Origin of the sequence: Pseudorhodoferax aquiterrae (genome assembly GCF_014652235.1) — a bacterium.
GTDB classification, from domain to species: domain Bacteria; phylum Pseudomonadota; class Gammaproteobacteria; order Burkholderiales; family Burkholderiaceae_C; genus Pseudorhodoferax; species Pseudorhodoferax aquiterrae.
In genome coordinates this window covers 92130-141813 of record NZ_BMYK01000015.1, presented here as the reverse complement: position 1 = coordinate 141813, position 49684 = coordinate 92130, and the positions used below count along the sequence as shown (strand labels likewise).

47 protein-coding genes are annotated in these 49684 nt (G+C 71.2%); 28 read left to right on the top strand and 19 right to left on the bottom strand.

Annotated features, from left to right (window positions below; translation table 11 throughout):
- Nucleotides 1-54: 54 nt before the first annotated feature.
- From IE209_RS21205 to IE209_RS21185, 6 genes are read right to left on the bottom strand one after another with little or no spacing between them, the layout of a single operon-like run.
- Nucleotides 55-636 carry a LolA-related protein gene (locus tag IE209_RS21205; protein WP_189688893.1) on the bottom strand — a complete coding sequence of 194 codons (582 nt, stop codon included), beginning with the start codon at nucleotides 634-636 and terminating at the stop codon, nucleotides 55-57.
- Nucleotides 611-1558, bottom strand: coding sequence for a lysophospholipid acyltransferase family protein (locus IE209_RS21200; protein ID WP_229882975.1), 948 nt, complete (start codon nucleotides 1556-1558; stop codon nucleotides 611-613). The genes IE209_RS21205 and IE209_RS21200 overlap by 26 nt, the downstream gene beginning before the upstream one ends.
- Nucleotides 1555-1869, bottom strand: a complete 315-nt coding sequence (locus tag IE209_RS33955) for an ApeI family dehydratase (protein ID WP_229882978.1) — start codon at nucleotides 1867-1869, stop codon at nucleotides 1555-1557. The genes IE209_RS21200 and IE209_RS33955 overlap by 4 nt, the downstream gene beginning before the upstream one ends.
- Nucleotides 1869-3218: an AMP-binding protein gene (locus IE209_RS21195; protein ID WP_229882974.1), complete on the bottom strand. Its 1350-nt coding sequence runs from the start codon at nucleotides 3216-3218 to the stop codon at nucleotides 1869-1871. The genes IE209_RS33955 and IE209_RS21195 overlap by 1 nt, the downstream gene beginning before the upstream one ends.
- Complete coding sequence (locus IE209_RS21190) at nucleotides 3215-3859, bottom strand: COG4648 family protein (protein WP_189688892.1); 645 nt, start codon at nucleotides 3857-3859, stop codon at nucleotides 3215-3217. Before IE209_RS21190 ends, IE209_RS21195 begins: the two co-directional genes overlap by 4 nt.
- Before the next feature lie 48 nt (nucleotides 3860-3907).
- On the bottom strand, nucleotides 3908-4183 hold the full coding sequence (locus IE209_RS21185; RefSeq protein WP_145548091.1) for a phosphopantetheine-binding protein: 276 nt from the start codon (nucleotides 4181-4183) through the stop codon (nucleotides 3908-3910).
- Nucleotides 4184-4335: 152 nt separating this feature from the next.
- Between IE209_RS21185 and IE209_RS21180 the strand changes: the two genes are divergently transcribed.
- A complete protein-coding gene (locus IE209_RS21180) occupies nucleotides 4336-4896 on the top strand; it encodes a DUF4410 domain-containing protein (RefSeq protein WP_189688891.1) in 561 nt (186 codons plus the stop codon).
- Nucleotides 4897-4899: 3 nt separating this feature from the next.
- On the opposite strand, the gene IE209_RS21175 is transcribed toward IE209_RS21180, so the two are convergent.
- Entirely contained in the window at nucleotides 4900-5280 is a 381-nt protein-coding gene (locus IE209_RS21175) for a BON domain-containing protein (RefSeq protein WP_189688890.1), read from the bottom strand.
- A 114-nt stretch (nucleotides 5281-5394) separates the two neighbouring features.
- Between IE209_RS21175 and IE209_RS21170 the strand changes: the two genes are divergently transcribed.
- From IE209_RS21170 to IE209_RS21110, 13 genes are all read left to right on the top strand, one after another.
- Nucleotides 5395-6048, top strand: a complete 654-nt coding sequence (locus IE209_RS21170) for a hypothetical protein (RefSeq protein ID WP_189688889.1) — start codon at nucleotides 5395-5397, stop codon at nucleotides 6046-6048.
- Nucleotides 6049-6134: 86 nt separating this feature from the next.
- Nucleotides 6135-6923, top strand: coding sequence for a transglutaminase family protein (locus IE209_RS21165; RefSeq protein ID WP_189688888.1), 789 nt, complete (start codon nucleotides 6135-6137; stop codon nucleotides 6921-6923).
- Nucleotides 6924-7191: 268 nt separating this feature from the next.
- Complete coding sequence (locus IE209_RS21160; RefSeq protein WP_189688887.1) at nucleotides 7192-7458, top strand: hypothetical protein; 267 nt, start codon at nucleotides 7192-7194, stop codon at nucleotides 7456-7458.
- A complete protein-coding gene (infA, locus tag IE209_RS21155) occupies nucleotides 7455-7718 on the top strand; it encodes a translation initiation factor IF-1 (RefSeq protein ID WP_145548109.1) in 264 nt (87 codons plus the stop codon). The genes IE209_RS21160 and infA overlap by 4 nt, the downstream gene beginning before the upstream one ends.
- A 25-nt stretch (nucleotides 7719-7743) precedes the next feature.
- Complete coding sequence (gene rbp / locus IE209_RS21150) at nucleotides 7744-8070, top strand: RNA-binding regulator (RefSeq protein WP_189688886.1); 327 nt, start codon at nucleotides 7744-7746, stop codon at nucleotides 8068-8070.
- 315 nt (nucleotides 8071-8385) lie between these two features.
- Complete coding sequence (locus tag IE209_RS21145) at nucleotides 8386-8610, top strand: hypothetical protein (protein WP_189688885.1); 225 nt, start codon at nucleotides 8386-8388, stop codon at nucleotides 8608-8610.
- Nucleotides 8607-8978, top strand: a complete 372-nt coding sequence (locus IE209_RS21140) for a VOC family protein (protein WP_308433202.1) — start codon at nucleotides 8607-8609, stop codon at nucleotides 8976-8978. Before IE209_RS21145 ends, IE209_RS21140 begins: the two co-directional genes overlap by 4 nt.
- Nucleotides 8979-9186: 208 nt before the next feature.
- Nucleotides 9187-10479 (top strand): O-acetylhomoserine aminocarboxypropyltransferase/cysteine synthase family protein, encoded by a 1293-nt coding sequence (locus IE209_RS21135; RefSeq protein ID WP_189688884.1) that lies wholly within the window; start codon nucleotides 9187-9189, stop codon nucleotides 10477-10479.
- A gap of 187 nt (nucleotides 10480-10666) precedes the next feature.
- On the top strand, nucleotides 10667-11146 hold the full coding sequence (locus tag IE209_RS21130) for a rhodanese-like domain-containing protein (RefSeq protein WP_189688883.1): 480 nt from the start codon (nucleotides 10667-10669) through the stop codon (nucleotides 11144-11146).
- Between the two features lie 54 nt (nucleotides 11147-11200).
- Complete coding sequence (epsC, locus tag IE209_RS21125) at nucleotides 11201-12109, top strand: serine O-acetyltransferase EpsC (protein WP_189688882.1); 909 nt, start codon at nucleotides 11201-11203, stop codon at nucleotides 12107-12109.
- Between the two features lie 3 nt (nucleotides 12110-12112).
- Nucleotides 12113-12382 carry a helix-turn-helix domain-containing protein gene (locus tag IE209_RS21120; protein ID WP_189688881.1) on the top strand — a complete coding sequence of 90 codons (270 nt, stop codon included), beginning with the start codon at nucleotides 12113-12115 and terminating at the stop codon, nucleotides 12380-12382.
- A gap of 62 nt (nucleotides 12383-12444) precedes the next feature.
- Nucleotides 12445-13383, top strand: coding sequence for a family 2A encapsulin nanocompartment shell protein (locus tag IE209_RS21115; protein ID WP_189688880.1), 939 nt, complete (start codon nucleotides 12445-12447; stop codon nucleotides 13381-13383).
- Between the two features lie 187 nt (nucleotides 13384-13570).
- A complete protein-coding gene (locus IE209_RS21110; RefSeq protein WP_189688879.1) occupies nucleotides 13571-15547 on the top strand; it encodes a family 2A encapsulin nanocompartment cargo protein cysteine desulfurase in 1977 nt (658 codons plus the stop codon).
- On the opposite strand, the gene IE209_RS21105 is transcribed toward IE209_RS21110, so the two are convergent.
- From IE209_RS21105 to IE209_RS21080, 6 genes are all read right to left on the bottom strand, one after another.
- A complete protein-coding gene (locus IE209_RS21105; protein ID WP_189688878.1) occupies nucleotides 15548-16183 on the bottom strand; it encodes a PEP-CTERM sorting domain-containing protein in 636 nt (211 codons plus the stop codon). It abuts the gene before it with no gap.
- A 20-nt stretch (nucleotides 16184-16203) separates the two neighbouring features.
- Nucleotides 16204-19035 carry an ExeM/NucH family extracellular endonuclease gene (locus tag IE209_RS21100; RefSeq protein WP_189688877.1) on the bottom strand — a complete coding sequence of 944 codons (2832 nt, stop codon included), beginning with the start codon at nucleotides 19033-19035 and terminating at the stop codon, nucleotides 16204-16206.
- Nucleotides 19036-19166: 131 nt separating this feature from the next.
- Nucleotides 19167-19577 (bottom strand): surface-adhesin E family protein, encoded by a 411-nt coding sequence (locus tag IE209_RS21095; protein ID WP_189688876.1) that lies wholly within the window; start codon nucleotides 19575-19577, stop codon nucleotides 19167-19169.
- The gene (locus IE209_RS21090) at nucleotides 19574-21676 is read right to left on the bottom strand and encodes a hybrid sensor histidine kinase/response regulator (RefSeq protein ID WP_189688875.1); all 2103 of its coding nucleotides are present in this window, start codon (nucleotides 21674-21676) and stop codon (nucleotides 19574-19576) included. The genes IE209_RS21095 and IE209_RS21090 overlap by 4 nt, the downstream gene beginning before the upstream one ends.
- A 79-nt stretch (nucleotides 21677-21755) precedes the next feature.
- A complete protein-coding gene (locus IE209_RS21085; RefSeq protein WP_189688874.1) occupies nucleotides 21756-23360 on the bottom strand; it encodes a histidine kinase famiy protein in 1605 nt (534 codons plus the stop codon).
- Nucleotides 23361-23527: 167 nt separating this feature from the next.
- Entirely contained in the window at nucleotides 23528-24304 is a 777-nt protein-coding gene (locus IE209_RS21080; RefSeq protein ID WP_229882973.1) for a GntR family transcriptional regulator, read from the bottom strand.
- 155 nt (nucleotides 24305-24459) lie between these two features.
- Between IE209_RS21080 and IE209_RS21075 the strand changes: the two genes are divergently transcribed.
- The 13 genes from IE209_RS21075 to IE209_RS21015 all read left to right on the top strand — a co-directional run bounded on the left by IE209_RS21075 (nucleotide 24460) and on the right by IE209_RS21015 (nucleotide 38456).
- Nucleotides 24460-25851, top strand: a complete 1392-nt coding sequence (locus tag IE209_RS21075; protein WP_189688873.1) for an NAD(P)H-dependent oxidoreductase — start codon at nucleotides 24460-24462, stop codon at nucleotides 25849-25851.
- A 21-nt stretch (nucleotides 25852-25872) separates the two neighbouring features.
- Entirely contained in the window at nucleotides 25873-26880 is a 1008-nt protein-coding gene (locus tag IE209_RS21070; protein WP_189688872.1) for a tripartite tricarboxylate transporter substrate binding protein, read from the top strand.
- Nucleotides 26881-26885: 5 nt separating this feature from the next.
- Nucleotides 26886-27380 carry a tripartite tricarboxylate transporter TctB family protein gene (locus IE209_RS21065; RefSeq protein ID WP_189688871.1) on the top strand — a complete coding sequence of 165 codons (495 nt, stop codon included), beginning with the start codon at nucleotides 26886-26888 and terminating at the stop codon, nucleotides 27378-27380.
- A 13-nt stretch (nucleotides 27381-27393) separates the two neighbouring features.
- Complete coding sequence (locus tag IE209_RS21060) at nucleotides 27394-28893, top strand: tripartite tricarboxylate transporter permease (protein ID WP_229882977.1); 1500 nt, start codon at nucleotides 27394-27396, stop codon at nucleotides 28891-28893.
- A 16-nt stretch (nucleotides 28894-28909) separates the two neighbouring features.
- On the top strand, nucleotides 28910-30196 hold the full coding sequence (gene otnK, locus IE209_RS21055) for a 3-oxo-tetronate kinase (RefSeq protein WP_189688869.1): 1287 nt from the start codon (nucleotides 28910-28912) through the stop codon (nucleotides 30194-30196).
- A gap of 8 nt (nucleotides 30197-30204) precedes the next feature.
- Nucleotides 30205-30864 carry a class II aldolase/adducin family protein gene (locus tag IE209_RS21050; RefSeq protein WP_189688900.1) on the top strand — a complete coding sequence of 220 codons (660 nt, stop codon included), beginning with the start codon at nucleotides 30205-30207 and terminating at the stop codon, nucleotides 30862-30864.
- Nucleotides 30865-30925: 61 nt separating this feature from the next.
- The gene (locus IE209_RS21045) at nucleotides 30926-31450 is read left to right on the top strand and encodes an OmpA family protein (RefSeq protein ID WP_189688868.1); all 525 of its coding nucleotides are present in this window, start codon (nucleotides 30926-30928) and stop codon (nucleotides 31448-31450) included.
- Between the two features lie 136 nt (nucleotides 31451-31586).
- Complete coding sequence (locus tag IE209_RS21040; protein ID WP_229882972.1) at nucleotides 31587-32819, top strand: SpoIIE family protein phosphatase; 1233 nt, start codon at nucleotides 31587-31589, stop codon at nucleotides 32817-32819.
- 8 nt (nucleotides 32820-32827) lie between these two features.
- Nucleotides 32828-33400 (top strand): SiaB family protein kinase, encoded by a 573-nt coding sequence (locus IE209_RS21035; RefSeq protein WP_189688867.1) that lies wholly within the window; start codon nucleotides 32828-32830, stop codon nucleotides 33398-33400.
- A 32-nt stretch (nucleotides 33401-33432) separates the two neighbouring features.
- Nucleotides 33433-33822: a DUF1987 domain-containing protein gene (locus tag IE209_RS21030; RefSeq protein WP_189688866.1), complete on the top strand. Its 390-nt coding sequence runs from the start codon at nucleotides 33433-33435 to the stop codon at nucleotides 33820-33822.
- On the top strand, nucleotides 33823-34557 hold the full coding sequence (locus tag IE209_RS21025) for a GGDEF domain-containing protein (RefSeq protein ID WP_189688865.1): 735 nt from the start codon (nucleotides 33823-33825) through the stop codon (nucleotides 34555-34557).
- Nucleotides 34558-34646: 89 nt separating this feature from the next.
- A complete protein-coding gene (locus IE209_RS21020; protein ID WP_189688864.1) occupies nucleotides 34647-36842 on the top strand; it encodes a putative bifunctional diguanylate cyclase/phosphodiesterase in 2196 nt (731 codons plus the stop codon).
- A gap of 288 nt (nucleotides 36843-37130) precedes the next feature.
- Nucleotides 37131-38456 (top strand): NAD(P)/FAD-dependent oxidoreductase, encoded by a 1326-nt coding sequence (locus IE209_RS21015; RefSeq protein WP_189688863.1) that lies wholly within the window; start codon nucleotides 37131-37133, stop codon nucleotides 38454-38456.
- Here the strand turns inward: IE209_RS21015 and IE209_RS21010 are convergent.
- The gene (locus tag IE209_RS21010; protein ID WP_189688862.1) at nucleotides 38420-39778 is read right to left on the bottom strand and encodes a cation:proton antiporter; all 1359 of its coding nucleotides are present in this window, start codon (nucleotides 39776-39778) and stop codon (nucleotides 38420-38422) included. The two genes, IE209_RS21015 and IE209_RS21010, sit on opposite strands and share 37 nt — an antisense overlap.
- Nucleotides 39779-40143: 365 nt before the next feature.
- A complete protein-coding gene (locus tag IE209_RS21005; protein WP_229882971.1) occupies nucleotides 40144-41322 on the bottom strand; it encodes an acetate/propionate family kinase in 1179 nt (392 codons plus the stop codon).
- 89 nt (nucleotides 41323-41411) lie between these two features.
- On the opposite strand from IE209_RS21005, the gene IE209_RS21000 reads away from it, so the two are divergent.
- Nucleotides 41412-43130 (top strand): Na+/H+ antiporter, encoded by a 1719-nt coding sequence (locus IE209_RS21000; RefSeq protein ID WP_189688860.1) that lies wholly within the window; start codon nucleotides 41412-41414, stop codon nucleotides 43128-43130.
- 242 nt (nucleotides 43131-43372) lie between these two features.
- Here the strand turns inward: IE209_RS21000 and IE209_RS20995 are convergent, their stop codons facing one another.
- The 4 genes from IE209_RS20995 to IE209_RS20980 form a co-directional block, all read right to left on the bottom strand.
- Nucleotides 43373-44500 (bottom strand): ABC transporter permease, encoded by a 1128-nt coding sequence (locus IE209_RS20995; protein ID WP_189688859.1) that lies wholly within the window; start codon nucleotides 44498-44500, stop codon nucleotides 43373-43375.
- 2 nt (nucleotides 44501-44502) lie between these two features.
- On the bottom strand, nucleotides 44503-47253 hold the full coding sequence (rbbA, locus tag IE209_RS20990) for a ribosome-associated ATPase/putative transporter RbbA (protein WP_189688858.1): 2751 nt from the start codon (nucleotides 47251-47253) through the stop codon (nucleotides 44503-44505).
- A gap of 3 nt (nucleotides 47254-47256) precedes the next feature.
- Complete coding sequence (locus tag IE209_RS20985) at nucleotides 47257-48324, bottom strand: HlyD family secretion protein (protein ID WP_189688857.1); 1068 nt, start codon at nucleotides 48322-48324, stop codon at nucleotides 47257-47259.
- Between the two features lie 16 nt (nucleotides 48325-48340).
- Nucleotides 48341-49684: efflux transporter outer membrane subunit (locus tag IE209_RS20980; protein WP_229882970.1), on the bottom strand; the 1344-nt coding region annotated here is incomplete at its 5' end.

The window sequence follows — 49684 nt, the reverse complement described above, 5'->3', positions numbered from 1 at the left end:
GGCAGGCTCCAGTTCGCCCGCTTGCTGGACGGCTTTCACGGTAACGGGGTGGTGTCATTTCGGCGTGATCTGCATGACGGCGTAGTCGCCGTCGGCCATCGAGATCGTGATCTGGCGCGGCGCCGACTGCCGGCCCTGGATCGCCACCTGCACCACGAGCTTGCGCAGCGCGGGTGCGCGCGGTGCCAGCAGCAGCTGCCAGTCGGCCGGGCCGCCGCCGACCTGGGCCTCGAAGTGCCGCTCGATGGCGGCGCGGTTGCCGGTCAGCGTGCCGCGGATGGCCTCGACGATGACGGCGGCTTCGGGCACGCTGTCCAGCTGCAGCGTGCGGCTGCGGCTGCCCTGGCGCATGGTGAGTTCGTTGCCGACCACGGCGATGCTTTCGCTGCGCGGCGCCAGCGTTTCGCGCACAAAACGGTCCGGCGCCTGGAACGACAGCCGGCCCCGGCTTTCCACGGGCCGGTCCAGCAGGCTGGAATGGCGGGTTTCGGTGAAGCTCGCCTCGCCCGACTGCACCTTGGCCAGCAGCTGCATGAGTTGCGCCAGGTCGAAGGCCTGGGCGTGCAGCGCGGGCGGCAGCGCGATCAGCGTGGCCAGCAGTGTGCGGCGGTCAAGGCGAAGGGGGAGCGGGTGCATCGGCATCGCTTTGCCAGAAGTCGTAGAAGTTGAACCAGTTGTACGGCGCCTCGCGGCACATGGATTGCAGCAGCGCCACATAGCGTTCGAGCGCGGCCGCGATGGCGGCTTCCAGCTGGTCCGGCGGCACGGCGCGAAAGTCCACCAGCGGCTCGAAACGCAAGCTGTAGCGGTTGCCGCCATGGTAGAGGCCGGCCATGAAGAACACCCTCTGGCGCAGCATGGCCGCAAGCCGCAGGGGGCCATCGGAGAAGGGCGCGGGCCGCCCCAGAAAGGGCAGTGTGCGCGTGCGCGAGCGGCCCGATGCGGCGCCCGGCAGCGTGCGGTCGGCCAGCAGGCCGGCCATGCCGCCTTCGTCCAGCCAGCGCCGCAGCGCCAGCATGGCGCCGGGCCGGCCCAGCGCGATGGTGTGCAGCTGGGCCTGCGGCGCGATGGCCTGCAGCGTGGCGTTGATGAGGCGCGCGTTGTCCTCGTACATGAGCATGGCCGCACGCGTGCCCACGCCCTGGGCCGCGGCGCGCAAGGCCTCGAAGCTGCCCAGGTGCGCGCCCATCAGCACCACGCCCTTGCCCTCGGCCAGCACGGCCTCGACGTCCGGCACGTTGCGCGTGTCGAATTCGAACTGCGCCAGCCGGCCCTGCAGCAGGTAGACGCGGTCGAGCACGGTCGCGGCGAAGGCGTGGATGTGGCGGTAGCTGTCGCGCCAACCAGCCGGGCGTTGCAGCACCTGGGTGAGGTACTGGCGCGAAGCACGGCGCGCACGGCCGTTGGCGAGCAGGAAGTACAGCGCGATCGGATGCAGCACCAGCCGGGCCACCGGCCGGCCTGCGTGCACGGCGATCATGCGCATGAGCCGCAGCACCCAGAGATTGCTGCGTTCGCGCTGGCGGGCCCAGTCCGCCGGAGGCGCCGGGCTGCTCACGGCGTCGCCCCTTCGAACTGCCCGCTGGCCGCCAGCCGGTCGCCGTGGCCGCGGTCGCGCACCGCGAAGCGCAGGCCGCGGCCGCTGGCGTCCAGTTCGACCGCCAGCTCGGCGCCAGGCCGCACGGGCGCCAGGAACTTGACGTTGGCCAGGCGCGGCGCAGGACCCAGGCGCTGGGCGAGCGCGCCGTCGGCCAGCACGGCCTCCAGCACCTCGGCCAGCAGCGCCACGCCGGGCAGCAGCGGCTGGCCTGGGAAGTGGCCGGCGAAGGCCGGGTGGTCGACGGGAATCCGCAGCGCCAGCAGCTGCATCACGGCGCGAGCTGGCGCCTGGCCCACTCGCCGAAGGCGATCGCGGGCAGCTTGCCGGTGGAGGGTTCGCGCGGCAGGGCGGGCACGGCCACGGTGCGGCGCGGCAGGAAGACCGCGTCCACGCGCGGGCGCAGGTGGGCCAGCACGGCCTGCTGCAACGCGGCCGGCGTGAGGCCGGGCGCGACGACGAAGGCCACCAGTCGGGTCACAGCGCCGTCGAGCTCGTCGGCCGGCAGCCAGAAGGCGCCGTCGACCACGCCGGGCACGCTGTTGAGGTGGAAGTTCAGGTGCGCGAGCGAGTTGCGCTTGCCGGCGATGTTGATGAGGTCGTTGGAGCGGCCCAGCAGGCGAAAGCGCGTGGGCTCCAGCACCTCGAGGATGTCGGCCAGCGGTGTCGCCTGCACCACATGGCCGCCTTGCACCTGGGTGCGCTCGCCGTCGCCGGACAGCCGCAAGCCGTCGTAGGTGCGCCATTCGGGCCCGTCCGTGGTACGCCGCGTGGCGACCTGGCCGGCCTCGGTGCAGCCGTAGATCTCCACCAGCTGGCCGCGCAGCATGGCTTCGGCGCGTGCGGCCAGCTGCGGCGACAGCGGGGCCGTGGCGCTCAGCACGATGTCCACCGTCGGCAAGGCGATGCCGGCCTCCAGCAGCATGCGCAGGTGGAACGGCGTGGTGACCAGCATGCGCGGGCGCGGCAGGCGGGCCAGGGCGGCGGCGATGTCGGCCGGGTAGAAGGGCCGCTCGGCGTCGAAGGCCGCGCCGCCCAGCAGCGCGATCAGCACCGTGGACTCGAAGCCGTACATGTGCTGCGGCGGCACGGTGGCCACGAGGTTCAGGCCTTGCAGCTCGGGCCGGCCCAGGTGCTCGGCCAGGCGCTGCGCGCCTTCCACGGTGCAGTCCACGAGCGGGCCCCAGTGCTTGGCATGCGGCACGGGCTGGCCCGTGGAGCCCGAGGTCAGCACATGGGCGACGAGTTGTTCGCGCGGCAGCGCCGGCGCAGCCTGGGCCCGGGCGTCGCCGGCACCGGTGGCGACCACCTGCGGCAGATCGACCTCGTGGCCGGGCGCATCGACCAGCGCATAGGCCTGCGGGAACAGCGCGCGCAGCCGCGCCACCGTCGCGCTCTGGTGGTTGGGCGGCATCAGGTTGGCCTGGCCGCGCAACATGGCCGCACCCAGGCCGACGGCGAAGCGGTAGCGGTCGCCCGAGAGGTTCAGCATCGCGCCTTCGGCGGGCAGCTGCGCGGCCAGGGCCTGCACGTCGGCAAGGTAGCGCCGGCGCGCGATCGGCTGGCCGGCACGCCAGGCCAGCGGCGCGTCCAGGTCGGTGCCGGTGACGAGCGTGCTCATTGGACGGTGTCGTGCTGTGCCGGCTTGCCGCTGTGCATGTAGCTGCGGATCGCGTCGGCCAGGCTGGCGCGTTCGAACTCGGGGTGCAGGCGGTAGCGCAGCCAATATTCGCCGCCGAACAGGACGGCCACGGCCAGCGGCGTCAGCACGTTGGCGAACACGGCCCAGGCTTCGAACGGGGCGAAGGCGTACAGGCCCAGCGACAGCAGCGCCGTGGCGACGAAGTACAGCGTCCAGATGCCCGTGAGCCGGCGCGTGTACGCCGCCATGGCCGGCGTGAAGTTGCGGTGCACGCGGCGCGCCAGCTGGGTGATCAGCGCCTCGTGGCCGGCGCGCAGCGTGCCGCCGAAGCCCACCGCCAGGAAGAGGTTGATGCCCACGTGCTGGGCCAGGTAGAGCAGGCGGTCCGACAGCGGCGTGCGCAGGCTGGCCTGGCCGCACAACGCGGCCAGCGAGAGTGCGGCCAGCAGCGCCAGCGGGCGCTGGCCGCCGCGCCAGGCGCCGCAGGCGACGGCCAGCAGCATGGGCGCCAGCACGCCCACGGCGTTCCAGGGCGAGGCCGGCGCTGCGGTCATGAGCCAGTGCGAGGCCGCGGTGTAGCTCAGGGCCAGGGCCAGCACGGCGAGGATGCGGACGGGCATGGGGATCGGGGGCAGGGCAGGGCGGCGGCGCAGGTCCACCGCGCGTGGCTAGCCGGCCTCGGTGCGGTGCGCCGCGATGTGCTCGGCCAGGCTGGCCAGCGAGCCGAAGATGCGCACGTTGTCTTCGTCGTCCGAGCGCAGCTGAAAGCCGTAGCGCTGCGACACCACGAGGGCCACTTCGAGGATGTCGATGGAGTCCAGGCCCAGGCCTTCGCCATAGAGCGGGGCGGCCGGATCGATGGATTCCGGTGCGACTTCCAGGTTCAGGGCCTCGACGAGGAGGGCCGCCACTTCGCGTTGCAGATCGGTCTGGGTCGGGTTCATGGGGTCAGGGGTCGGTTGGCGGCATGGGGCCTGGCGCCGGCCCTGCGGCGGCCCTGCGACGGGCGCGAAGTATAGCGGCCGGCTGCGCCGCGCCCTGCAGTGCCGGCGCCGTCCGACATGCCTGCTTCGGGCAGATCGCTACAGTGCCGGCCATGAACACTGCACGTCCTTCCTCCCCATGGTTCCGGCTGCCGGCACTGGCCTTGTGCGCGGTTCTGGCCGGTTGCGCCGCCAACGTCGAGCGCCCCGGTGCGGCCGGCGGCACCGCCTTGCAGGTCCCGGCGCGCGCGCAGGCCAGCGTGGCGCTGGTGGTGCGCGCGGCCCATCCCGAAGTGGCCAGGTCTTCGGACTGGCAGGCGCTGCGCGGGGCCTGGCGCGACGCCATGGCCGAGGCCGCGCGCGCGGCGGGCAAACAGTTCCAGTACCTGGAGAACGAGCCGCAGAGCGCGCCGGCCGGCAGCACGCTGGTGGTGGTGCAGGTCAAGGACTACCGCTACCTCAGCACCGGTGCGCGCTACGGCCTGGGCGTGATGACCGGCAATGCCTACGTCAACGCCGACGCATCCTTCTACGTGGGCCCGGGCCGCACGGCCGTGGGCCAACGCAGCTACAGCACCTCGAGCAGTGCATGGCAGGGCATTTTTTCGGCCATGACCGACAAGCAGCTGGCCAGCATCAGCGCGGCCATGCTCAAGGACATCGACGGCGGCTGAGCCTCAGCGCAGCGGCTCGGGCGCAGGCGTGGGCGGGCCCACGCGCAGGAAGTTGTTGATGCACTGCACGCCCTCGACGTCCGCCGCGATGTTCAGGGCCAGCACGATGACCTGCTGGCTGGACACACCGCCGGACAGCGTCGCGACGCCATTGCTCACGCGCGCGTCGATCTGCTCGGACAGCAGCTTCTTGCGGAACTTGAGCTTGCTGGCCAGCTTCATGCCCAGGCCCTGATCGCGGAAGAACCCGCTGTCGCCGGCGCGGCAGCTGGCGCTGGTCTTGGCGCGTGCGGCGGCCGACAGGGTGGTCTCGGAAGGCTCGTCGGCGAAGGCCGGGGCGCAGGCCAGGGCGGCGCAGACGAGGACGGAACATGCGAACTTCATGCAGTGGACTCCGGTGGCTCGGGGACCGCATTGATAGCACGGTCCGGCCGCAGCGTCGGTCGGACGGCGCCGCATGCGGTCCGACCCGCGACGTGCATGGGGAACAATGGCGCGATGGGTGCTGCCGACTTCCTTCTTTCTCCCGCCGTTCAACAGATCCTGCAGCTCACGCTGGCCGACCCTGCCAGGCAGTTCTCGGCCGCCGACCTGGCCAAACTGTGCAAGCTCGCGCTGCCGCAGGTCGAGGAGACCGTCGGCCATCTGCTCGCCCACGGCGTGCTGCGGCGCGGCGAGCCCTGCGAGGGCCAGCCCGAGACGGTCGGCATCGACCAGGGCTTCGTGTTCTACCCTGAGCTGCGCCGCATCGCGCTCAAGTCCTTCGCCGCGGCCGAGCCGCTGCGCGCGATGCTGCAGTCCAAGTTCCGGGCCTCGGTGCAGCGCGCCTTCCTGCTCGGCGAGGACACCGAAACCGGTGCCTTGCAGCTCTTGCTGGTCTACGCCGATCTGGCACCGGAGCGCGAGGCGCTGGACCAGGCCTTGCGCAGGCTGCTCAAGTCCGGCGCGCTGCGCCAGCATGTGCAGGCCGACGTGGTGCCGGCGCGGCGCTTCGAGGCCCTGCGGCGCGGCGACGCGCTGCACGCCCGGCTGGCGGCGGACGGCTGCATCGACATCTCGCCGACCGGACCCAGGAAGCCCCGTGCCGCGCCCGCGCCGCCCATGGGCCTGCTGGCGCGGGCGCGCCGGCGCCTGGGGGGCCTGGGGTCGTAGGGGCCGTCCGCTGTAGGACCGCAGCCGGGCGCACAGGGGCCGGCCGCCGACAGCGCTGGACATGGGCCGGCGCTAGCGTACAGGCCATGCTGCTCGACACCCGCGCCACCATCACCGTCGAATGTCCCCACGCCTGCCCGGTCGTGGCCATGCTGCGCCCGCGCAGCGGCGCCGCCCAGTGGGTGGTGTCCGAGCGCTACGCCATCTTGCCCTGGGTGCGCCCGCGCGAGTACGAGGACGCCTTCGGCAACCTGTGCCAGCGCTTCACCGTGCCACCCGGACGCACCACGCTGGACGTGCAGTCGCGCGTGGAGGTCGATGCGGAACTGGCCGTCGCGCCTGACGCCGCGCCCACGCCGATCGAAATGCTGCCCGACGACGTGCTGGTCTACCTGCTGCAAAGCCGCTATTGCCCCTCGGACAAGCTCGAGGCGCGGGCGCGCGAGATCGTGGCCGGCGCGGCGCCGGGCTACGCCCAGGTGGAGACCATCCGGCGCTGGATCCACGAGAACCACGAGTACCGCTACGGCGTGAGCCAGGAGAGCACCGACGCGCTGAACACCATGCAGGCCAAGGCCGGCGTGTGCCGCGATTTCGCCCACATCGGCGCGGCGCTGTGCCGCAGCCTGCGCATTCCGGCCCGCATCGTCGTGGGCTACCTGCACCAGCTCGACCCCATGGACCTGCACGCCTGGTTCGAGGCCTTCGTGGGCGGGCGCTGGTACAGCTTCGACGCGACCCAGACCGCGCCGCGCGGCGGCCGCGTCGTGATGGCCTATGGGCGCGACGCGGCCGACGTGGCCTTCCTGTCCAACTACGCCGACATGACGGTGGTGGACATGCAGGTCCGCGTGGACTTGGCCGAAGAGGCTTGACCGCGGTCGCACAAGACCTTCGCGAGCCCAGGTCAAACCCTGCATCCGGCCAGGGTGTACACTCGCGGGCCTGCCGTGACGTGCTCTCCCACACGGCAGATGTCGTCCGACATGCACGCGCCCCCACTGCGGGCCCGCGCCACGCCTCCATGACCGGCCTTGCCCGGTCCTCCGCGGTCGTCGAATCCTTCCACGGAGAGCTTCACCGCTTCGGCCCCGCGCCGCAATCCCCATCGCCCGTTCGCCTTCGTCGGCCGCGGGCCCATTCATGTCACTGATTTCAAGTGCTGGCCTGACGGTCGGCAAATACCTCATTTCCCCCCTCGTGCGCGTGGCCGACGGCGGTGGCTACAGCGCCTCCGTGTCGGTCAAGAGCGGCCGCGGCAGCGGCACCCACGACCGCGTGCTGCGCCTGATCGGCCGCTTCCGCACGCCGGAGACCGCCCGCAGCCACGCCCTGGCCGAGGGCATGGCCTACATCCGCCCGCGCTTCGGCGCGTCGGGCTTTCCCCTTTGCAACCAAGGAGCCGAATGAGCAAGGAAGAACTGATCGAGATGCGCGGCAAGGTGGACGAAGTCCTGCCCGACTCCCGCTTTCGCGTGACGCTGGAGAACGGCCACAACCTCGTGGCCTACACCGGCGGCAAGATGCGCAAGCACCGCATCCGGATCCTGGCGGGCGACAACGTCTCGCTGGAACTGTCTCCCTACGATCTCACCAAGGGACGGATCACCTTCCGCCACCTCGAACCCCGCGCCGGCGGCGCACCTGCCCGCCCGCAATACCGGCGCTGAACCCGCCAACCACCAAGGAATCACCATGAGCACACGCATCTACGTCGGCAACCTCGCCTACACCATCACCACCGACGCCCTGCGCGAAAACTTCTCCGCCTACGGCGAAGTCAAGTCCGCCCAAGTCATGCAGGACCGCGACAGCGGCCGCTCCAAGGGCTTCGGCTTCGTGGAGATGGCCACGGCCCAAGAAGCCCAGGACGCCATCAAGGCCCTGAACGGCGCCATGGCCGATGGCCGCGCGCTGACGGTCAACGAGGCCCGTCCTCGTGAAGAAGGCGGCGGCGGCCGCGGCTTCGGCGGCGGTGGCGGTGGCCGCGGCGGCTACGGCGGTGGCCGCAGCAGCTACTGATCGCCAGGGCGCTTGCGCCTGCGCACCTTCTGCAGAACCGCCTTCGGGCGGTTTTTTCGTTTCCGGGCCCGAGACGCTTATCCCGGATCGAGGTGGGCAAGGCTGTGGACAAGCCCTGGGGAATCTTCGCAAAGCCAGACCTGGCGCGGGCTGCGACAGGATGCCTGCGAAACAGGCAGCCCGGGCCCAACGTGCGGCCCGCACTGCCTGCATAAGGTTCTAACGATTGGTTCGTTCCCTTGCGCCAGGGAACTGCACACAATCCGCCCGACCTTTGCGGTGGCCTGGCCACAGTCTCTTGCAGGAGTTGTTTCCATGGCCGATGCCGTGACCCTTTCATCCGACCCAGCCACCCCCGCCGCCTGGGCCCGGCGCGTGCTGGACGTGACCGCCCGCGCCTGGCAGCTGGCGCCACGTTCTGCCCAGGCACTGGCCCGTCGCGCCCCCCGTGGCTACGTGCCGCGCCGCGCCCGCCTGCGCGCTGCGGCCCTGGCGGCGCTGCGGCCCGCCGTGCCCGTGCTGCTGGCGCATTCCTGGTGAGCGCGCCCATGGACATCCAGGCCATCAACCGCGTGCAGCTGCCGTTCCCGCCGGCCCTGGCCAGCGCGGTCACGCATTTTTACGGCGAGCTGCTGGGCCTCACGCGGATGCCGCAGCCACCCGGCCCGGTATTGCGCTTCGCTGCGCGCGGCCAGCGCGTGGACCTGGTCCCGACCGAGCAGGCTGCCGCGGCGCCCGGGCTCACGCCGCTGTCCTTCGAAGTGCAGGGCCTGCCGCAGTTGCGCAAGCGCCTGCTCGATGCGGCCTTCCCGCTCGAGGAACACCAGCCGCTGCCGGGCTACCTGCGCTTTTTCGTGCACGATCCGGCCGGCAACCGGCTCGAGTTCGTCGAGCCGGATGTGAGTTGAGATTCCCCCCGTTTGGACTTCTCACAGCGTGTAGAAGTCCCATACCCCCCAAGGGGGTGCCGCCAGCGGCCTGGCAAAGCCAGTTCCGCGGCGGCCGCTGGCATGGCCTGCTACGCGGCCTTCGGAACCAGGGCCTGCGTGCGGGCATCGGTATCCTGCCGACGGCGCAATGCGCGATCAGAAACTGAACTAAACCGAGGAGAGACCTATGTCCAACGACTGGAAATTCGAGACCCTGTCGGTCCACGCCGGCTATTCGCCCGACCCGACCACGCGTGCCGTGGTGCCGCCGATCTACCAGACGGCCGCCTACGCCTTCGACAGCGCGCAGCATGGCGCGGACCTGTTCGACCTCAAGGTGCCGGGCAACATCTATACGCGCATCATGAACCCGACGCAGGACGTGCTGGAGCAGCGCGTCGCGGCGCTGGAGGGCGGCATCGCCGCGCTGGCGCTGGCCTCGGGCCAGGCGGCCGTGACCTACGCGGTCCAGACCATCGCCGAGGCCGGTGACAACATCATCAGCAGCACGGCGCTGTATGGCGGCACCTACAACCTGTTCGCCCACACGCTGCCGCAGTTCGGCATCACCACGCGCTTCGCCGACCACCGCGACCCGGCCAGCTTCGAGAAGCTGTTCGACGACCGCACCAAGGCCGTGTTCGTCGAGTCGCTCGGCAACCCGGCCGGCAACGTGACCGACATCGCCACCATCGCGGAGATCGCCCACCGCCACGGCGTGCCGCTGATCGTGGACAACACCGTGCCCTCGCCCTACCTGAGCCGGCCGATCGCGCACGGCGCCGACATCGTCGTGCACTCGCTGACCAAGTACCTGGGCGGCCATGGCAACAGCATCGGCGGCGCCATCGTCGACTCCGGCAAGTTCCCCTGGGCCCAGCACAAGCAGCGTTTCAAGCGCCTGAACGAGCCCGACGTGAGCTACCACGGCGTGGTCTACACCGAGGCCCTGGGCCCGGCCGCCTACATCGGCCGCGCGCGCGTGGTGCCGCTGCGCAACACGGGTGCGGCGATCTCGCCGTTCAACGCCTTCCTGATCCTGCAGGGCATCGAGACGCTGGCGCTGCGCATGGACCGCATCACGAGCAACACGCTGGCGCTCGCGCAACACCTGCAAGGGCATGCCAAGGTCGGCTGGGTCAACTATGCCGGGCTGGAAGACCATCCCGAGCACGGCCTGGCGAAGAAGTACCTGCGCGGCACGGGCTCGGGCATCCTGACCTTCGGCCTGAAGGGGCAGGGCGGCGGCCGGGAAGCCGGTGCGCGCTTCCTCGACGCGCTGCAGCTGTTCACGCGTCTGGTCAACATCGGCGACGTGCGTTCGCTGGCCACGCACCCGGCCTCGACCACGCACCGCCAGCTCTCCCCCGAGGAACTGGCCAAGACCGGCGTGGGCGAGGACACGGTGCGCCTGTCGGTCGGCATCGAGCACATCGACGACCTGAAGGCCGACCTGGAGCAGGCGCTGGCAGCGGTCTGAGCACAGGCAGCACGGCAACAGGCCGTACGTGGTCCCCGCGAGGGGGCTGCGTGCGGCCTTTTCTTTGGCCGCGCGCTTATGCATTGGGGTTCTTTGGAAACCAGAAAACAGTCGTTTGTTCTGCAGCGCACGCGCCCTACATTCGTTCCACCCCATCCCCAACGCCCTTGTTTCCTGGAGCTTCCCCATGTCGTCCGATCTCGCCGAAATCGTCCTGCCTGCCGCCCTGGAGCACGCCCGAGCACGGGCCGCGGAGCAGGGTCTGTCCTACGCCGGCGGCGTGACGCCGCAGCAGGCCTGGCAGCTGGTGCAGGACGGCGCCGCGCAGCTCGTGGACGTGCGCTCGGCCGAGGAGCTCAAGTTCGTCGGCCAGGTGCCCGGCAGCCAGCACGTGGCCTGGGCCACGGGCACGGCGCTCACGCGCAACCCGCGCTTCGTGCGCGAGCTCGAGGCCAGGCTGGCCAAGGCCGGCGGCAAGGACGCCGTGGTGCTGCTGCTGTGCCGCAGCGGCAAGCGCTCGGTGCTGGCCGCCGAGGCCGCGGCCAAGGCCGGCTTCAGCAACGTCTACAACGTGCTCGAGGGCTTCGAGGGCGAGATCGATGCCAACGGCCAGCGTGGCCATGGCGACGGCTGGCGCTTCCACGGCCTGCCCTGGCAGCAGGACTGAACACCGCACCGGGCCTCGGCGCCCACGATCCGCCAACACCAACAAGGAAAAGATGTGGCCCAGTTCGAAGTTGCAGACATCGTGCGCGCGCTGCATGGCGTGCGCGACGAATGGCGCGCCGCGCAGAAGCGCTCGCGCGAACCCGGTGGCCGGGAGTTCCCCTCGCGCGACGCGCTGGCCCGCATCGTTGAGGGCCTGAAGGGCGTGCTGTTCCCGATGCGCCTGGGCCCGCCGGACCTGCGCGTGGAAAGCGAGGACTACTACGTCGCCCACGAGCTCGACACCGCGCTGCACGGCCTGCTGCAGCAGGCCCGGCTCGAGCTGAACTACGCGCACCGCCATGCCCCCCTGCCTGCCGAGCAGATCGACCAGCAGGCGTTGCAGGCCGTCAAGGCCTTCGCCGCCAGCCTGCCGGCCACGCGCCGCCTGCTCGACAGCGACGTGCTGGCCGCCTTCCACGGCGACCCGGCCGCGGGCAGCGTGGACGAGGTGCTGCTGTGCTACCCGGGCGTGCTGTCCATCATCCACCACCGTCTGGCGCACACGCTGTACGGCCTGGGCCTACCGCTCTTGGCGCGCATCATCGCCGAGCTGGCCCACGCGCAGACCGGCATCGACCTGCACCCCGGCGCCAGCATCGGCGCGGGCTTCTTCATCGACCACGGCACCGGCGTCGTGATCGGCGAGACGGCCGTGATCGGCCAGCGTGTGCGCATCTACCAGGCCGTGACGCTGGGCGCCAAGCGCTTTCCCGCCGATGGCGACGGCACGCTCAAGAAGGGCCTGCCGCGCCATCCGCTGGTGGAGGACGACGTGGTCATCTATGCCGGCGCCACCATCCTGGGCCGCGTGACCATCGGCGCCGGCGCCGTGATCGGCGGCAACGTCTGGATCACCGACGACGTGCCGCGCGGCGCCAGCGTGACCCAGGCCAGCCTGCAGGCCGCACCCTTGCCGCGCTGAGCCATGAGCAGCCTGGTCGAGCATTTCGGCATCGCCGTGCGCCAGCTGCGCGAGCAGCGCGGCTGGTCGCAGGAGCATCTGGCCGCGCTGTCGGACCTGAACCGCAGCTACGTGGGCGAAATCGAGCGCGGCCGCGTCATCGTGTCCATCGTGACCGTGCAGAAGCTGGCGGTGGCGCTGCAACTGGAGCCGGCCTCGCTGCTGGCGCGCGGCGAACAGGTGGCGTCCGTGCGGCGTGCACACCGCGACGCCTTGGCGGCTATAGGCGGTTGAAGCGCCTACCGACAGGCCAGACACTGGCCGCCGTCCTTCTTGTGTACACCCCTGGAGTTTGAATGACTGCAACCGTAGGCGGCACCGTCGCCCTGGGCGATAGCGCCGCACGCCAACTCGCCAACGCCACCAAGACCGTTCCCCAGCTCGCGACCATCACGCCACGCTGGTTGACGCATCTGCTGCAGTGGGTGCCGGTGGAGGCGGGCATCTACCGCCTGAACAAGGTCAAGAACCCCGAGGCCATCAAGGTCACCTGCACGGCCAAGGAGAGCGAGAACCAGCTGCCGCGCACCTTCGTCGACTACGAGGAACACCCGCGCGAGTACTTCCTGAACGCCGTCAGCACCGTGCTGGACGTGCACACGCGCGTCTCCGACCTCTACAGCAGCCCGCACGACCAGATCAAGGAGCAGCTGCGCCTGACGATCGAGACGATCAAGGAGAACCAGGAGAGCGAGCTCATCAACAACCCGGATTACGGCCTCCTGGCCCAGGTCACGGACGAGCAGCGCATCTTCCCGCTGTCCGGCGCACCGACGCCCGACGACCTCGACGAGTTGCTGACCAAGGTCTGGAAGGAGCCCGCTTTCTTCCTCGCGCACCCGCTGACGATCGCCGCCTTCGGCCGCGAAGCCACCCGCCGCGGCACGCCGCCGCCCACCGTGAGCCTGTTCGGCTCACAGTTCATCACCTGGCGCGGGGTGCCGCTGATTCCTTCGGACAAGGTGCCCGTGGCCGACGGCAAGAGCAAGATCATCCTGCTGCGCGTGGGCGACAAGCGCCAGGGCGTGGTCGGCCTGTTCCAACCCGGGTTGGCGGGCGAGCAGGGCCCGGGCCTGTCGGTGCGCTTCATGGGCATCAACAACCACGCCATCGCCTCCTACCTGATCTCGCAGTACTGCTCGCTGGCCGTGCTGACGCCCGACGCGCTCGCGGTGCTGGACGACGTGGAAATCAACCGCTACCACGACTACTCGGTGCTGGACACCTATAAATGAGTACCCCCCGTTTGGACGGACTCACTGCGTGTAGCCGTCCAATACCCCCCAGGGGGCGCGCCCAGCGGCCTGGCAGAGCCAGTTCCGCGGGTGCACTCGCATGGCCTGCTCCGCGGCCATCTGAACCATTGATTGCGTCGGCCGTCGTCTGCGATGCGTCCGACGCGCTTTATCCAAGGTCGTCCACATGACCATCGCTTCTCTGCCGTCCCAGGCTGTGGGGCCGGAGGCGCCGATCGATCCCGCGGTGCTCGCGCGCATGGCCAACGCCTTGTTCGCGGCCTTGCCAGGCTCGCCCCCTTCATCCGTTCCCGCATTGGGTTCGGCGGGCGTGCCGGCCGGCGTGCAGGCACCCGTGAACATCGCGCCGCCGGGCTCGCCGCTGGTCAGCCCGGCGGGCTTCGGACCCTCGGTGCCTGGCACGCCCATCCCGCAGGGCATCGCGCCCGGCGCCAACCTGCTGCCGGCCTCGCCGACGCCGCTGGCCTCGCTGGCCCACCGCGCACCGGCGCTGCTGCCGCACGCCCAGGCCGGCAACGGCCTGCCCGACACCGTGGTCAGCGCCTTGCCGGCCTACGAGCCGCGTTTCGGCGGTGCCGCACTCGGCGTGCCAGAAGCCTCCGGTGCCACGGCCCAGCAGGCCGCCATGCACCCGGCCACAGGCGCCGTGCCGTACTACTTCCTCGACACGTCGCACGGCCATCCTGCGGCTGGCGGAGCCGACCCGCTGGATGCGCTGGCCGGCCTGCCATTCACGGGCCACACCGCGCCGCCGCAGGCCGCCGGCATCGCGGAAGGCAGCGGCGTGCCGCAGACCGCGCCGTCCGCCGAGCCGAGGTTCTACTTCGTCGACGCGGTCGTGCTGCCGAGCGGCTACGTAACGCCCGCCAAGCCTGCTCCCCATGGGACGGCACCGCTGGCCGACCCGGGCCGCCACCCGGCCTTCGACGTGAACGCCGTGCGGCGTGATTTCCCGATCCTCGCGGAGCGCGTCAACGGCCGCCAACTGGTCTGGTTCGACAACGCCGCCACCACGCACAAGCCGCGCTCGGTGATCGAGCGCATCAGCCACTTCTACGAACACGAGAACTCCAACATCCACCGCGCCGCGCACGCGCTCGCGGCCCGCGCCACGGACGCCTACGAGGGCGCCCGGGAACGGGTCCGCCAGTTCATCAACGCGCCGGACGTGAACGAGGTCATCTTCGTGCGCGGCACCACCGAGGCCATCAACCTCGTGGCCAAGAGCTGGGGCGGCCAGCACGTGGGCGAGGGCGACGAGATCATCGTTTCCCACCTGGAGCACCACGCCAACATCGTGCCCTGGCAGCAGCTGGCTGCCGCCAAGGGCGCAAAGCTGCGCGTGATCCCAGTGGACGATTCGGGCCAGGTGCTGCTGGACGAGTACCAAAAGCTGCTCAACGACCGTACCAGGATCGTGGCCGTGACCCAGGTCTCCAACGCATTGGGCACCGTGGTGCCGGTCAAGCAGATCGTGGAACTGGCGCACCGCGCCGGCGCCAAGGCGCTGGTGGACGGTGCGCAGTCGGTCTCGCACATGCGCGTGGACGTGCAGGACATCGGCGCCGACTTCTTCGTGTTCTCGGGCCACAAGGTGTTCGGTCCCACCGGCATCGGCGTGGTCTGGGGCAAGCGCGAGGTGCTCGAGGACATGCCGCCCTGGCAGGGCGGCGGCAACATGATCGCCGACGTGAGCTTCGAGAAGACGGTGTTCCAGCCGCTGCCCAATACCTTCGAGGCCGGCACCGGCAACATCGCCGACGCCGTGGGCCTGGGCGCGGCCATCGACTACGTGAACCGGGTCGGCATAGCGAACATCGCGCGCTACGAGCACGAACTGTTGGTCTACGGCATGGCGCGGCTGGGCGAGATCCCGGGCGTGCGCCTGATCGGCACGGCGCTGGAGAAGGCCAGCGTGATGTCCTTCGTGCTCCAGGGCTACAGCACCGAGGAGGTCGGCAAGGCGCTCAACGAAGAGGGCATCGCGGTGCGCACGGGCCACCACTGCGCCCAGCCCATCCTGCGCCGCTTCGGCGTGGAGACCACGGTGCGGCCCTCGCTGGCCTTCTACAACACCTTCGGCGAGATCGACCATCTCGCCACCGTGGTGCGCCGGCTGGCGTCGCAACGCCGCGCGGGCTGATCAGCCGCGGCGGCGATGGGCCGTGCCCGCCAGGCCGGCCATGCCGGCCAGCAGCAGCGCCCAGGTGCCCGGCTCGGGCACCTCGGCCACGCTGCTGATGCGCAGGTCCGACACCTCCAGCGTGGAGACCAGGTCGGTGGAGTTCACGTCCAGGATGCCGAAGGCCAGCGAATGCTCGCCCGCGCCGAAGGTGTGGCTGAACTGCCCGTAGACATCCGTGAGCGCCACGTCGGCCAGGGTCAGGAGCTGCGTGCCATCGATCACGACGAAGGCGCGGTCCAGGTAGTCCGCATCGAACAGGGCGGTACGCAGCGTCCAGGCGAAGCGGATGGTCGTGGTGCCCTGCGCGCTGAAGCTGAGCTGCAGGCCCGAGCCTTCGATGGTGTCCGCGGGCAGCAGGCCGGGCGCCAGGCCCAGCGCCGGTTCCAACGCATAGAACAGCAGGGCGCTGCCGGCGCCCGCCGGCTGCTCGCCGGACTCGACAGCGGCCGTCGTGATGCGCGCCGCGCTGGCCGAGGCGACGCTGACGTCGCCGGCCGCGGTCCACTGCCCAAAGTCGGAAGAGACGGGGGCGGCCGCGGCGCTGCCGGCCCAGAGGCTGGCAGCCAGGCTGATCAAGAGGAGGTGCTTGTGCATGGTGGTGTTCCGGGTCGTGTTCATTGCAGGCCGAAGTCGCGGCCGGGCGAGAGGCTGGCGGGGGCCACATTGCGCAAGGTGGCCAGGGTGCGGGCGGCAGTCGGTCCGGCGCTGCCGTCCACGTCGATCTGCAGCAGCGTGTCGGCGCCCGATGCCACCAGCCTGACCACGCCGAGGCCGTAGGCCTGGCTGCCGGCGCCGATCGAGGCCAGCAGCGCAGCCAGGTCGATGCGGTCCTTGCCCGGCACGAAATCGGTGATGACGTCGCCGAGGTCGCGCAGGGACTGGTACACGAACACGTTGCGGCCACCGCCGCCGGTCAGCGCGTCGGGGCCGGCGCCGCCGATCAGGATGTCGTCGCCCGCCGTGCCGACGAGCATGTCGCGGCCCGCCGTGCCGGTGAAGGTCTTCGCGTAGTTCAGGCCGATGACCACCGGGTCGTGGTCCGAGGAGCGGTAGGGCGAGACCTGGTACGGATCGGCCGGGCAGAGGGCGCCGCTGCAGGTCTGCGGTGCCTTGAACTCCAGGTTGTAGTCGGCCAGCGCCGTCTCGTCGGCATTGATGTGCCACAGCACGGCACGGTTCACGCGGGCCGACAACGTGCCGCTGGCCAGCGCGTGGTCCAGCCGGCCGGCCGCACCGTCGAACACGTAGGAATAGCCCGAGGCGTCGAAGCGGCCGATCTGGTCGACGAAGCCGTTGCCGGTCAAGGCGACGACCGGGTCTTCCTGGGCGTAGGCGTTGAAGTCGCCGACCAGCAGTGCATCGTTGCTGCCCGAGGCCGCCTGGCGCTGCGCCACGAACATGGCCAGGCGCCGGGCCTGCTGCACGCGCTGCGCGTTCCAGCAGCCCTGGCCGTCGCCGGCGTCGGTGTTGCCGGCGGCGTCGGCATCGCCCGCGGCCGGGCAGCTGCTCTTGGACTTCAGATGGTTGACGAACAGCGTGAAGCGCTCGCCGCTGGCGAGGCTGAAGGTCTGCGCCAGGGTGGGGCGGTTGTTGACCGGGTCGGCATCGCTGACGGCCGGTCCGACCGGCGTGAGCCTCGCGGGCTTGTAGACCATCGCGACGCGGATCGCGTCGGTGCCCGTGCCCTCGGCCGGCACGGTGGTGGCACGGTAGGTGTTGGCACCCATGCGGGCGTTCAGCGCGTCCACCAGGTTCTGCACGGCGACGTTGCCGTTGTTCTGGATCTCCATGAGGCCCAGCGCGTCGGCATCGATCGCGGCCATGGCCTCGACGATCTTGGCGCGCTGGCGCTGGAACTCCTCCAAATTGCTGGCACCGCGGCAGTTGCTGGCGCTGACCGCGCTGCCCAGCGTGCAGCCCTGGCCGGTCTGGCCGCTGGCGGTGGTGCCGTTGGTGAACGTGGTGAAGTAGTTCAGCACGTTGAAGCTGGCGACCTTGACGCTGCCGCCCACGTCCGGCGGCGCGGCCGTGCGCGGATTGCCCGTGCTGAAGCTCGGCGCGACGGTCGGGTGGATCTTGTAGTCGCCGAAGCCCGTGCTGCTGTTGGTCGCGAGGCCATAGTCGATCACGCCGGTGATGGAGCCGGTGCGGTCGCCGGCGCGCGGCAGCGCGTCGGCGCCGAGGTAGGGTGTGGGGTCGGGGTTCTGCAGGCTGCTGCCGTCGTCGAGGATGATGCGGCGGCGCGCGTTCTCATCGGCCAGCGCGTCGGCCTGGGGCCCCGGGCGAAAGCGGTTGGTCGGCGTCTCCAGCCGGCCGCCCACGGCCAGCGTCAACTGGCCGTAGCGGCCCTGGAAGTAGTTCTGCTGCACCGTGAACGGGCCGGTCAGCGTGACCAGCATGCCCTCGTAGCGCTCCAGCTCGCCGTCGACGGCTTCGGGCAGGTTCACGGCGGTCGGTGCGATCGCGAAGCCGCTGTTGAGGAAGCCCACGGCGCTGACGCCGCTCAGCTGCGTCACGGTGCGGGCCAGCGTGTCGGCATTGCTGGCGGCGCCGGTGTTGAACTCGGCCACGCTGGCCGTCACCTCGACCAGGTTGCCGACCACGGCCGCCGGGAAGCTGGCCTGGTTCGTGAATACGAAGATGCCGTCCGAGCTCAGCGGGTTGTTGTCGCCCACCGGGTCCTGCAGGAAGAAGCCGTTGTTCGTGCGCAGGGTCACGACGCCGCGCGTGCGCACCAGCCTGCCCACCATGGCGCTCTTGGCGCCCGTACCCTGGATCTCGTAGATCGCCGCGGCCACGGGCTGCGCGGGGCCGCTGTCGCCGCTGCACGGGGCGGCGGCGGTGGCGCTGTTGCGCGGCGCGGGGGCCGTGACCGTGAAGTCGCTGGCGTTGTTGCCGCTGTCGGTGCAGCCGCCGGCGTTGCGCAGCGCCGCCGTGGTGTTGGACAGCGCCGCGGTCGGACTGCCTTCGGTCGGCGTCGCGCTGCCAAAGCTCATGATGTCGACCACCGCAGCGCCGGTCGGTGCGGTGCCGGACAGCGCGCTGGCGTTGCTGACCAGCGCCACCTTGCCGTTGCTGCCCGACATCGCGATGGCGCCGTTCACATCGCCGGCCACGTCGACCGTGCCGCCGGCGCCCTCGGCCTGGCGCACGAGCAGGTAGCGGCCGGGCTGCAGCACGGTGCCCAGCGGGATCGGCGTGAGCTGCCAGGTGGCGCCGCCGGCCGAGGCGTACTGCACCGACCAGCCGCCGATGTCGGCGGCGGCGCTGCCGTTGTTGAAGATCTCGATGAAGTCGTTCCTCAGCGTCGCGCCGGCGTTGCCGCCGCCGCCGTAGACCTGGCTGATCACGACGGCCCGGGCCGGTGCGGCCAGGGTCGCGAGGCCGAGCGCAAGCGCGAGAGAGAGCGCGGCGGGCAGCCGGCGCAGAGGCGAACCCCGGAGCATGTGCATGTCTTCCCGTGTACCGAGTGGCGGGCTGGCCGCAGGCGGCCAGGCGTGGCGGCATGCTAGGAACGCTGCATGAAGCGCGCATGACATGCGCCGCGCCGGCGCACGGGCCGGCGACGGTGCGGGCTTCAACGGGCGCAGGCCGCCTTGACCACCTTGTCGCGCGGGTTGGGCTCGAACAGCCGGAACTCCATGGGGCGCACCCGGTCGCTGGGGTAGCGCAGCTCCTGCACCGGGGCGCGCCACAACGGCTCGGCGTAGAACTGGCTGCGCAGGAAGCGCGCCGTGCCCTGCGCGCAGTCGAAGCCCACCTCGCCGCGGAAGGAACGGAACTGCACGCCGTCGCTGCTGGTGCGCACGGTGCTGCGGCTGACCCGGATCTCCATGACCACGTACGCGCCCTGGCGCGCGAGCGCGATGGGGTTCATCTCGATGGTGTCGGCATTCGGGTCGTTGCGGTCGCCGACGATGGTGAACCAGGGCACGTCCGCCCAGGCCGCTGCGGCCACGCAGGCCAGCGCGAGCAGCAGGCGTCTCACCGCGCGTCGCCCTGGCGCGGCGGGTGGCCCGTCGGTGCCAGCTCCGCGCGCCAGCGCCCCAGCAACGCGAGCAGCGCGTCGGGCGCCACCGGCTTGGTCAGGTGGGCGTCGAAGCCGGCCGCCGCCGTCTTCTCGCGGTCGCGCTGCGTGCCCCAGCCGGTCAGCGCGACGATGCGCGCGCGGGCCAGTCCCAGGTCCTGGCGCAGCCGCGCCGCCACCGCGTAGCCGTCCATGCCGGGCAGGCCCAGGTCCAGCAACACGATGTCCGGCGTCCACTGCGCGGCGGTCCGCAGCGCCTGGGCGCCGTCCGGCGCACCGCGGACCTCGTGGCCATCTGCCGCAATGAGCTCCACCAGTGCCGCCAGTCCGTCGACGTTGTCCTCGACGACCAGGATGCGCCCCTTGGCCTGGTCGCCGTCGCCCACCGCCGCGGCCTGCGCCACCGCCACCTCCGGGAGCCGTGCCGCCAGCGGCAGTTCGACCCAGAAAGTGCTGCCCTGGTGCAGCCCGGCGCTGTCCACGCCCACGGCACCGCCGTGCATGTCCACCAGGCGCTTGACGAGCGACAGGCCGATGCCCAGGCCGCCATGGGCCTTGGTGCCGGTATGCGGCAACTGGGTGAACATCTCGAACACACGGCCGTGGTCCGCCGGCGCGATGCCCAGGCCGTTGTCGGCCAACTCGATGCGCACGACCTGGCCCGCCGTGCGGGCCGACAGGCGGATCCGGCCGCGGTCCGGCGTGTACTTGGCGGCGTTGGTCAGCAGGTTGCTCACGATCTGCACCACGCGCGCCGGGTCCGCGTCGATCCAGGCCGGCGCGTCCTCGACCTGCACGCTGAGCTGGTGCCCGGCGCGCTCCATGGCCGGGGCGACGGTTTCCAGCGCCTGGGACAGCAGCGGCCCGAGCGCGACGAGCTCGCGCTGCAGCTCGACCAGCCCGCGGTTGATGCGCGAGACGTCCAGCAGATCGTCGATGAGCCGGGCCAGGTGCCTGGCCTGCCGCTCGATCACGCCGCGCGCGCGGGCCTGGTCTTCGCCAGTCTGCGGCCGCTGCAGCAGCGCCAAAGAGAAGAGCATGGGCGCGATGGGATTGCGCAACTCGTGCGCCAGCGTGGCCAGGAACTCGTCCTTGCGGCGGTCCTGCTCGCGCAGGGCCGCGGCGTCGCGCACGCGCTCGATGTGGGCCCAGCAACGGTCGACCACATCCGTGATGATGCGCAGGTCGTCGTCGGTCCAACGGCGCGGGTGCGCCTGGTGCACGGCCATCATGGCCACCAGCCGCCCGGCCTTGACCAGTCCGGCGCACACGATGGCCTTGATGCCGATCGCGTTGAACATGCGGCCGCCGCCGTCCTCGCCGAGTTCGGCGTCGACATCGTGCACGACGAGGTGCCGGCCGGCGCGCAGATTGGAGGTGGCCTGCGGCCCGAACAGGTCCAGCGTGTAGGCGCCTGCGCTGGAGGGCACGCCCGGGCGCGACCAGTCGCTGCGGATCGTGAAGCGGTTGTTGTCCGCTTCCACGTCGGCGTAGGCGCAGCGCGTCGCATCCAGGTGCTCGCCCAGCAGGCGCGCCGTGACCTGCATGACCTCGGCCGGGTCGGTCAGCGCGCGGGTGGCGCGCTCGATCCCGTCCAGCACGTGCAGCCGCTGCTGCGCGGCGTTCTGCAGGGCTTCGGCCTCCTTGCGCCGGGTGATGTCGATGGCCGTGCCGATCGCCCGCCGGCAGACGCCGGCTTCGTCGAAGAGGCCGCGGCCCTTGGCCGCCACCCAGCGCACGCGCGCGTCCTCTTTGCCGACGGTGCGGTACTCCACGTCGTACATGGCGCGCGAGGCCGGGTCCTGGGCTTGCGCGAAGGCCTCGAGCACCGCGGGGCGGTCCTCGGGATGCAGGCCGGCGACGAAGTCGTCCAGCGTGGCCGGCGCATCGGCGGAAATGCCGAACATCGCCTTGACGCGAGGCGGCCAGTACAGCGTGCCGGTGACCACGTCCAAGTCCCACAGGCCGACCTCGGCGGCCTCGACGGCCAGCCGAAGCTGCTCTTCCCTGTCCTGTAACGACATGTCGCTCTGCGAAACCCCGCAGCTGGCTGCATTCATGGATGGCGCCTCTGGGGGCGTGTCTGGCGGTGCCGCGCGGGTCGGGCGGTGCGCCATGATAGTGGGCGCGGCGCGGCGCCTATTCGACACCGCTGGGGCCGTCCAGCACCTGGCGCACCTTGCGGGCCAGGTCCTGCGGAAGGAAGGGCTTGGAAATCACCGGCAGCTCGCTGCCGCCCACGTCGGTGCGTTCGATCGAACTCTCGGCGTAGCCCGTCATCAACAGGCATTGCATGGACGGCCAGCGTTGCTTGGCCTCGCGCGCCAGCATCACGCCGTTCATGCCGCCCGGCATCACGAGGTCGGTCAGCAGCAGCTCGAACCGGTGTTCCTCCAGGATGGCCAGCGCTTCGGCGGCGCTGTAGCAAACCTGCGCGCTGTAGCCGTACTCCTCCAGCATCAGCTGGGCCAGGTCGGCCACATCGTGGCGGTCGTCCACGATCAGCAGCCGCTCCGAGCCGCGGCGCCTGGGCTGCACGGGTTGCGGCGCCTCGCGTTCGGGCACTTCGTCGGCCGCGGGAAAGTACAGGCGCACCGTGGTGCCCACACCTTCTTCCGAGTAGATGCGCACGATGCCGCCCGACTGGCGGGCGAAGCCGTAGACCATGGACAGGCCCAGCCCCGTGCCCTTGCCTTCCTCCTTGGTCGTGAAGAAGGGGTCCATCACGCGCGCCACCACGGCGGGCGGCATGCCCACGCCGTTGTCGGTGAAGGACACGCTGACGTAGCGGCCTGGCAGGAGTTCGTCGAAGCCGGGCCGGGCGTTCGCTTCGACCTCCACGTTCTTGGTCTGGATGCTGAACTGCGGCGCGGGCCGGTCCTGCAGTGCATCGCGCGCGTTGAGGTAGATGTTGAGGAACGCGACCTCCATCTGCGTCGGGTCGATGCGGCTGTTCCACAGGGGCCGGCCCAGGTCCACGCGCAGCGCTGCACCGCCCAGCGATTGCCGCGCCAGGTCCAGCGTCGATTCCACGAAGCTGTTGAGGTTCACCACGCGGCCGTGCAGCTTCTGCTTGCGCGAGAAGGCGAGCAGCTGCTGCGTGAGCGTGCTGGCACGTTCCGCAGCGGCCCGCGCGCTGGCCAGGCTGCGCGCCATCTTCTCGCGCTCCGGCCGGGGCGCGGCCAGGGCGCGTTCGACGATGTCCATGTGGCCCAGCATGACCTGCAGCAGGTTGTTGAAATCGTGCGCGATGCCGCCGGTCAACTGGCCGAGCGCCTCCATCTTCTGCGCCTGGCGCAGGCCTTCCTCCGCATCGCGGCGCCGGCTCACGTCCAGCTGGGACGCGAAGAAGTAGGTGAGCTCGCCGGACTCGTTGAGCACGGGGGAGATGAACAAGGCATTCCAGAAGGCCGAGCCATCCTTCTTGTAGTTCACCATCTCCACGGCGATCTCGCGGCGCTCCTCGATGGCGCGGCGGACCTGCGCGACGATGGAGCGGTCGGTTTCCGGGCCCTGCAGGAAGCGGCAGTTGGTGCCGATGATCTCCCCAGCCTCGTAGCCGGTCATCTCCAGGAACGCCCGGTTGGCGAAGACGATGGGGTTGTCCGGCCGGTGCGGATCGGTCACGAGCATGGGCATGCGCGTGGTCTGCACGGCAGCAAAGAAGATGTTGTGTCCTTCCCTGCTGATGTCGCCGGTCGCGGTGTCGACCACCCGCACGGGTGCCGTCTTGTGGACTGCCATGGGCGTTGCCGCTCCCAGAAGTATGGTTGTTCTATGCCGACAGGCCAGGCGCCGTGCGGTCGCTGCAGTCTGCGCGCGACGCGGGCGCGCGCGTGTAGGACAGCGCAGGACAAGCGCGAACGCCGACGGCCATACCGTCGCCGCGCCGCGGTCCGGCGCTGCGGCGCTCAGGCGGCGGCGGAGGAGGGCGCGCTGCCGCCCCGCGGGCGCCGCCGCGCCGGCCTGGCCGGTGGCGCGCCATGCGTCAGCGGGTCCTCCTGCAGCACCAGCCGCGAGACCGCCCAGCCGCCCTTGTGGTGCTTGCGCAGCATCTCGCGCAGCAGCGGGCCGGCCCGGTCGCGCAAGGCGGCCAGCATCTCGCCGTGCTCCTGCACAGCCTGGCGCCAGCGCCCGGCGTGCTGGTTGCCGGCGTAGCGGTAGCGCCGGATGCGTGCGCATTCGGCCGCGTAGATGCGCGAGAGCACGGGGTTGCGCGCTGCGTCCACCATGCACTGGTGGATGGCCTGGTTGATCTCGAAATAGGCCATCAGGTCGCCGGCCGCATGCGCGCCCACCATGCGCGCGTGCAGCGCCTCGATGGCCTGCAGTTCGGCGTCCGTGATGCGCTCGCAGGCCGGCTCGGCCGCCATGGTCTCCAGGCCGATCAGCACCTCGATGGCGGCCTCCACCTCGGCCAGCGAGAGGGCGGTGACCACGGCTCCGCGGTTGGGCTCCAGCGTCAGCAGGCCCTCGGCCGCCAGGATCTTGAAAGCCTCGCGCAGCGGCGTGCGCGACACGCCTTCCAACTGTTCGGCGATCACGCGTTCGGACAGGCGCTGGCCCGGCGTCAGGCTGCCCGAAACGATCAAGGTGCGCAGCCGTGCAGCCGCCTGCTCGGTGCGCATGCCATCGCGGCCTGCGGCCTTGCGCGGCGCGCTCACCTGGGTGTCCTGTTCTGTGTCCACATCCATCTTGTACCTCTAAGTACATGCACTTTGATGTCGAACATGCCGAAACCTAGGGTTTTCCCTCGGCTTCGATGTGCAAAGTGCATGCAAACTCGCGTCACTCTTCCTTCCGGCGCGCCCGAATAACGCTTTTGCGCGCCAACTGCATTCACATGGACCATCTTCACCGATACGCCGGCGTCACCCAGCCCATCGAGGTGTGCGTCGTCGGCAGCGGCGGCTTCGGCCGCAGTTTCCTGGCCCAGTCGGCCCGCGTGCGCAGCGTCAGCGCCCGCGTCGCCGTCGACCTCACGCCGGCCATGGCGGCCGAAGCCTTTTCCGCCATCGGCACCGCGGCCGACCGGGTCGCCCAGTGTCACACGCCGGCCGAGGCCGCGGCGGCCTGGGCGCAGGGCCTGTGCATCGCCGCCGGCGACGTGGCCACCGTGCTCGGCCTGCCCTTGCAGCTGATGGTGGAGGCCACCGGCCACCCCGAGGCCGGCGCGCGCCATGCGCGGCTGGCGATCGAGGCCGGCCTGCATGTGGCGCTGGCCTCCAAGGAGGTGGACAGCGTGGTCGGCCCGGAGCTGTCGCGCCTGGCGCGCGCCAGCGGCCGCGTGGTCACGCCGGTGGACGGCGACCAGCCCTCGCTGCTGATCGGCCTGGTGACCTGGGCCCAGGCCCTGGGCTTCACGGTGCTGTCGGCCGGCAAGTCCAGCGAATACGACTTCGTGTTCGACGCCGCCACCGAGACCATGCTGAGCAATGGCACGTCGATCGCCGTGCCGGGTTTCGGCGCGCACTTCGCGCTGGGCGAGGGGGCCGTGGGCGCGCGCGTGCAGGCCCGCGCCGAGATCTGCGCCGCGCTGCCGCAGCGCGCCGTGCCCGACCTCTGCGAGCTGCAGGTGGTGGCCAACAGCACCGGACTCGTGGCCGACGTGGCGCCGCTGCACGCGCCCATCGCGCGGCCGGCCGAGGTGCCCGACCTGTTCGCCACCCAGGCCGAGGGTGGCCTGTTCGCGCGTGACGGCGCCATCGACGTGTTCCACTGCCTGCGCCGGCCCGACGAACTCAGCTTCGCGGGCGGCGTGTTCGTGGTGATCGGCTGCGACGACGCACCGACCTGGGAGCTGCTGGCGGGCAAGGGCCATGTGCTGAGCCGCGACAAGCGCCGCGCCATGGTCTACATCCCGCGCCACCTGCTGGGCCTGGAGGCCATGACCAGCGTGCTCGATGCCGCCGTGCTGGGCATCTCCAGCGGCGCGCAGTCACCGCAGCCGCGGCTGGACCTGGTGGCGCGCAGCACGCGCGCGCTGGCCGCCGGTACCGAACTGACCATGGGCGGACACCACCACACCATCGACGGCACGGCCGCCGAACTCGTGCCGGCCGCGCCGCTGGCCGCCGGCACGCCGGCGCCGTTCTACCTGGTCGGCAACCGCCGCCTCGTGCGCGACATCGCGCCCGGCCAACTGATCTGCTTCGACGACGTCGCCATCGACCCGTCCTCCGAACTGCTCCAGCTGCGCCAGCAGCAGGACGCCGCCTTCTTCCCTGCCGCCTGAACCGATTTCCAAGGAGACACCATGCGCACCGTTTTCCGCTCGCTTTCCGTCGCCGCCGCCATCGCCGGCGCCTTCGCCGCGCAGCCGGCTCTGGCCGCCGACTGGAAGCCGACCCGCCCGGTCGAGTTCGTCGTGACCGCCGGCCCCGGCGGCGGCACCGACCAGTTCGCCCGCGTGGTGCAGGCCACGGTGCAAAAGCACAAGCTCATGCCCGTGCCCATCATCGTGACCAACAAGGGCGGCGGTGCCGGTTCCGAGGCCATGGTCTACCTGCAGTCCTCGCAGGGCGATGCCAACAAGCTGGTGTTCTCCACCAACCTGGCCTACCTGATGCCCATGATCACCAAGGTGGGCTACAGGATCGAGACCATGGCGCCCGTGGCCATCATGGCGGCCGACGAGTTCCTGCTCTGGTCCAACGCCGAGAGCCCGTACAAGGACGCCAAGGCCTTCATCGATGCGGCCCGCGCCAAGCCCGGCAGCATCAAGATGGGTGGCGCGCAGTCCAAGGACACGGACCACATCCTCACGCGCCAGATCGAGATGGCCACCGGCGTGCAGATGACCTACGTGCCGTTCAAGTCGGGTGGCGAGGTCGCGGCCCAGCTGTCGGGCGGGCATGTGGATGCGAACCTCAACAACCCGTCCGAAAACGTCTCGCACTGGCGCGCCGGCAAGGTGCAGCCGCTGTGCGTGTTCACCAAGGAGCGCCTGAAGATCACCGGCAAGGTGCACGGCGACAAGGGCTTCGCCGACGTGCCGACCTGCAAGGAATCGGGCATCGCCATCGACACCTTCAACATGCCGCGCACGGTCTGGGCCGCCGGCGGCCTCACGCCCGAGCAGGTCAGGTACTACGAGAACGTGATGGCCCAGGTGCGCGAGAAGCCCGAGTTCAAGGAATGGCTGGCCCGCGGCCTGCAGACCGAGATGTTCCTCACGGGCGCCCAACTCAAGGACTACATCGCCGCCGACGCGGCCAAGAACAAGGCCCAGTTCGCCAAGGACGACTGGCTCGTCAAGGACTGAACGCCATGTCGGTCTCGATCCGGCGCCAGGCCATGGAAGTGAGCATGGCCGGGCTTCTCGCCGCCTTCGCTGCGGTCGTCATCTACGGCAGCCTGCAGCTGGCCTCGGGTTGGGGTGACACCGGCCCGCAGGCCGGCTACTTCCCGCTGCGCCTGGGTGTATTGCTGCTGGCCGTGAGCCTGCTGCTCGTCGTCCATGCCGTGCGCCAGCCCGTGGACGGCCAGTTTGCCGACGGCACGCAGCTGCGCCGCGTGTTCTCGCTGTTCGGTCCCACGGTGGTGCTGGCCCTGGCCGCGCCCTTCCTGGGCTTCTACCTCGCCTCCGCGCTGTTCCTGCTGTACATGTGCCGCGCGCACGGCGGCTTCGGCTGGGGCCGTTCGCTGCTGATCGGCTTTGGCACGGCCGTGGTGCTGTACGCCGTGTTCGAACTGTGGTTCGGCGTGCCGCTGGCGCGCGGTCCGCTCGAAGACTGGCTCGACACCCTGCGCAGCGCCGCCTGATTGCTTCGCCATGCTGGACCAACTCAACTACCTCGCGACGGGCTTCGAGCACGCGCTGACGCTGCACCACGTGCTGCTGATGGCCGGCGGCGTGCTGCTCGGCATCCTGGTCGGCGTGCTGCCGGGCCTGGGCGCGCCCAATGGCGTCACGCTGTTGCTGCCGCTGACCTTCACGATGGACCCGGTGTCCGCCATCATCCTGCTCTCGTCCATGTACTGGGGCGCGCTGTTCGGCGGATCGACCACCTCCATCCTGTTCAACATCCCGGGCGAACCCTCGTCGGTGGCGACCACCTTCGACGGCTACCCGATGGCGCGCAACGGCAGGGCGCCCGAGGCCCTGGCCACGGCCTTCCTGTCGGCCGGCTTCGGCGCCATGGCCGGCGTGGTCGTGGTGACGCTGATCGCCAACGCGATCGCCGACTTCGCGCTGAAGTTCGGCCCGCCCGAGTTCTTCGCGGTCTACCTGCTGACCTTCTGCAGCTACCTGGTCTCGGGCGGCTCGCCGCTCAAGACGCTGGCCTCGCTGCTGGTGGGCCTGATCCTGGCCACCGTGGGCATGGACACCGTGTCGGGCGAGATCCGCCTGACCTACGGCTCGGACACGCTGGTCAGCGGCATCTCCTTCCTGGCGGCCGTGGTCGGCCTGTTCGGCATCGGCGAGCTGCTGGTCACGATCGAGGAGGGCCTGCAGTTCAACGGCCTGAAAGCGCGCATGAGCTGGGGCGTGGTCTGGGATGCGGCGAAGAAGATGCCGGCCCATGCCGTCACGCTGGTGCGCTCCACCATCGTGGGCTGCTGGATGGGCATCACGCCGGGCGGGCCGACGGCGGCCTCGTTCATGTCCTATGGCCTGGCCAAGCGCTTCTCCAAACGCCGCGCGAACTTCGGCAAGGGCGAGCCCGACGGCATCGTCGCGCCCGAGGCGGCCGACCACTCGGCCGGCGTCTCGGCGCTCTTGCCCATGCTGGCGCTGGGCGTGCCGGGCTCGGCCACGGCGGCCGTGATGATGGGCGGCCTCATGATCTGGGGCCTGCAGCCGGGGCCCATGCTGTTCATCGAGCGGCCCGAATTCGTCTGGGGCCTGATCTCGTCCATGTACGTGGCCAACATCGTGGCCGTGGTGCTGGTGCTGGCGACGATCCCGCTGTTCTCGTCCATCCTGCGCGCGCCGTTCGCGGTGGTGGGGCCGCTGATCATCGTGATCTGCCTGATCGGGGCTTACACCATCAGCGGCAAGATGTCCGACGTGTACATTGCGCTGGCCTTCGGCGTGCTGGGCTATGTGTTCAAGAAGCTCGACTACCCGATCGCACCGCTGATCCTGGCCATGGTGCTGGGCGACAAGACCGAGGACGCGTTCCGCCAGAGCATGCTGCTGTCCGACGGCGCGCTGGGCGTGTTCTTCGCCAACGGCCTGGTCGCCACCATCACCACGGCCGCATTGCTGCTGCTGGCCTGGGGCCTGGTGGGGCGCCTGTTCACCCGGCGCGCGCTGCCGGCTGCGGGCTGAACGACAAGGACGAAACATGGGTAATTCGACGGAACGCCAGGGCGGCGTGCGGCTGGGCTGCATCGCCGACGACTTCACGGGCGCGACCGACCTGGCGAACAACCTGGTGCGCGCAGGCATGCGCGTGGTGCAGACCATCGGTGTGCCCGCGGCCCCGCTGGATACGCAGGTCGACGCCGTGGTGGTGGCTCTGAAGAGCCGCACCATCGCGCCGGAGCAGGCCGTGGCGCAGTCGCTGGCCGCGCTGCAGTGGCTGCAGGAGCAGGGCGCCGAGCAGATCTACTTCAAGTACTGCTCGACCTTCGACAGCACGCCCGAGGGCAACATCGGCCCCGTGACGGATGCGCTGATGCAGGCGCTCGGCACCGACTTCACGATCGCCACGCCGGCCTTTCCGGACAACAAGCGCACGGTGTTCAAGGGCTACCTGTTCGCGGGCGATGTGCTGCTCAACGAATCGGGCATGCAGGACCATCCGCTCACGCCCATGAAGGACCCCAACCTCGTGCGCGTGCTGCAGGCGCAGACGCAGAAGAAGGTCGGCCTGGTCGACTACCAGACCATCGCGCAGGGCGCGGACGCGATCCGCGCCCGCTTCGCTGCGCTGCAAGCCGAGGGCGTGGGCATCGCCATCGTCGACGCGCTGGCCAATGCCGACCTCGTGACCCTGGGCGCGGCGCTCCAGGGCATGCCGCTGGTCACGGCCGGCTCGGGCGTGGCCATCGGCCTGCCGCAGAACTTCGGCATCGCGCCGGATTCGCAGGCCGCCGCGCTGCCGGCCGCCGAGGGTCTGCAGGCCGTGGTGTCCGGCAGCTGTTCGGTCGCAACCAACCAACAGGTCGCCGCGTTCATCGCCACAGGCCGGCCCGCGCTGGCCATCGACCCATTGCGCATCGCCGAAGGTGCGGACGTGCGCGGCGAGGCGTTGGCCTGGGCCAGGGACAAGCTCGCCGGTGGGCCCGTGCTGGTCTACTCCACGGCCGAGCCGGCGTCCGTGCGCGCCATCCAGGGGCGCCTGGGCGTGGAGCAGGCCGGCGCCATGGTCGAGCAGACCATCGCGGGCATCGCGCGCGGCCTCGTGGAACTGGGCGTGCGCCAGCTGGTCGTGGCGGGTGGCGAGACCTCGGGCGCCTGCGTGCAGGCGCTGCAGATCGCGCAGATGCGCATCGGCGCGCAGATCGACCCGGGCGTGCCCTGGTGCCATGCGCTGAGCCCGGCCGCGCCGCAGGGCCTGCACATCGCGCTCAAGTCGGGCAACTTCGGCACGCCGGACTTCTTCACCAAGGCGTTCTCCAGGCTATGACGGCTTGTCTGGACGAGGCCACCGCGCGCGCCGAGATCGTACGCGTGGGCGCCAGCCTGTTCGCACGCGGCTACGTGCACGCCACGGCCGGCAACATCAGCGTGCGCCTGGCCGACGGCTACCTGATCACGCCGACCGACGCCTGCCTGGGCGCGCTGGACCCCGCGCGGCTGGCCCGGCTGGACGCGGACGGCCAGCAGACCGGCGGCGACCGCGCCAGCAAGACCATCGTGTTGCACCGGCGCATCTACGAGGCCAGCGCCGCCACGGCCCAGCCGGCCCGCTGCATCATCCACACGCACAGCACCCACCTCGTGGCCTGTTCCCTGCGCGACGAAGGGGCCACCGAGCTGCTGCCGCCCATCACGCCGTACTTCGTCATGAAGGTCGGCCGCGTGCCCCACATTGGCTACCGCCGCCCGGGCGCCCCCGAGGCCGCCGAGGCCGTGGCCGACGCGATCGCCCAGTACCAGCAGGACGGCCGGCCGATCCGCGCCGTGATGCTCGCGCGCCTGGGCCCCAACGTCTGGCACGACAGCCCGGCCGCGGCCATGGCCACGCTCGAGGAACTCGAAGAGACGGCACGGCTCTGGATGCTGACGCAACCGCAGCCGCTGGATGACGGACAGATCGAGGAGCTGCGGCAGCAGTTCGGCGCCAGCTGGTGAATACACCTCCGTCTAGAATCGCCGGCTGTTTGCAAACCAACCGGGACGAGGAATTCTGAGCATGTACCAGGAAGACAAGGACGACACCCAGCGCGTGGGTCTGTGGATCACCTTCGGCATCGTGGCGCTGGTGGTCATCAGCACGGTCAGCGCCATGGTGGTGCGCCAGCTGCAGAGCATCGAGGCGCCGGCACCCGCTGCCGCCGCGGTCGCGCCGGCGGCCGTGGTCGTCGTCGAAGAGATCGTGTTGATCGAAACCCCGCTGGCCGGCGACCTGGCCGCCACGCTGTACTTCGGCACGGGCGAATCCGCGCTGCCCGCCGATGCCGCTCCGCTGATCAGCGCCGTGGCCCAGGCCCTGGCCGCCGCGCCGGCACGCAAGGTCGTGCTGTCGGGCTTCCACGACGAAACCGGCGACGCCGCCAAGAACGCCGAGCTGGCCAAGCAGCGCGCGCTGTCGGTCCGCGCCGCGCTGGTCGCGGCCGGCGTCGACAAGGCGCGCATCGCGCTGCGCAAGCCCGAGGTCACGACCGGCACGGGTTCCGACCAGGAGGCACGCCGCGTGGAGCTGCGTCTGGTCGACTGAGCGCTTGGCGCCTCGACGCAAACCGGGCCTGGCCCGGTTTTTTTATGGGCTGACGGTCCATATTTCTTTTGTGTTGTGTCATCTGGATGACATGCGGCGTTCATAACATTTCCTCACATTTGAGGATGAGCGCCCCATGTCCGCTGTTGCCGAGTACCTGACCGACTCCCGCCCCCGCTTTCGCCAGCCCAGCGCTGCCGACCTGTGCACGGCGGTGCCGTGCATGACCACGGACGAGACCAACGAGAAGGTGCTGGAGATGTTCAACCGGCACCGCGAACTCGTGAGCCTGCCGGTGGTGGAGGGGCGCCGGCCCATCGGGCTCATCAACCGCAGCATCTTCCTCTCGCAGATGAGCAAGCAGTTCCGCATGGAGCTGTACGGGCGCAAGAGCTGCATCGCCTTCATGGACAAGGAGCCGCTCGTCGTCGAGGCGGCCATGGACATCGACACGCTGACCTTCAAGGCCGTGGCGCATGGCGAGAAGGCGCTGTCCGACGGTTTCATCATCACGCGCGAGGGCGAATTCGCGGGCGTGGGCAACGGCCTGCAGCTCATGCGCGTGGTGGCGGACATGCAGGCCTCGCGCAACCGCCAGATCATGCACAGCATCGAGTACGCGAGCGTGATCCAGCAGTCCACGCTGCGCAGCTCGCGCGAGACGCTGGCCCGCGTATGTCCTGCCGCCGACCTGGTCTGGGAGCCGCGCGACGTGGTCGGCGGCGATTTCTACCAGTTCAGCGCAGGCGAGGGCGGCTGGTTCGGCGCGGTGGCCGACTGCACGGGCCATGGCGTGCCGGGCGCGTTCATGACGCTGATCGCCTCCAGCAGCCTCACGCAGGCGCTCGATGCGCAGGGCCCGCGCGACCCGGCGCAGCTGCTGGGCGCCGTCAACCGCAGCATCAAGCTGACGCTGGGCCAGCAGGGCGGGCAGGATGCCACGCCGGGCTCGGACGACGGCATGGACGCGGCCTTCTTCTGGTACGAACCCGCAGAGCGACGCCTGGTGTTCGCCGGGGCGCGGCTGGCACTGTTCGTGTTGCGTCCGGGTGCCGCCGAGGTGGAACTCGTCGAAGGCCAGCGCAAGGGCGTGGGCTATGTCGACAGCGAGGCCGGCTATGCCTGGCACAACCACAGCCTTTCGCTCGAGCCTGGCAGCCTCGTGTTCATCACCACCGACGGCCTGATCGACCAGGTCGGCGGCCCGCGCGCGATCGCACTGGGCAAGAAGCGCGTGCGCGAGGCCGTGCTGGCCGCGCCTGCGCGCACGCCTGCGGCCGTCAACCGCGCCGTGCACGACGCACTGCGCGCCTGGCAGGGCGAACACCACCGCCGCGACGACCTGTGCTTCTTCAGCTTCTGCGCCTGAACGCCGCCATGCCACCGAACCCCATCGCCGAGAAGTACGGCTCCTTCTTCCACCTCGCGCGCGAGCACCAGGTGATCTTCTACTACATGGGCTACTTCTCGCAGCACATCGTGGCGGCCATGGCCGACGCCGTGAAGCTGCAGCTGGAAGTGAGCGGCGTGGCCGGCCCGACGCGGCGCAAGCTGTTCTCCTGCTTCATCGAGATGGCGCAGAACATCGTGCACTACTCGGCCGACGCGCTGACCTCGCCGACCCAGCGCGACAACGAGGTGCGCCATGGCGCGGTCTGCATCCGGCGCGCGCCCGACGGCGGCTTCCTCCTACTCTGCGCCAACCCGGTAGAGGCGCGCATCGCCGAGGAGCTGCGCGGCAAGCTCGAGGCGCTGCGCAGCATGACGCTGGATGAGATCAAGCAGGCCTACCGCAAGACGCTGCGCGAGGAGACACCCGAGGGCAGCAAGGGCGCGGGCATCGGCCTCCTGACCGTGGCGCGCGATGCGCGCGAGCCGCTGCAGTTCGACTTCGACGCGGCCGATGCGGCCGACGGCGCGCCGGTCTTCTACCTCAAGGCGGCCATTTGAGGCATCCGCCTGGCACCGACAAGAGATCACGCATGGACAACCTCTACATCGCCCCGACGCCCAGTTCGCCCGAGGTGGACTTCCGCTTCGACCAGCACCAGCTGCACCTGCGCGGCGAGTCCTATCCCGAGAACGCCGCCGCGTTCTACGGCGAGGTCATCGCGCAACTCAAGACCTACCTCGCCCAGCAGGACGGGCGCGCCATCGCCGTGCACATCGCGCTGGCCTACTTCAACAGCTCCAGCACCAAGATGCTGTTCAACCTGATCGAGGCGCTCGACGACGCGGTCGAGGCCGGCAACCAGGTGGCATTGCACTGGTACCACGATGCAGAGGACGACACCATCCTCGAGTTCGGCGAGGAGCTGCGCGACGATTTTCCGGCCATCGCCTTCACGAGCCACCCGGTGGAGTCCGCCTGAATGGACGCGCTCGGCGAGGCGTCCGACCTGTTCGCGGCCGAACACCGTGCGCTGCTGGCCGCGCGCGCGGCCCATGCGGCCGGCCCGGACGGCGCCCACGCCGCGCTGGGCGAGCTGCTGGCCGCCTACGAGCGGCTGCTGCGCGAGACGCGCCGCCTGGTGCGCCGCAGCGACCGCGCCGAGCTGGAGATGACCCAGCTGAACCAGCGCCTGCAGGACCTGGCCGGCGAACTGCAGTACCGCGCCACCCACGATCCGCTGACCGGCGTGCTGAACCGCGCCGCCATCATCGAGCGCGTGAACCAGCTGTTCGCACGCAGCGGGCTCACGCTGATCGTGCTGGACATCGACCACTTCAAGCGCGTGAACGACAACTTCGGCCATCCCATCGGAGACCAGGTCATCCTGGGCGTGGTGGCCTGCCTGCAGCAGGCGGTGCCGGCGCAAGGCCTGATCGGCCGCGTCGGCGGCGAGGAGTTCACCTTGCTGCTGCCGCACGACGACCCCGAGGCGGCCGAGGCCGTGGCCCAGCGCGCACGCCGCGCCATCGAGGCCCATGCCTTCGGCCTACCCGACGGCAGCCGCGTGACGGCCAGCTTCGGCATCAGCTGCATGCCCTGCGGCGCCAGCTTCGACGAAGCCTACGGGCAGGCCGACCAGGCGCTGTACGCCGCCAAACGCGGCGGCCGCAACCGCGTGGCCCATGCCGGCGGCGACCTGCAACTGCACGATTGACATGCGGGCCCCACGCTTCCCCGCTTCGCGCGGTCCGCTGCCCCCCGAGGGGGCGCGTCAGTGCCTGCTGGCGGCCGGACGCCACTGACATGCCCGGACTTGCCTGCGCGCCGGCCCGGCCCGGCGCGATCCTGACGGCCGCGGCGGCGCGCGACTGGCGCGTGCTCGTGGTCGATGGCGACGAGGAGGTGCACGCTGCCGCGCAGGCCGGCCTGCAGGGCCTGGTGCTGTTCGGCGCACCCGTGCTGCTGCTGCAGGCGCGCAGCGAGGCCGAGGCGCGCGCCGTGCTGCGCCGCGAGCGCGACCTGGCCGTCGTGCTGCTGGGCGTGGACGCGGCGCCGCACACCGATTGGGGACTGGTGGAGTTCCTGCGCGAAGGCCTGGCCCTGCAGCACACGCGCATCGTGCTGCGCACCGAGCACGCCGGCCCGGCGCTGGAGCAGCTGCTGCGCTACGACATCGCCGACTGCCGCAGCAAGGCCGAGCTGGCACCGGCGCGGCTGCAGGCCACCGTGGCCGCCGCGCTGCGCGCCTACGAGCAGCTGTGCAACACCGAGGCCAGCCGGCGCAGCCTGGAGCGCATCGTGCAGTCCGGCACCGCGCTGCTGGAGCAGACCAGCCTGCAGGCCTTCGCGGGCGCCGTCATCACCCAGCTCGCCGCGGTGCTGGACGTGCCAGAGGAAGGGATGCTGTGCTGGCGCGATGCCTCGGCCACCGACGGGGGCGGCCAGGTGCTGGCCGCGGCCGGCCGCTTCGCCGGCCTGGCCGGCCAGGCGCTGCAGGCCTTGCCCGCCAGCCGCGCCGTGCAGCTGCTGCGCCGAGCGCTGGTGCAGGGCGGCAACTGCCATGGCGAGCAGGGTGGCGTGGCGCTGTACCTGGGCCGGCGCGACGGCCAGGACATGGCCGTCTACGTGCAGGCGCCGCGGCTGCGCAGCCGGGCCGACCGCCAGCTGCTCGACGTGTTCTGCACCAACCTGCGCACGCTGCGGCACAACCGGGGCCTGCTCGAGCGGCTGCACCAGTCGGCCTACTTCGATGCACAGGTCGGCCTGCCCAACCGCGCGCACTTCATCGAGAAGGTGGACGCCTGCGCGCGGCGCGGGGCGCGCAACCACATCCTGGCCCTGCTGGACATCGACGACTTCAGCGCCGCCAACGACGTCATGGGCCACCGCTTCGGCGACCGCCTGCTGGCCGCCGTGGCGCGCAGGCTGGCCGAGGCCGTGCCGCCCGGCGTGCTGCTCGCGCGCGTGGGGCCGGACACCTTCGGCGCCCTCGGCACCACCGAGCAGGTAGTGCCGCAGCGCCTGCTGGAGTGCGTGCGCCAGCCCGTGCTGGTGGACGGCGTGCCGCACAAGGTCACGCTGACCTGCGGCCATGTGTTGCTGCCGCAGGTGGCGCAGGCCGGTGTCGACCTCGTCAAGGACGCCACCATCGCGCTCAAGCGGGCCAAACGCGACCACCGCGGCCAGGACCTGCGCTACGCCGAACAGATGGGCGCCGAGGCGCGCGACCGCGCGCTGCTGCTGTCCGAGCTGCGCACCGCCATCGACGAGGCGCGCCTGTACCTGGTCTACCAGCCGCAGCGCGACCTGCGCACCCAGGCGCTGGTGGGCCTGGAGGCGCTGCTGCGCTGGCGCACCGAGGACGGCCGGCTGGTTCCGCCGGACCGCTTCATCCCGGTGGCCGAGCATTCCGGCCTCATCGTGCCGCTGGGCCAGTGGGTGCTGGCCAACGCCTGCGCCACCATGCGCGAGATGCTGGACCTGGGCTGCGCGCCGCGCCGCATGGCGGTCAACGTCTCGGTCGCGCAGCTGCGCGACCCCGGCTTCTTCGAGACCGTGCGCGCCGCGCTGGCAGCGCACGCGCTGCAGGGCCACCATCTGGAACTGGAGATCACCGAATCGGTGGCCGTGCTGCCCACGCAGCTGCTGGAGTCCACGCTCTCGGCGCTGCGCGCGGAGGGCATCACCATCGCCATCGACGACTTCGGCACCGGCTACTCCTCGCTGAGCTACCTGGAGCGGCTGCCGCTGGACCGCATCAAGATCGACCGCGGCTTCGTGCGCCAGTTGCGCGAGGCCCAGGGCGCACGCATCGCCGAGACCGTCACGCAACTGGGCCGCAAGCTGGGCCTGCAGGTGCTGGCCGAAGGCATCGAGGACGCGGCCACCTGGCAGGCGCTGGTGGACATGGGCTGCCACGAAGGGCAGGGCTTCCACATCGCGCCGCCGATGGAGCGCGACGCCCTGCTGAACTGGCTGCGCGCCCCGGCCCTGGTCTGAGAACGTGTGAACGAACCGCTCACACCCACGCGAGGCCCCCAATGAGCTCCTGCTTCCATCATGATCCTCGCGCCCGGGGCCTCGCCCTTCAGGCCGGGGCGCGCCAGGCCGCATGCGGGCGTTGCGGTCCTTGCCCGGGCACGAGCCCGGGCGGCGGCCCGCGCCTTCGCCTGCGGCCCGCCGCACCCCGTCGTGGGCGCGATCGGTTCATTCACACGTTCTGAGCGATGCCCCTGCGCCGGCCGAGCTTCTCGGGGTCTGCCCGGGGGGCGATGCTGTAATGGTCCGATGGTCGATACAGGATTCGGTACGCGTGAAACGCCGGGCGCGCGGCTGCTGGTCGTGGGCGGCGGCATCGCCGGGCTGGAGATCGCCACCGTGCTCGGGCGGCGCTGGCGCGGGCGGGCCGGCGCGCCCACGGTCACGCTGCTGGACCGCGACGCCGCCCATGTCTGGAAGCCCATGCTGCACACGATCGCGGCCGGCACGCGCGACATCGCGATGCAGCAGACCACCTACGTGGCCCAGGCGCGCGAAGCGGGCTTCGTCTACCAGCCCGGCGCGCTGAACGGCCTGGACCGCAAGCGCCGCGTGGTGCAGGTCGCCCCGCTGCATGCCGAGGACGGCCGCCTGCTGGTGCCGGCGCGCGAGCTGCCCTACGAACTTCTGGTGCTCGCGGTGGGCAGCCAGGCCAACGACTTCGGCACGCCGGGCGTGGCCGAGCATTGCCATGCCATCGATTCGCGGCTGCAGGCCGACGCCTTCAGCCGCGAGGTGCGGCTGCGCATGCTGCAGTGCGTGGCCATGGGGCAGCCGCTGTCGATCGCCATCGTGGGCGGCGGCGCCACCGGCGTGGAACTGGCGGCCGAACTCGTGCAGCTGACCGAGACCGCCGAGGCCTATGGCGCCCGGGGCCTGGCCGAACGCATCACGATCACGCTGCTGGAGGCCGGGCCGCGGCTGCTGGCCGCGTTCCCGCGCGACATCTCGGCCGCCACGCAGCAGCGCCTGCAGACGCTGGGCGTGCGCGTGCGCACCGGCACCCAGGTCCGCGCCGCGCGCGCCGAGGGCCTCGAACTGGCCGACGGCAGCCTGCTCGCGGCCACGCTGCAGGTCTGGGCGGCCGGCGTCAAGGGTCCGGCCGTGCTGGCCGGGCTGGACGGGCTGGAGACCAGCCGCAGCCAGCAGCTGCTGGTCACGCCATCGCTGCAGACCACGCGCGACGATGCCATCTATGCCCTGGGCGACTGCGCGCGCCTGACGCTGCCGGGCCAGGAGCGCCCGCTGCCGCCGACGGCCCAGGTGGCGCACCAGCAGGCCCGCCACCTGGCGCGCCACCTGCCCGGGGTGCTGGCGGCCGGCCGGCCGGTGCCGCCGTTCCGCTTCCGCGACTTCGGCGCGCTCGTCGCGCTGGCCGACTACGACGCCTTCGGCTCGCTGGGCCGCTTCGGCTTCTTCGACGGCGGCACCGTCCACGGCCGGCTCGCGCAGCTGAGCCACGCCATGCTGTACCGCAGCCACCAGGCGCGTCTGCACGGCTTCTGGCGCGGCGGCCTGCTGTGGCTGGCCGACCGCATTCAGGCGCGCGTGCGGCCGCCGATCCGGCTGGATTGAGCGTGGGGGCGCCGGCGTGGACCGCCGGCCACCGATGTCCCGTCTTGCGATGTCTCGAAAGACCCCTCTGACACTTCGGCGCCAGGAGCGTGGGCGGGCACCTGGTTGCGCCGGACCCGCATGGCCCAGTGGAACACCGGCGTGGCCAGCAGTGTCGAGGCGATGGCCATCAGCACGAGGATGGCGAAGAGCCCGGGCAGGATCACGCCGGCCTGCAGCCCGATGTTGATGATGATCAGCTCCATGAGACCACGCGCGTTCATGAGCGCCCCGATCGCGAGCGCATCGCGCTGCGGTTCGCCGGCGAGCCGCGCGGCGGCCCAGCAGGCCAGGCCTTTCCCGCCGAAGGAGGCCGCGAGAATGGCCAGCGCGGCCATGCCGATGGCAGGATCGAACAGCACATCGAGGCGTGTGTTCAGGCCCGAGTAGGTGAAGAACATGGGCAGCAGGAACACCACCACGAAGGGCTGCAGCTGTTCGCGCAGCTGTTGCACCATGGGCCCGCGCGGCATGCACGCGCCGAGCAGGAAGCCGCCGAACACGGCATGGATGCCGATGGCGTCCATGGCGAAGGCGCTGAGCGCGAACAGCACGAGGACCAGGGCCAGTGTGGCGCTGCCACCGGGCACGCCGCATGGCAGGCGGCGCAACAGCCGTGTGCCGACGAACACCATGAACAGCGCATAGGCCGCCCCACCGCCGATGGCCAGCCAGGCACCGCCCCAGGAGCCGCCGAAGCTCGCCAGCACCACGGCCAGGATGCACCAGGCCAGCGCATCGTCGACCGCGCCGGCGGTCAACGCCAGCGTGCCGAGCGAGGTGCCGGCGAGCCCGCGCTCGTGGATGATGCGCGCCAGCATCGGGAAGGCCGTGATGGCGATGGCGGCGCCCAGGAACAGCGAGGCCTCCAGGGGCTGGACGCGCGCGGCGAACAGGCCGGGCACCTCGCGCAGCGCCGGCACCAGGGCGAAGGCGAGCACGAAGGGCACCAGCACGCCGGCCAGCGACACCGATGCCGCGCTGCGCAGCCGCGCGCGGAAGTGCCCGGCCTGGAACTCCGTGCCGACGAGGAACATGTACAGGCCGACGCCGAGCTGCGCGCCGACGTACAGCACGCCCATCGTCTCTTTCGGGAACAGCGCTTGCTGTGCCTGCGGCCACAGCCAGCCGAACAAGGATGGGCCCAGCAGCACCCCGGCGATCATCTCGCCGACGACCTGGGGCTGACCCAGGCGCTGCGCCAGGCGCCCGACCCATTGGGCGCAGGCGATGATGACGGCGATCTGCAGGAAAAAGTAGACCGAAAGCTGGCTGGTTGGCACGAGGAGTCCTTCTCGCCATGCGGCGGGCCGCCATTCTGCCGTGCGGGCCACCGGCAAGGGCCACGCCATGGGCGCAATGCAGGGACCGCAGCGGCTTCAGAGGGTGTTTCCGAAATGAATAGGCCCACGCCGGGGTGCCCTGCGGCCATGGGCAAGGCGCGACACGCAGGCCGTGCTGCTGCCCGGCCAAGTGGCGCAACGCAGCCCATGGCCGCAGGGCGCCCCGGCCCGAAGGGTGCGGCCCCAGGGCACGCCCACTCGGCGTTGCAAGGCTTGTGCGGGCAGACAGCCCGCACGGCGCCTTGCGCCTTGATTGGCCGCGCCCTGGGGCCACACGTGGGCCTATTGATTTCGGAAACACCCTCTCAGAGCGGCGCCAGCACTTCCTGGGCGTGGCGCGCCGCGATCCATTCCTCGTTGGTCGGCTCCACCGCCACGCGCACCGCGCTGCCGGCGGCCGAGATCAGCCCGGCATGGCGCGCGTTGGCCGCGTCGTCCAGCGCCACGCCCAGCCAGCCCAGTGCCGCGCAGATGCGCTGGCGCAGCGCCACGCTGTGTTCGCCCACGCCGGCCGTGAAGACCAGCAGGTCCAGCCCGCCGAGCGCGGCGGCCATGGCGCCGATCTCGCGCACGGTGCGGCGCACGTACAGCGCCAGTGCGAGCGCGGCGCGCGGTTCGTCGGCCTCGCGCGCCAGCAGCACGCGCGGATCGGGCGAGATGCCCGAGACGCCGAGCAGGCCGGACTCGTGGTAGAGCACGCGGCCGACCTGCTGCAGCGAGAGCTTTTCGATCTCCATGAGGTAGAGCACGGCGCCGGGGTCCAGCGCGCCGGTGCGCGTGCCCATCATGAGGCCGTCCAGCGCGGAAAAGCCCATGGTGGTCGCCACGCTCTGCAGGTCCAGCATGCCGCACAGGCTGGCACCGCTGCCCAGGTGGGCGACCACGGTGCGCCCGCGCGCCGCCGCGCCATAGCGCTCGCCCAGCGCCAGCGCCATGTACTCGTAGGACAGGCCGTGGAAGCCGTAGCGGCGCACCCCCCGCTCGAAGGCGGCGTAGGGCAGGGGCAGCACCTGCTCCACCAGCGGCAGGCTGCGGTGGAAGGCCGTGTCGAAGCAGGCCACCTGGGGCAGGTCGGGCTGCTCGCGCAGCAGGATCTCCATGGCCTCCAGCGCGAAGGGCTGGTGCAGCGGCGCCAGCGGCACCAGGGCCTTGAGCTCGGCCAGCACCTGGGCGTCCACACGCACCGGCGCCTGGTAGCGGGCGCCGCCGTGCACGACGCGGTGCGCCACGGCCGCCACGGGCCGGCCGTCCAGCCAGCGCAGCACCTCCTCGCGGATGCACTGCAGCGCCCGGGTGTAGGGCTGCTCCGTGCCCAACGCCACGGGGCGCACCGGCACGGTGCTGGCGCCCAAGTCGGGCGCCGGGCCGCCGATGCCCTGGACCTTGCCGTTCCAGGCCGGCTGGCGGTCCGGCGCCGCCGCATCGAAGAGGGCGAACTTGATGCTCGACGAGCCGCAGTTCAGCACGACGGTGAAAGATGTCATGGAGGTGCTCCGCAATGTCCCGGGCATTCTCGCCGCGGCGAGAATGGACGCTGGCGGTGCGCCGCCGTCCCTGGTCCGCTTCCTTCGCCATGCATACCGTCGAAACCGTGCTGCTGGTGCTCCTGCTCGGGGCCATGACCGGCATCGCGGCGCGCTACCTGCGCGCCATTCCGCTGCCTCTGATCCAGATCGCGCTCGGCGCGGCCCTGTCCTGGCCGCAGCAGGGCCTGCACATCGCGTTCGATCCGGAACTGTTCCTGCTGCTGTTCATCCCGCCGCTGCTGTTCGCCGACGGCTGGCGCATTCCCAAGCGCGAGTTCTTCGCGCTGTACCGGCCCATCCTGCGGCTCGCGCTGGGCCTGGTGCTGTTCACGGTGCTGGGCCTTGGCTACCTGATCCATTGGGTGATCCCGGCCATGCCGCTCACGGTGGCCTTCGCGCTGGCCGCCGTGGTCTCGCCGACCGATGCGGTGGCGGTCTCGGCCATCACGCGCAACCTGGGCATGCCGGCCAAGACCATGCATGTGCTGGAGGGCGAGTCGCTGCTCAACGATGCCTCGGGCCTGGTGGCGCTCAAGTTCGCGGTGGCGGCCACGCTGACGGGCGCCTTCTCGTGGGCCGATGCGGGCAAGGAGTTCCTCTGGGTGGCGCTGGGCGGCCTGGCCGTGGGCACCGGCCTGGGCTGGGCCTTCGCGCTGGGGCGCGAGACCGTCACGCGGCGCGTGGGCGACGTGGCCGCCACGCAGATGGTGCTGCTGCTGGTGCTGCTGCCCTTCGCGGCCTACCTGGTGGGCGAGCACATCGGCGTCTCGGGCATCCTGGCCGCGGTGGCGGCGGGCGTCACGACCAACTTCGCCGACCTGCGGCGCGGCGAGTTCGTGGCCGAGCGCATGCAGACCGAGGGCATCTGGACCATGGTGGAGGCGGCCTTCAACGGCGCCATCTTCCTGCTGCTGGGCCTGCAGCTGCCCTCCATCGTGGGCACCACGCTGGCCGCCGCCGGCGAGGACTGGTGGCAACCGGTCGGCGAGGCGCTGCTGATCACGCTGGCGCTGCTGGGCCTGCGCTTCATCTGGCTCACGCTGGGCGTGCGCGGCAGCCTGTGGCGCGCGCACGAGCGCGGCTCCATGGCCGAGCCGCCTTCGCCGCTGCTGACGCTGGCGACCACGCTGGCCGGCATCCGCGGCGCGGTGACGCTGGCCGGCGCGCTGTCGGTGCCGCTGCTGCTGCCCGGCGGCGACCCCTTCCCGGCGCGCGACCACCTGGTCTTCCTGGCCACGGCCACCATCCTGTTCACGCTGGTGATCGGCAGCGTGGGCCTGCCGCTGGTGCTGCGCCGCCTGCCGCCGGCCGGCGAGCCGCTGGCCTTGCGGGAGGAGCGCAACGCCCGGCTGGCCGCGTGCAAGGCCGCCATCGCGCACATGGCGAAGAAGGCACCGGCCACCACCGACCCCGAGCGGCTGGCCCAGATCCAGGAGGCCGTGGGGCGGCTCACGCAGGACTACCGCAAGCGCATCGACCTGTTGGAGGACCCGGCCCAGCCGACCACGCCCGAGGCCCAGGCCGAATCGCCCGATGCCGTGCGCCAGCGCCGCCAGCGCTACCTGCTGGAAATGGAGCTGCGGCTGAACGCGCTGCACGTGGAGCGCAACACCTTGTACGCCGAACGCCAGGCGCACCGCATCAACGACGAGTCGCTGCGCGCACTGGTGGGCGAGCTGGACCTGGCCGAGATCTCGCTGCGCAAGCGCCTGGCGGTGGCGCGCCAGGCCGCCGGCCTGGCGGGTGGCGCGCCGACGTCGCACTGAGAAGCTGTGAACGAACCCCTCACGACCACGCGAGGCCCGACGACCCGTGGTGTTCAGCACCACCGCCCCGCCCAGGGCCTCGCCCTTCGGGCCGGGGCGCGCCGAGCCACATGCGGGCGTTGCAGGCCTTGCCCGGGCATGAGCCCGGGCGGCGGCCTGCGCCTACGCCTGCGGCCCGGCGCACCCCGTCGTGGCCGCGATCGGTTCATTCACAGCTTCTGAGCGGGGCGGCCAGGCTCGGCTCATGCCATCTGCGCGATGGTCTTGCGGAAGCGGTGAAGCGACAGGCCGAACAGCGCGCTGCCGATCACCAGCAGGCAGGCGAAGGGCTTCCACACCACGTCCAGGCCGGCACCGCGGTACAGGATGGCCTGTGCCAGTTCGACGAAATGCGTCGTCGGTGCGAGCAGCATCACGTTCTGCACCAGCGCCGGCATGCTCTCGCGCGGGGTCATGCTGCCCGACAGCATCTGCAGCGGCAGCATGATCAACACCATCAGCAGGCCGAACTGCGGCATGCTGCGCGCCAGCGTCGCCAGCCAGATGCCCATCGCCGTGGTGGCGAACAGGCACAGCGCGGCCCCGGTCAGGAACAGCGGGATCGAGCCCTCCACAGGCACCTGCAGCAGCGTGCGCACGACGAGCTGCAGCGCCGTCCACGCGGCCAGCAGCACCACCAGCCCCATGGCCCAGACCTTGGCCAGCATGATCTCGGTGGGCGTGACCGGCATCACCAGCAGATGCTCGATGGTGCCGTGCTCGCGCTCGCGGATCAGCGCCGCGCCGGTCAGGATGATGGACAGCAGCGTGACGTTGTTGATGATCTGCATCAGCGCGCCGAACCACATCTGCTGCAGGCCGGGGTTGAAGCGCGCGCGCAGCGCCAGGTCCACCGGCAGGGCGGTGCCGGTACGGTGGCGCTGCACGAACTCGGTGACCTGGCCCAGCACGATCTGCTGCACGTAGCCGCTGCCCGAGAAGGCCTGGCTCATGCGCGTGGCGTCCACGTTGAGCTGCAGCTCGGCGCTGCGCCCGGCCAGCACGTCGCGCTGCAATCCCGGCGGGATGGCCAGCGCGAAGGTGATGCTGCCGGCGTCCATCGCCGCGTCCATTTCCGCTGGCGACTGCAGGTGCTGCGCCACGAACTGCGGCGCGTAGAACGCGGCGGCGATGCGCGCCGACAGCGGCGACGCGTCCTCGTCGAGGATGGCGATGGGTGCCTGGTGCAGCGTCTCGGGCATCGCCGTGCCCGCGGTGTAGACCGACACCGTGAAGGTGTAGGCGATCAGCACCAGCATGACCGGGTCGCGCCACAGGCTCCAGAGCTCCTTGATGCCCAGGCGCCAGATGTTGGACAGGTGCCGGCGCATCCTCAGCTCTCCTGCTTCTTCAGCAGCGCGATGGCCGCGCCCAGGATCACCGGGACCGAGGCCAGCAGCGGCCAGAAGGCACCCTGCAGGTCCGCCAGACCCAGCGCCTTGCCGAATACGCCGCGGCTGATGATGAACATGTGGGTGGCTGGAAAAATCTCGCCGACCAGGCGCCCCCCGCCTTCCAGCGAGGACACCGGGTTCGTCATGCCCGAGAACTGCGTGGCGGGGATCAGCGTGCCGATCATCGCGAAGAACATCGCGGCGATCTGGCTGCGGGTCAGGGCCGAGGCCAGCAGTCCCATGCCGGTGGCCGAGAAGCTGAACACCAGCGCCGCCAGCGCCAGTGTGCGGAAACTGCCCGTCATCGGCACGCCGAACGCGGTGACGGCGAGCAGGCACATCAGCAGGAAGTTCAGCATCGCCAGCGCCACGTAGGGCAACTGCTTGCCGAGCAGAAACTCGGCGCGCGTCACCGGTGTCACGTACAGGTTGATGATGGAACCCATCTCCTTCTCGCGCACCACGGCCAGCGCGGTCAGCATGGCCGGCAGCATCATCAGCAGCAGCGGGATCACGGCGGGCACCATCGCCGGCAGGCTGCGCACGTCGGGGTTGTAGCGAAAGCGGGTCTGCATCTGCACGGCGCTGCGGGAGGACAGGCCGCGCGCCTGCGCCTGCTCGGCCAGCCACTGCTGGTGCATGCCCTGCACGTAGCCCTTGACGGTCTCGGCGCGCTGCGGCATGGCGCCGTCGATCCAGGCACCGACAGCGACCTCTTGTCCGCGCAGCGCGCTGCGGCCGAAGCCGGGCGGCAGCTCGATGGCGAGGGCCAGCTCGCCGCTGCGCATGCGGCGGTCCAGCTCGGCGTAGTCGGTGATCGGCGGCCGTTCGCTGAAGTAGCGCGAGCCGGACAGGTTCAGCGCGTAGTTCTGGCTCAGGGTGCTCTGGTCCCGGTCCAGCACGGCGTAGTTCAGGTTCTCCACGTCCAGGCTGATGCCGTAGCCCATCACGAACATCAGGATCAGTGAGCCGGCCAGCGCCAGCGTGGCGCGCACCGGGTCGCGCTGCAGTTCGAGCGCCTCGCGCCACAGGTAGCTGTACAGGCGCTGCAGCGAGGCCGCCAGGCGTCCCGGCGCCCCGCCGTGCCCGGCCGGGGGTGCCACCGTCGCCACGGGCTGCACGGCGGGGGCGGCGTCGGCCTGCGCGCCGCCGCCGCCGGCCTCCAGCAGGTAGCCGATGAAGGCCTGCTCCAGCGTCGCGGCACCGCGCTTGTGCACCAGCCGGGCCGGCGTGTCGCTGTCGAGCACGCGGCCGGCGTGCATCATCGACATGCGGTCGCAGCGCGCGGCCTCGTTCATGAAGTGGGTCGAGATGAAAATGGTCACGCGGTCGCGCCGGGACAGCTCCACCAGCAGGCGCCAGAAGGCATCGCGGGCGACCGGATCGACGCCCGAGGTCGGCTCATCCAGGATCAGCAGCTCGGGCCGGTGCACCATCGCCACCGCCAGCGACAAGCGCTGGCGCAGTCCCAGCGGCAGGCTTTCGGGCAGGCTGTCCAGCACCTCGGCCAGGCCGAAGCGGGCCACCATCTCGTCCACGCGCGCGGCGCGCTCGGCCTGCGGCACGTGGAACAGCTGCGCGTGCAGCACCAGGTTCTGCCGCACCGTCAACTCGCCATACAGCGAAAAGGCCTGCGACATGTAGCCCACGCGCCGGCGTGTGGCGATGTCCCTGGGATCCACCGGCTGGCCGAACAGCGCGGCCTGGCCCGCGCTGGCCGGCAGCAGGCCGGTCAGCATCTTCATCGTGGTGGACTTGCCGCAGCCGTTGCTGCCGAGGAAGCCGAAGATCTCGCCGCGCCGGATCCGGAAGTCCACGTGGTCCACGGCCGTGAAATCGCCGAAGCGCATGGTCAGCCCGCGCGCCTCGATGGCGATGTCCTCGTGGCCGTCGTCGGGCAGCGGCGCAATCTCCACCGGCGCATGGCCGCGCTTGCGCTCCTCGGGCAGCAGCGCGATGAAGGCCTCCTCCAGCGAGCGCACCCGGGTGCGCGCCAGCAGTTCGGCCGGTGAGCCGGTGGCCAGCACGCGCCCGGCGTCCATCACGACCAGCCAGTCGAAGCCCTGGGCCTCGTCCATGTAGGCGGTGGCGACCAGCACGCTCATGCGCGGCCGTTCGCTGCGGATGCGGTCGATCAGCGCCCAGAACTGCGCGCGCGCCAGCGGATCGACGCCGGTGGTGGGTTCGTCCAGGATCAGCAGATCCGGGTCGTGGATCAGCGCACAGCACAGGCCGAGCTTTTGCTTCATGCCGCCGGACAGCTTGCCGGCCGGCCGCTCGAGGAAGGGCCGCAGGCCGGTGCTGGCGGTCAGCGTGTCGATGCGCTGACGCCGCGCGGCCGCGTCGTGGCCGAACAAGCGTGCGAAGAACTGCAGGTTTTCCTCGACCGACAGCGTGGGGTAGAGGTTGCGACCCAGTCCCTGCGGCATGTAGGCGATGCGTGTGCAGACGGCCGTGCGGTGGCGCCGGTCGGCCATGTTGCCGCCCAGCGCCTCGACCCGGCCTTCCTGAACCGCACGCGCGCCTGCCATCAGCGACAGCAGGCTGCTCTTGCCGACGCCGTCGGGCCCGATCAGCCCGACCATGCGCCCGGCCGGGATGTCCAGGTCCACGCCGTCCACGGCCAGCGTGGTGCCATGGCGCAGCCGCACGCCCGCCAGGCGCACGACCTGCGGGGCTTCAGCAGACATCGCTCACTCCGGCACCCGGGTGGTCAGTTCGGCCGGCCACGGCGCCTGCGCGTCGAGCTTGACCCAGGCCACGCCGGGCAGGCCGGTCTTGACCTGGTGCAGGTGCTTTTTCAGCAACGCCGGGTCGATCTGCGCCTTCACGCGGAACATCAGTTTCTGCCGCTCGCTGGCGGTCTCCACCGTCTTCGGCGTGAACTGCGCGGTGCTGGCGACGAAGCTGATCCTGGCCGGGATCACGTACTGCGGCGCCGCGTCCAGGACGATGCGCGCCTCGCTGCCGAGCGCGACGCGGCCGGCCACGGTCTCGGGCAGGAAGAAGCTCATGGAGACCTCGGACAGGTCGACGAGATTGAGCAGCTTGCCGCCGGCGGCCAGCACCTCGCCGGGCTGCGCCAGCCGGAACTGCACGCGGCCGTCGCGCGGCGCCTTGAGCGTGCTGTCGGCCATGTCGGCGTCGATGCGGGCCACGGTGGCCTCGGCCGCCTGCACCGCCGCGTCGGCGCCCACACGCTGGGCGCGCGCGGCGGCGATGGCCGCCTGCGCCGCGGCCAGCTGCGCACGCACGGCGGCCACCACGGCCTCGGCGCCGTGCACGCGCGCGCGGTCGTCGTCCAGTTCCTGCTGCGAGGAGGCGCCGTCGCGCGCCAGTGTCTCCGAGCGTGCCAGCCGGCGGCGCGCGGCATCCAGCTCGCTCTCGCGCTGGACCACCTGGGCCTGCACGGCCAGACGGTCGCTTTCCCGCGCGGTGACCTGGGCCTGGGCCTGGGCCACGCCGGTGACGGCCTGCTGCCGGCGTGCCAGCGCCTCGTTGCGCTGCGCGACGAGGCTGTCGATCTGCATCGTCGCCAGCGACTGGCCGGCGCTGACGAACGCCCCTTCGTCGACCAGCATCTCCTGCACACGGCCGGCGAGCTTGGTGGCGACATCGACCTCGGTGGCCTCGATGCGACCGTTGCCGCTGGCGAAGCCCTCGCCGGGGCCCTGTGGCTGGCGGGACTGCCAGGCCCACCAGCCCGCACTGGCGAGCACGGCGATGGCGAGGACGGGAAGCAAGCGGTTCCTGGTGGCCATGGTGCGGTGTCGGAGGTCAGGGTGCCGGTGCAGCGGCGGCCAGCGTGGCCGCGCCGCCGCCCAGCGCGGCGTACAGCGTGGTGCGGGCTGCCAGCAGCGCCCGGCGCGTCTGCACCAGTTGCTGCTCGGCGGCGAGCAGCTCGCGCTGCGCGTCGAGCACTTCGAGGAAGTTGGTGGCGCCAGCGTCGTAGCGCAGGCGGGCCAGCCGGGCGCGCTCGGCCTGCGCCTGCAGCGCCTCGCGCTGGCTGTCGGTCTGCTCGGCCAGCCAGCGCTGGGCCGACAAGGCGTCCGCCACCTCGCGGAAGGCGGCCTGGATGGTCTTCTCGTAGTCGGCCACGGCCAGGTCGCGCCGCACCTCGGCCAGCGCCAGGCCGGCCTCGCGCCGGCCCCTGTCGAACAGCGGCAGCGTCAGGCTCGGCGCGAAGGTCCAGGCGCGGCTGCCGCCATCGAACAGGCCGGCCAGTTCGGCGCTGGCCGTGCCGAAGCTGGCGGTCAGCGCGATGCGCGGGAAGAAGGCCGCGCGTGCCGCGCCGATGTTGGCGTTGGCGGCGCGCAGCCGGTGCTCGGCGGCCGCGATGTCGGGCCGGTGCGCCAGCAGTTCTGACGGCAGCCCGGGAGCCAGCGGCAGGACCACGGCGGCGTCGTCCAGCGGCCGTGCCGCGGCCGCCAGCGCGATCGGTGCGCCGACCAGCTGGACCAGTGCGTGCGCTCTTGCCGCGCGCTGCTGCTGCAGCTGCGCGGCCAGCGTCTGCGCCTGGCTGGCCAGCGCGCGCACCTGGGCCAGTTCCAGCCGGGAGGCGGCGCCGACCTCGAAGCGCCGCTGGAAGATGTGCAGCGATGCGTTGCGGCTGTCCACCGCCGCCTGGGCCAGCGCCAGCCGTTCGTCCAGCTCGCGCAGCTCCAGCCAGCCCTGGGCCACCTGCGCGACCAGCGACAGCGTCAGCGCACGGCGGGCAGCGTCGGTGGCCAGGTAGCTTTGCAGCGCGCTGTCCTGCAGGCTGCGCACGCGGCCCCAGAAGTCCAGCTCCCACGCCGCCAGCCCCAGGCCGGCCTGGTATTGGCCGGCCGTCAGCGCTTGGCGGGTGGGATTGAGGTCGCCCGGCGTCAGCGCGCGTGCGGCCTCGGCCGACAGGGAAAGTGTCGGCCGCGCATCGGCGCGCTGGATGCCGTAGGCGGCCCGCGCCTCCGCCACGCGCAGTGTGGCGCTGCGCAGGTCGCGGCTGTTGGCCAGCGCCTGGTCGATCAAGGCCAGCAGCGCCGGATCGCCGAAGGCCTCGCGCCAGCCGAGCCCCGACGGCTCCAGCGCGCCGGCGGCGGGCGCATCGTCAACATCTCCTCGGGCGTGGCCTTCAAGGGCAAC

Coding starts and splice junctions, on each gene's coding strand:
- otnK (WP_189688869.1), top strand. CDS start 28,910: ATGGGTAATTCGACGGAACGCCAGGGCGGCGTGCGGCTGGGCTGCATC.
- IE209_RS21085 (WP_189688874.1), bottom strand. CDS start 23,360: ATGGCAGTCCACAAGACGGCACCCGTGCGGGTGGTCGACACCGCGACC.
- IE209_RS21170 (WP_189688889.1), top strand. CDS start 5,395: ATGGGTGCTGCCGACTTCCTTCTTTCTCCCGCCGTTCAACAGATCCTG.
- IE209_RS21000 (WP_189688860.1), top strand. CDS start 41,412: ATGCATACCGTCGAAACCGTGCTGCTGGTGCTCCTGCTCGGGGCCATG.
- IE209_RS21020 (WP_189688864.1), top strand. CDS start 34,647: ATGCCCGGACTTGCCTGCGCGCCGGCCCGGCCCGGCGCGATCCTGACG.
- IE209_RS20985 (WP_189688857.1), bottom strand. CDS start 48,324: ATGGCCACCAGGAACCGCTTGCTTCCCGTCCTCGCCATCGCCGTGCTC.
- rbp (WP_189688886.1), top strand. CDS start 7,744: ATGAGCACACGCATCTACGTCGGCAACCTCGCCTACACCATCACCACC.
- IE209_RS21135 (WP_189688884.1), top strand. CDS start 9,187: ATGTCCAACGACTGGAAATTCGAGACCCTGTCGGTCCACGCCGGCTAT.
- IE209_RS21145 (WP_189688885.1), top strand. CDS start 8,386: ATGGCCGATGCCGTGACCCTTTCATCCGACCCAGCCACCCCCGCCGCC.
- IE209_RS21015 (WP_189688863.1), top strand. CDS start 37,131: ATGGTCGATACAGGATTCGGTACGCGTGAAACGCCGGGCGCGCGGCTG.
- IE209_RS21110 (WP_189688879.1), top strand. CDS start 13,571: ATGACCATCGCTTCTCTGCCGTCCCAGGCTGTGGGGCCGGAGGCGCCG.
- IE209_RS21130 (WP_189688883.1), top strand. CDS start 10,667: ATGTCGTCCGATCTCGCCGAAATCGTCCTGCCTGCCGCCCTGGAGCAC.
- IE209_RS21120 (WP_189688881.1), top strand. CDS start 12,113: ATGAGCAGCCTGGTCGAGCATTTCGGCATCGCCGTGCGCCAGCTGCGC.
- IE209_RS21005 (WP_229882971.1), bottom strand. CDS start 41,322: ATGACATCTTTCACCGTCGTGCTGAACTGCGGCTCGTCGAGCATCAAG.
- IE209_RS21075 (WP_189688873.1), top strand. CDS start 24,460: ATGGACCATCTTCACCGATACGCCGGCGTCACCCAGCCCATCGAGGTG.
- IE209_RS21105 (WP_189688878.1), bottom strand. CDS start 16,183: ATGCACAAGCACCTCCTCTTGATCAGCCTGGCTGCCAGCCTCTGGGCC.
- IE209_RS21115 (WP_189688880.1), top strand. CDS start 12,445: ATGACTGCAACCGTAGGCGGCACCGTCGCCCTGGGCGATAGCGCCGCA.
- IE209_RS21045 (WP_189688868.1), top strand. CDS start 30,926: ATGTACCAGGAAGACAAGGACGACACCCAGCGCGTGGGTCTGTGGATC.
- IE209_RS21100 (WP_189688877.1), bottom strand. CDS start 19,035: ATGCTCCGGGGTTCGCCTCTGCGCCGGCTGCCCGCCGCGCTCTCTCTC.
- IE209_RS21180 (WP_189688891.1), top strand. CDS start 4,336: ATGAACACTGCACGTCCTTCCTCCCCATGGTTCCGGCTGCCGGCACTG.
- IE209_RS21040 (WP_229882972.1), top strand. CDS start 31,587: ATGTCCGCTGTTGCCGAGTACCTGACCGACTCCCGCCCCCGCTTTCGC.
- rbbA (WP_189688858.1), bottom strand. CDS start 47,253: ATGTCTGCTGAAGCCCCGCAGGTCGTGCGCCTGGCGGGCGTGCGGCTG.
- IE209_RS21190 (WP_189688892.1), bottom strand. CDS start 3,859: ATGCCCGTCCGCATCCTCGCCGTGCTGGCCCTGGCCCTGAGCTACACC.
- IE209_RS33955 (WP_229882978.1), bottom strand. CDS start 1,869: ATGCAGCTGCTGGCGCTGCGGATTCCCGTCGACCACCCGGCCTTCGCC.
- IE209_RS21030 (WP_189688866.1), top strand. CDS start 33,433: ATGGACAACCTCTACATCGCCCCGACGCCCAGTTCGCCCGAGGTGGAC.
- IE209_RS21175 (WP_189688890.1), bottom strand. CDS start 5,280: ATGAAGTTCGCATGTTCCGTCCTCGTCTGCGCCGCCCTGGCCTGCGCC.
- IE209_RS21185 (WP_145548091.1), bottom strand. CDS start 4,183: ATGAACCCGACCCAGACCGATCTGCAACGCGAAGTGGCGGCCCTCCTC.
- IE209_RS21070 (WP_189688872.1), top strand. CDS start 25,873: ATGCGCACCGTTTTCCGCTCGCTTTCCGTCGCCGCCGCCATCGCCGGC.
- IE209_RS20995 (WP_189688859.1), bottom strand. CDS start 44,500: ATGCGCCGGCACCTGTCCAACATCTGGCGCCTGGGCATCAAGGAGCTC.
- IE209_RS21195 (WP_229882974.1), bottom strand. CDS start 3,218: ATGAGCACGCTCGTCACCGGCACCGACCTGGACGCGCCGCTGGCCTGG.
- IE209_RS21025 (WP_189688865.1), top strand. CDS start 33,823: ATGGACGCGCTCGGCGAGGCGTCCGACCTGTTCGCGGCCGAACACCGT.
- IE209_RS21035 (WP_189688867.1), top strand. CDS start 32,828: ATGCCACCGAACCCCATCGCCGAGAAGTACGGCTCCTTCTTCCACCTC.
- IE209_RS21160 (WP_189688887.1), top strand. CDS start 7,192: ATGTCACTGATTTCAAGTGCTGGCCTGACGGTCGGCAAATACCTCATT.
- IE209_RS21065 (WP_189688871.1), top strand. CDS start 26,886: ATGTCGGTCTCGATCCGGCGCCAGGCCATGGAAGTGAGCATGGCCGGG.
- IE209_RS21205 (WP_189688893.1), bottom strand. CDS start 636: ATGCACCCGCTCCCCCTTCGCCTTGACCGCCGCACACTGCTGGCCACG.
- infA (WP_145548109.1), top strand. CDS start 7,455: ATGAGCAAGGAAGAACTGATCGAGATGCGCGGCAAGGTGGACGAAGTC.
- IE209_RS21165 (WP_189688888.1), top strand. CDS start 6,135: ATGCTGCTCGACACCCGCGCCACCATCACCGTCGAATGTCCCCACGCC.
- IE209_RS21090 (WP_189688875.1), bottom strand. CDS start 21,676: ATGAATGCAGCCAGCTGCGGGGTTTCGCAGAGCGACATGTCGTTACAG.